The sequence below is a fragment of the Ignavibacteriota bacterium genome, from assembly GCA_016218045.1.
In the GTDB taxonomy this organism is placed as follows: Bacteria; Bacteroidota; Ignavibacteria; order SZUA-365; family SZUA-365; genus JACRFB01.
Genome location: JACRFB010000001.1, coordinates 230,686 through 288,356 on the forward strand (window position 1 = coordinate 230,686; position 57,671 = coordinate 288,356).

Genomic DNA, 57,671 nt, shown 5'->3' on the forward strand with positions numbered 1-57,671 from the left:
TTGAATCAGGCGCCCTCGGGTATATCCTGAAAGACAGCGCGGCACAGGATATTGTCCGGGGTATACGACGTGCGGCTGAAGGCGACTATTTCATAAGCCCCGCCATCGCCGCTCCGGTGATTCGCGGATTGCTTCCACACGAATCGGGCAGGCAGCAACGCGCGGAGCTTGAGGATCTAACGTCGATGGAGCGTCGCGTGCTCCACTTCGTCGCACACAATTTCTCAACGCGCGAGATCGCTGAAAGACTTGCGATCAGCCCCAGGACTGTCGAGAGGCATCACGCAAATATCGCCGCAAAATTGAACTTGCACGGAAGTTTCGCACTCCTTCGTTTCGCCCTCGATCATAGACAAGATTTGGATCTTTGATCGTTCGTGATGTCTGAACGGGTAGGAAATCTCTGGTGATTCAGCTTCCTTGTCACCTGCGCAGGCCGTATCATTGGGCACAACCACCTTATACTCTTCGTGAAAGTCGTCCAATGCCTGTTCTTCGCCTCGTCCCGCTCTCATTCACCTGGCAGACCCTGAATCCTTTTCTTTTCTGCGTGCACCATAGAGACACTTTTCCCGCCGGGAATGAAAATTTCGGTCCCGCAGTCTCTCTAGCCGGCAGGGATCTCGGACAGGATTTTTCCGGAAAAGATGGCTGGAGCATGTATCACGGACAGACCATACCGGGATTTCCGCAACACCCGCATCGCGGGTTCGAGACGGTCACAATCGTCCGACGCGGTCTACTTGATCATTCGGATTCGCTCGGTGGCGCTGGAAGGTATGGCGAGGGTGATGTTCAATGGCTCACCGCCGGCAAAGGAATACTTCATGCGGAAATGTTCCCACTCCTGCAGCGTGATCGAAACAACCCAGTGGAGCTGTTTCAGATATGGTTGAATCTGCCCGCTGTCGACAAATTCGCGGAGCCGCATTATTCCATGTTCTGGAGCGAGAACATCCCCAGACTCCATGCATCGTGGCAAGGTGCTGAAGTGGAAATAACTGTCATTGCCGGGTCGTTTGACGATCTTGATCCACTACCGCCACCACCACACTCGTACGCATCGCACGTCGAAGCCGGCATTGCGATTTGGACAATACGATTATCGCCCGGCGCGCGATGCGTCTTGCCGCGAGCAAAGGTCGGCGCCCGGCGTATGTTGTACTTCTTTCATGGCGAGGACTTGCGTGTTGATGAAATGCAGATTCCACTCTACCACTCGGCGGAACTTGAGGCGGCACAGGAATCCGTGCTCCACGCGACCGGTGAATCGGACGTAGAAGTCCTTATTCTGCAGGGACGGCCGATCGACGAACCCGTCGTGCAATACGGACCCTTTGTCATGAACACGCGCGAAGAAATCCGCGAAGCTTTCGACGAATACCAGCGTACACAATTCGGCGGTTGGCCGTGGCCCACAGACGATCATTCGCACGGACGTGAAGCGGGACGCTTCGCCCGGCATGGCGCCGATAAAATTGATCACCCTCCAACCCGCGCTTGAATCGTGCGCCGCCTCTGCGTACATTCTCCATCGACCATCGGTTGTTCAGATTCACTGTTATCCCTTTCGGAGCATCACGCTGGAGTGAAAGGTTAATCGCGTATTTTTCGGGATGGACAAGAACAAGGATGTGAGAATGACGGCAGCGAAGGGAACAGCACTCACACAGCCCAACCCGCTTGCGCCGGGATCGGCTCTCCGTGCCGCGGTCGTCGATGATGAAGCGGCTTGTCGCTTGATGTTGAAACACCTTCTTGCGAAGCACTGCCCTGAAGTTACCGTGGTTGCTGAGTGCGGCAGTGTGGAAGAAGCGGTGCGAACTTTGCCGGTGTGCTCCCCGGATCTGGTCTTCCTCGATATTATGCTCACCGATGGAACCGGTTTCGATCTTTTGCAGCAACTCGATACGGTTACATTCAAGGTCGTATTCACCACGGCACACGACACGTTTGCCATCCGCGCCATTCGTTTCTCCGCGCTCGACTACCTCTTGAAACCTATCCAGCGCGATGAACTTGTGAGCGCCGTGGCACGTGCAAGTGAAACCTCTCAAGCCATTCGAACACACTCGTCACAACTGCGCTTACTGCACGATAATCTTGCGGCCACAACCGGAGCAGATACTCAAATCGCACTTCCCACTCTCGACGGTTTCATTTTTGTGACGGTACATGAAATCGTCGACCTTGAGGCCAAGGGAAACTACACCACGTGCTCGACCGCCCAAGGCGAGACTCATATCATCTGCAGAACGTTGAAGGAATTTGATGACTTGCTTGCCGATCACGGCTTCTTCCGCATACATCATTCCCATAGCATCAATCTCAGACATCTCCGACGCTACGTCCGAGGCAAGGGAGGATACGTTATTATGAGCAGCGGCAAAGAGCTGGAGGTTTCGGTGCGACGCAGGGAGGAGTTTATCGCGCAGTTGGGAATGCGCTAAAGGCGAAAATCCGTCTCCACGGCTGCTCGGTATAACCGAACAGATATCCGCAGAATGGTACACTTGCTCATTCCCGCTGTACACGGGCTTCCGTTGGTTGTACATTCGACCTCGTATGCATAACCGCGTGAAATTCAACGGCAGAGTCAAGTGTGTTGCCCCTTGGGGGGAGGACGCCCGTATCTATACGGCACAGAACTGTTGTGCCGTATCGGTTGGGGATAGTGGCCGCATACGCTCAGCCGGGGCGGGATTCGCGACGGTTAGCGCTCCGTAGGGAGGAATGTCGGGCCGCGTGCGTCAATGAAGAGGAATTTCATTGACGCGACGCGACCGTCTTACGGTGGTATTTAGTCGCGTACACGCGATTCGTGCAGTACATTTGCCACAGGCACTACTTTCCGCTGGTATCGAACTTGCGGACAATGTCGACTTTGTGTTCCGCAGCAAAACTATAGACCGATGAAACTCAGATTCCCCTCTGATCTCTCCCCCAATCCGCTGGCAGCACTCCTTGCACAAAAACGCGCACAGGGTATTGGTGTATTGGATTTGACTGAATCGAATCCCACGCTTGTGGGCTTCCACTATCCTGAGGACCATATCACCCGCGCCCTCTCATCTCCTGCAATTCTGCGATATGAGCCCCACCCGCGGGGTGCAATTGAGACACGCATGGCGGTTGCGGAATATTTCCGCACTCGCGGATTGGCCATGGATCCAGACCGCATACATTTGACCGCAAGCAGCAGCGAATCCTATTCGTTTCTCTTCAAGCTTCTCACACAGCCAGGGGACGCGGTACTCGCGCCTTCGCCATCATACCCTCTCGTCGAGCACCTCGCCGCCATGGAGGCCGTCGAGACCATTCCTTATCCGATTCGCAGGGCTGACGGCGACTCCTGGGGCATTGATCTCCTTGCCCTCGAACATGCATGGACACCAAACTGCAAAGCGATTGTTGTCATCAATCCGAACAATCCTACCGGGAATTACCTGCAGCGGGAGGAATCGGATTCACTCGTCCGATTCTGTGCCGAGCGCGACATGGCGATAATATCGGATGAAGTATTCTTTTTCTACCCGTTGACGACAACAATCCCAGAAATACCGCACGACGCAGTATCCATGCTCGACGCAACGTCGTCCGCACTCGCATTCACCCTTGGCGGATTATCAAAGATGCTCGCGCTCCCGCAGCTAAAACTTGGCTGGATCGCGAGCGCAGGGCCTACCGATCTACTTGAGACCGCGCTTGAGCGACTCGACCTCATCGCGGACACGTACCTGTCAGTCAACACTCCGGTACAGCAGGCAGCTCGTGATTTGCTGCACGATGTTGGCGGAGTACAGGCACAAATCCGAGAGCGGTGCATGAAAAATCTGGATACCCTGACGCGTGCGAGTTCCCGGTTCATAACATCGCGCGTCTCGCCCCCGGATGCTGGATGGAGCGCCATTCTCCACATCGATGATGACGTTGATGAGGAGGATTTGGTGCTCCGACTTCTCTCGGAGTACGATGTTCTCGTCCATCCGGGTTTCTTCTTCGATTTTAACTGCGGAAGTCACATCGTCCTGAGCCTGCTTCCCCCGCCGGAACGATTTGATGAGGGACTTCGCAGAATCGAAAAGTTCATGACGCTCGCGCGTATATGATTGCAGTTGGTTGTTTTCATAGCTAGGTTTCATACGTACGCAGGTTCTGTTTGGCAATACCAATATGAGGTTCCGCTATGCGTCGCAGAACATTTCTTCAGCTCACTGGTGCTGGCACCGTTGCGGCATTCCTCGACTTGCGTCAGTCTGCCGCCGGAATGTGGCGGTCCCAGGGTTCGTGGTTCCGACTGCATCCATTTGTCGAGGCACACCCCGAGGCGGTGTTCATCATGAAGACTGCGGTGACCGACAAGCGGAATGCTCTTGAAAAGCTCCAGGCGGGACACTCGTTTGCGTCGCGTATGTTTTCACTCAGTGACTCAGGCGGCATTCCGGTCTCGCATGCGATTGCGCTGAAACCGAACCTCACCTGTACCGGTGGAACAGGTGGCAGCGCCGATGGTATGGGCATACGAACAGACATGCCGTTCCTGGAAGGGGTGCTCGAGGGAATGAGAGGCGTCGGATTGAGTATGGACAATGTGTTCATGCGAGAAGGTAATTGGCTGGGAGACGGGTATTGTCCAGGGGAACGGCTGGTCGGAGATGCGGAAGGTGTCGCCGGACGGAGTGGCGTACATTTGCTGGATCTGCCCTCCGGAAGAAAACTCCATGAGGTCACCTTCGATACTCTCGCACCCGAGGACGTGACATGGAGAGATATTCCTGATGGTGTTGTCTTCCGACGTATCGGATTCCTTCACCCCTTCAATCATGACGAATCATGGATTCTGAATATTTCGAAATTCAAAACCCACTCGATGGGTATGACGCTGTGTGTAAAAAATCTGCAAGGGACCGTAATAAGCCCACTCGTGCGGTTCTGCGAGGGACTTGACGCAACGGCCAAACATGCATCAACAGTTCGGAGTCATTTTCAAGGCGACTTGGAATCCCGTGTACAAACCCGCTTCGCCTCGCACCTCGCGGCAAAACTGCCACGCTGGGACAGACCTGGACGAGACGCGCAGGGGGGATTCGGCATGGAGACCTGGGCGCAGCGGACGTGCGATTCGCATAGTGCGATGGGTGCAGGTCTTCATGTGATCGAAGGATTGTACGGGCGTAACGGAGACGGCTTCAATGCTGGCCCTGGGAGCGGCGATATGGCCGAAGACTTCCTCACAAACATGATCATCTTCGGTACGGACGCCTTTCGTGTCGATGTGATAGGGCACTGGCTCGGCGGCCACGAACCTGGCAATTTCGGCCTATTTCATATCGCCCGTGAACGCGGTTTATTGTCGGTGCTCGATCCATCCCGAGTCCCGATCTATGTGTGGGAAGGGGATGATATGCGCCTGACGCCACTCTCGGAACTTGAGCGGACGCCGCTCGTATGTCCGTACCTTACACGAGACTACAATGGCGGGGTGGAACCGCGCTATCATCTTGTGAACGAACCTTTCGACTACGGGCCTTCCTCCACGGATGTACCGAGCGAACCGGGCTCGACTGTACTCGGACAGAATTACGAGAACCCTGTTCGCGGAAGCACCATCATCGAATATCGGATGCGGAATGCCGGCCGTGCCACCATCGAGTTATTTGATTCGGGCGGGCGCAGGATTGATGTCATCACCGATGGCTGGCGCAATGTCGGAACACACATGGCGCGATGGAACAGCTGTCAGACTCCCGCAGGCAGGTATTTTTACCGCTTCTCTACTAACGGCTTTTCCGAAACGAAACAGCTTGTAGTCCTTCGCTAGCAGGCCGTTTCGATAAATCTTCCGATCCACGCCTGCGCGCACCGGATCCCATCAACGGCTGCGGAGGTTATCCCACCAGCATAACCCGCGCCTTCTCCCACGGGATAAAGGTTGAGATGCGTTGTTGAATGGAGTTGGGTGGCATCTCGCAGAATTCTGTACGGTGACGAGGTGCGTGTTTCTGCACCAAAAACCTGAGCATGTTCGTGAGTGGCAAAGCCACGCATTTTGCGATCAAATACGGGCAAGCCCTTGCGCAGTGCATCCAGAATAAATGCAGGAAGTAGTGCGTGTATCGACACCGGGGCAACTGGATTGAGGCACGATGTGGGAAGAGCGCCTTTCGAAGCTGTGCCCGCGAGAAAATCCGCAAGACGCTGCGATGGTACGATGTTGCTGCGTCCCTGGGTATTGCTCGCAGCGCGAAATCGTTCTTCAATCTCTTTCTGAAACTGAAGCGAGGCGTCGGGTCCATCATATCCGAGACGTGCAAGATCAGTTCGCGAGACATTCACAACCATCGCCGCGTTTGAAAAGCGTCCCGTCTTCAGATGATTGCTCATGCCATTTGTCACAACGCCATCGGTTCCGGTGCTCGCGTTCAGAACATACCCACCAGGACACATACAAAACGAGTACACCGCACGATCTTCATCCTTCCAGGTCTTGGCCAATTTGTACTGCGCCGTTTCAATACCCGGGTACTTTTCTTGATATGCTGCCCCATACTGCATCTCGTTGATCGCGCGGGCGGGATGTTCCACCCGCACTCCCACTGCAAAATCCTTCGCTTCCATCTCCACGCTTTTAGTGCGGAGCATGGCATACGTCTCCCGTGAGGAATGACCGCACGCGAGAAACAGCCCCGCTCCCACATCCAACACCATCTCTTCTTCCGTCCTACCTCTCGACGGCCTGGTGTTCTGGAGCATAAGATGTGTGATCGCTCCGGCAGCGCTTTGGAAATCGTGCAGACGGGTATTGTATCGAACGTCCACCCCCTGCAAGGAAAGTGCATCGATAAGACGGGTGATGCATTGCCGGATCAGATTGGATCCAAGATGCGGGTTATACGTCGTCCGGATATCCTCGGGGGCTCCGTACTCGACAAACGTGGCCATCACGAACGCGATGTAAGGCGACCGGATCCGTGTGATGAGCTTGCCATCACTGTATGTCCCTGCACCACCGGCACCAAAGCAGATATTGGAATATGGATCGAGTTCGCCGCGCTTCATGAAGCGCGCCATATCACGAACTCGTTCGCGCATCGGTGGCCCCTGTTCCAGAAGTGCTGGAGAGAAGCCGTGCAGATGGAGCCACAGCGCACAAAAAAGACCTCCCGGTCCGCTTCCGACCACTACCGGTACGGGCCGTGTCGAGTTGCCGAAATATTGTTGGAGCCGCGCAGACTGCTGCCGTAGCTGTGAGCGAATTTCATCGGCCGGATCGGCAGTATCACTGCTGATGCTGTATTCGACTTTGATATTCCAATGCTGCCGAGCATCTATGCTGCGCTTAAGCACGCGGTATGCGCCCCCCGATCCGAGCCGTTGAGCAACCGCGTCATGGAGTTCGACTTCTGTATGGACAAAAGGGAGCGAAATCTGGAACTGCATTGGAACCTGCTTCGTGTGTTACCGAACGATAAGTATCGAGGCGGTGATGTACCTCGATCCGGCACTGATCCGCAACAGATACATCCCCGGCTGCCTGAGCGATACCGGCATCACTGATCGGCCTTGGGTGAGCTCAATGTCATTGGATTGATATACCCGCACGCCCAACGCGGAATACACGTCCAGTCGAATCATGTTCTGCGTGGATGCTTCCAACTCAAGCTGTATGGGTTGTTGTGATGATGCAGGATTCGGATATACCGCACGAAGTCGGAAAACATCCTCACTCGCAGGGTCGACACCGGATGGTATGATGGCGGGGATACTCGTCATGTGTTGAGCGTAAGCATTGCCGTTCAGCGTCGACGTTGCGTAGATGCGAAACGAGACCTGTCGCGCAAATTGTGCATGGTCAACATGAAACGTATCAACCATCTCCATCGACGATGAGAAGGGTGACAGTTTCAATGAATGTATCCGCTCAAGAGGAGTACGCGGAGTCAGACCAGATCCGCCTCCGAGTTCGACCTTGGTGGAAGTAAGTGTCCGTACGACCCACGCGTCATTATACACGCGAAATGAGGTCACGAGAGGGTTCTCGTTATAGTCGCTCCCGTCGCTCCGCACCGTCAACGCCGCCGGAATCCGGATGCTCTCGATCCGTAATTCGGTGGGTCTTCCCGGAATCATGATTGAGTGCTGTGAGAATGCACTCCGAGCGGTGTCGAAATATCCTTCAACACGTGTCACGTTGTTTGTCGTATCGGACCGCAACGAGGCGAGAAATTCGAGCGGCCAGACTACACGCGTGCTATCTCCCGGCTGAAGCATTAAACCAACACGCTGTGCGCCCGTCGTGACAGGTCCCCATGGCTCACCAGGAAAGAGCCGCAGTGAATCAAGAACGAACGCAATCGGGCCTGTGTTGCGCGCAATTGTCACGAGTGTGATTTGTGTGGGCCTGTAGATGGTAATGCTGTCATAATCCACCGCGGTGGGCGCTTGGATATCGATGCGCAACGTTGGCTCGAATCCAGGCACAAAGATTCGCGCGGTGTCACTGATCGTACGTCTTCCTTCATAAAACGCCGTCGCGACCATCGAGACGTAGCGTGCTCCGGTGCGTTTCTCAACTTGCCCGTTCCACACCCGCGAGAATACCTGCGTCGGTTCAAGATCGCCATCATAGACGAGTGAAGGCGGCCCGAGTCGAGCCGCCCCGTCACCTAGGATTTTCACGGCGACTGAATCGAGATGTACACGTGTTGATCCAGCATTTGTGAAAGTGAAGCGCTGCTCGAATGGATTCGGGGTGTATGTCAGAGTTCCTGTGTCGATCTGCAGAGAATCGACACCTTCATGGTCCAGACGCACACGCGGTGTCAACGCGGGGATGCGCACCGTGCGCCGAGCGCGAGCAGTGTCGCCCAACGAGGATATGACGGCGATGTCGAAGGAGACGGATGACTCTGAAGCACCACCTGTTATACGAAATGTGGCGAGATACTCCGGCGACACGGAGTCGGGCATTAGGAATGAATTCGGCATGTCGAGAACCGGGCCCGCTGGAAACACGCCCACGCCGATGGGACTCACTCGCGTCTGAACGATTTGAACGTTGCCCCAGTATGTGTTCCAGGCCTTGAATCGAACATCTATGCTTCGGTTCACATACTCGGTCCCATCAGGACGTAATGCTACCGTGTCTGGAACGATGATGTCCGTGAGCACGAGTCCGAAATCCCTGCCGGGCACCTGCACTCGCGTTTCAGCGCTGCGTGACTCGGCATCGCCATCAGTCACCTCCGCACGGAACAGTAAATCACGCGCGACACGCCCGCGAAGCACGTCAAGCTCCCATTCGAGCGTGTCCGATTCACCTGGACGAAGCATATGCAGACTACGCACGGTATCGTGCCGAGAAACAACTCCTTCACCCGTTATAAACAACCGCAATTGTCGCAGATCCGCATCTTGAAATCCCGTGTTAGTGATGCGTGCCCGAAGTGGAAGTGGGTATGGGGAGTACACGGTCCCCGTATCGAACTGAAGAGCCGGCGGCGCATCAAGTGTAATCGTGTAGGCCGGAGAGAGGCCATCGGCCGCGAAACTACGACTGTGCCGCGTCTGCAATGGTCCACCTGCAATTGTGCGACCCGTGACGATAGCGACGATGGAATCCTGTTGCGCAACTCGTGTGGCCGATGTATAACGGACTGTCCACACGAGATCCATTCGGACGTCTCCAATCGGCACTGGCTGGAGCTGTGGAAGAATGATTGGGTTTGATTGGGTTGCAGGATCGAGGACGCAGCCCGACGGTAGGAGCAACCGGGCGACCACACTGTCGGCACGCGTCCCGCCGTTGTTGTAGAGCCGCAGGCGTACCTCAAAAGGGTTGTCCTCGTATCCAAGTGAATCGGTGCGCGCGATGAGTGAGACATCGCGCGATAAGGCGGCATAGAGCTCGGCAGGCTCGGCCGCGGGAATCATCACATCAATATTGTGCTGTGTTGAATCGGTCGCACCGCGCTTCACAAAAAAACGCACCCTCTGTACGAAAGGTGTGAGCGATAGAGGGTGAATCATTTTATACGTCAGACGCAGTGAATCACCCGGGGCCAGGACCTGCGGACTTGCAGGGCGTATCGTTGATGAATTTTCGCTGCTGTCGAGCGAAAATGGTGCAAAAAAAGCAATGCGGACAGATACTGGCTGCGTTGCGACTGTGCCGGTGTTACGCACCGTTATCGTAAGCGGGTACGGTGTGGGATCGTAACGAAAGGCGTTCCTGTTGTATGTGTATCCCGGTGAATGAAACGATACGGTCAACTGCGCGTTTGCAACACCGCTGGCGCAGCACGAGAGGGCTGCAATGGCAATGGCAACTGAGAATCCGTGCTTCATGCTTCCTCCGACGTCAAATGTGTTCATCCATTGGAAAATACAACAGGACACGTTCTCTCGCGCAACCGCGATACTCACGATCCGCCTTGCCTCGCATTCTCCCCGTGAAGTAGTTTGCGGAACTTTACCAGTTCATCTTGTTCAATTGCGAGAGACACTATGCGTCAGCTTCTTCTTCCCCTGCTCCTCCTTGCTCTGATCGCGGGCTCCGCCCAGGCACAGAAGACACCGAAAGACAAAGCCGCTTCGAAAGGCAAAACCGAAGCGTCGACCTCCAACACTAAAGCGGGAAAAAAACCCATGGTCATCATGAAAACCGAACTCGGCGAAATGGAAATTGAAATGTGGCCCGAGATCGCTCCGGTCACGGTTGCCAATTTCACGGGTCTCGCCGCAGGCACCAAAGAATTTACAGATCCCAAGACAGGCCAGAAAACCAAACGTGCGTTTTATGACGGATTGACCTTCCACCGGGTGATCGGAGATTTTATGATCCAGGGTGGTGACCCTATGGGAACTGGTTCCGGCGGACCCGGATATCGTTTTGAAGATGAATGTTTCGACAAGGACGGCAAGCTGAAAGCAAAAGTTGGATACGGAACTATCTGCATGGCCAATGCCGGCCCCAATACAAACGGTTCACAGTTTTTTATCGTCACCAAGAAGGATGGTTGTGATTGGCTTGACGGTAAACACACGGTGTTCGGGAAGGTTGTCAAAGGTATGGAAGTTGCTCACGCCATCGAGAAGAAGGGAAATGGCGTAAAGATGTTGACGCTGACCGTGAAATAAAGATCTCGTGCCGACCGAAGCGGCCCGGCACGTCGCGTCAGTATTATTTTCATAGTCGAACACAAGAAGGGCGGCCTGTCGGTCGCCCTTCTTCATAGCCCTAAAGCAGGGTGAAGGACGAACTCCGGGTGCTCAGTTGAATCATCACTCCGCCTTTGCGGACTGAATATGCTTCTATTTTCCCACGGGCGAAAGAGGGAAACGTCGGGGATGATACGGCCAGATGCCGACCGACATTCGCGTGAGAACGTCGAGGGCCTGTTCCTCGCCCCGCATCAACGCAGTTTCCTTGCAATCATCAAAACTGGTTATCATCCCGGTATTTCCGGGAACTGTCATGTAGTCGTATGCGGTAAGTCGCCCCGATGCGACCTCTTCTCTCAGCCGTACATACAGAGTATTGATGAGGCGGTTCATGAAGTCGGATTGAGTGGGACCAGGGGTAATTCCATTGGATGATAACATCGAGAACGAAGTCATCCGGTAGTAATTCGGATCCGAGCGGTATATGCGGACGGTTCGATTGGGATTCCCGAGTGTTGCCTCACGGAGCATGCTTGTCGTAAACATTCTTTCACCAAGCGATTCATGCTGCACTATCGGTTCCCACGCCGGGGTCCATCGCGTTCTTAACGGCACGCCATCGAGGCTGCCAGTTGAAATAGAGCCCTGTTCGGGCGGTGCATTCCATCGGTCCGGTACCGCAACGGAATCACGTCGCTCCTGTCCGTAGCCGACATACAGGGGCAACAAGACCACAGAGATCATCCAGCTTCGCATGAAGCGAAACTAACAAAAAGAAGCACCAGACGCGAGTCAATCCTGCTTCCGGATTTAGAAATCCCCATTCCGGAATTCGATGTTATATCGTGTATACCTCGCTGACGGTATGTCGGGATGCGAGTTCGAATCGCGGCGTAAAACCGGGTTTGCGAGCAAGCAGCGCCTCGGCTTCGCGGGCGACGATTTCGGGGGTATTGTTGTTTTCGCTTATGTGCGCAAAGATGAGCAAACGGAGGTCGCCCCCTGCATGCGTATCAAGGAGGGTCATGGCCTGTTCGTTGGAGAGATGCCCTAACTCGGAATCGACCCTCTCCTTCAGATCCTCAGGATAATCCCCGTTCCAAAGCATGTCGGAGTCGTAGTTGCTCTCAAGCATGAGTGCATCCACCGTCGGAATGAGTGCGTCGAGCCTCTCATTGCTTGCGCCGAGGTCCGTCACGTACAGGAAACGTTTGTCGCCAATTTCGACAAGAAAGAAAACAGGATCGGCCGCGTCGTGTGATTTGGGAAAGGCGCGTACCGAGATGTCTTCCACGGCTACGGAGTTTTCTCCGTCCGGATTGATGAAGTGAAATCCCTTGAGTCCGTCACGCTGCCAGAAATTCCGATACGTTTGTTCTGTCAGATACACGGGCACTCGATTGTGCTTCGAGAAACTTTGTACGCCTCGAATGTGGTCCCCGTGTTCATGTGTGATGAATACTCCCCGAATGGAATTTGTGAATCGTCCGTGCACTTTCAGCCGCGTCTCAATTTGCCGGTTCGATATTCCACAATCCAGCAGTACCGCAGCGCCGCTTGCGGGCGATTCGACGTATACCGCATTTCCGTTACTACCGCTGTTCAGGACGATGATGTTCACTGCTTCTCTACTATGGCCAGCGCTGTACAGTATGATCGATGAGTCGGATTCAGAAGAAAAAATCGGGCACAAAGGTACCGACGACAGAATGACTGAATTAGGTTTCGCTTCGGTACGGGTTGCGAGGCACGCGATGCCCGGACCTTAATATCTGACACCCAATTCTTTCAGCAGAAAATCCGCCTTCCCGATGTACTTGGCCACAAACAGAATGTAACGTATATCCGCTCCGATGGATCTGCTGTAGCTCTCGCTCCACTGATAGTCGTTAATGGTAGCTTCAAACGTGCGATCGAAGTTTACTCCGACAAGTTCTCCGTACGCATTTAATACAGGAGATCCAGAATTGCCTCCAGTTGTATCCATATTGTAGAGCATGGCCACGGGGACCTCACCGAGCGCTTTATCCTCGAAGCTCTTATCGTATGAACGCGTGTTGTAAAGGTCAATGAGTTGAACGGGGGCGTCGAACGGCTCTTCTCCGGTCTGTTTTTCTGCGATCCCCCGGAGCGTGCTCAGAGGAGAGTGCCTCGTTGCATCGGCCGGTGCGTATCCACGAACGTATCCGTAGGTAAATCGAAGAGTGCTGTTTGCGTCGGGAATGAACTGCGTTGAACGCCAGAGCATCTTGGCGTCAAGCAGTGCGCCTTCGAGTCGATTCAGTTCTCCTTCGCGTGCGCGCTGCCTCTCACGAATTTTTTCCATAGCCGTCCTGTATTCAAGCGCCAGTGCGATCACGGGATCGTTGGCTGCGACAAGCGCCTCCCGGGTCAAGTCCGCAAGTCCGACCATCGTCTCCTTTTTTGCGAAGGCGCTGCGGGACATAGCGTCCCGTACTGTGGCAAGCACCGCAGTCTCGCGCTCGCGCGCGCTACCTTCGGATGGAACAGAGATGGATTGAAGGAAGCGCTGATCACGGGGCAGCGCCGCCACGTCCAGAATTGAACGCGCAAGAAATGCCTCCTCGGCGCCGAGATGCATGTCGTCGAAGCGTGCAGCAAGACCGGCCTTTGCCCGCTCCACGACCTCGGGCTTACGGTCCTTCGCTTCTGCACCTGTGAGCAGGGCCATTGCGGTGCCGATGATTTTGTTGCGACCAAGCATGGCGAATGCGAACTCCTGCAACGCATACTCCTGCTGCTGTTCGTACACACGGCCAATTTCGGAGATAACCGTCCCGTACTTTTCCCTGCGATTGGGATCGGCTTCTATAAACGCCTGGAGCTGTCTCTCCTCCTCCACCTTTTTCGATACGAGAGCAAGGCGGCGCATTCCTTGCAGCTTGCCCTTGTAGTTTTTTGTCACGTTTGCATAGCTCTTTATCTCATCGGCGAACTTGATCTGCAGAGCTCTGTCGCCTTCTCCCATCTGCTCCATCGTGGAAATCATCCAATCAAAACGTCGGCTGACGGCTGGAAGCTGAACGCTTTCCTGAAGGCGAAGGAAGTGTGACGTTTTATGCCGGTACGTGCGTCCCGGATAACCAAGAATCATGACAAAATCGCCTTCCTTCACACCCTTGGTCGCGACTTTGATATGACGTTTCGGAGTAAACGGGACGTTGTCTTGTGAATAGGCCGCGGTGGATCCATCCGGTGCCACATAGGCACGGAGAAAACTAAAGTCTCCCGTATGGCGGGGCCACATCCAATTATCATTTTCACCTCCGAAATTTCCTACACCGAGAGGTGGAACATACACGAGCCGTACATCGAGAATGGAGCGCGAGGTGAATAACACGTAGCTGCGACCTGGAAACATCTCGGCGACTTCACACGACACGTTTTTCTGCTTGCCCTCTTCGGCCCGAGCAATTTCATTCATTTTTGCGCGGATGGCAGTAGCCCGAGCAGACGGCTGCATGCCATCCTTGACCACCGACATTACATCGCTCGTCACATCTCGGTACGATTCGGTAATCTGGCAGGTGTAATTCTTTGCTGGAATCTCCATCTCGCGGGTGAAGGCTGTAAACCCGTTTTTCAGATAATCCTTCTCCGGCGTGCTCGCTGCGGCCACTGCGGGAAATGCGATATGGTGGTTGGTCAGGATCAATCCGTCTGCTGACACGAATTCACCGGTTCCCCCGCCGCCGCCCATACCAACTTCACAGATCGCTTGAACCAGACTGACACCCTCGGGATTATAGATTTCCTTGACATCGATCTTCAAACCCTTGGCTTTCAGGTTGAGCTTCCCGATTTCACTGAGCGGATACATGCCCTCGTCGGCTGTGATACCGATACTGAGTAAGGCGGACAGGATGAAAAGGAGAGGGAGAGATAAAAGTTTGCGCATGAGTGTTCTCGGGGAGCTGAAAGAGCGTTATGAGAGCCGTCTTATGGTCAATCTTTTAAAAGTACGGAAAATCACACAGGCACGGCAATCGTCTTGGTACTTTGCCGAATACACCACACCCCGGACATCTTTGAGATGTCCGGGGTGTGGTGTCTGTTCAATGCCATTCTGAAGCGGAGCGTCACACACCCGCTTTGGAAAGTGCGGCCTTCTTCTTCGGTGCATGTGACGGTGGAAGAGGCATTGCTCCTCGAGTATTCTGCACCATGCGCAACTCCTGCAAATTGCGCAGGTCGGCAACACGCGCTTCTGGATAACCGAGCTCCTCGAACGGTATGATGCCTGTGTCTTTCGGGGCATGGCACGATTCGCACTGCATCGCCTCTTTGGTGATCGAATGGTTGAGCATCAATGTAGCGTCCTGCCGCATCCACTTGCCTTCGATCTTTCCAGAGAATGGAATCGTCCACCCCTTCTCTATGCCCATGTAGTTCATGAATGCATCCATCATGTACACTTTAAAAATCGTTCCGTACATCATTTTAATGATGGGGTCATCCATCGCTTTCATCACCGCGGCTTTGGGATTGCCCGTCTCGTAGTACACGTTGTAATCAAAGGGCAGCAGCATTCCACCGAACGGCCCCTGATTTCCCATGTCCTCGTACATCTTCGCATTGAAGCGTTTGAATGGGGCAATCCTCGACTTGCCAAGACGGCCGATTGGACGGAAAGTCTCCTCGTAATACGATGCATAATTGAAGTCTTTGAATGCCGCATCGGGTGTTGTGACAAACGCCCTGTAAAGATTGAGACCGTTGGGATTATCGCCAAGAGCACCCGCCATGAACGATCCGATACCGTTATGCCAGCGGTACACGATCGCTTCACCTGGTTTGCCTGACCGCAGGATGTCGCGATACACCCACACCCCCTCGCTTTCCTCAAACACAGGATCCGTCCAGTCGCGCAGCACCACGTTGTCGTCGGTCAAATGCGTGATGTGACAGGTCTCGCAATGCATCTTATCTGTGTGGGCATTCAGGAACGCTCTCGTGGTTTTATCCTGAATGTGCGGAGTTGCCGTGTGACATTTCTCACAGCTTACTTCCACACCAGGCAGGTCGTTGCTGACAAGATCCGTGCCGCGTGTGCCACGCGCAATAAGGTGGCCGTGTGATTCGTGGCAGTCAAGACACTGCAAACCCGCGGCATAGTGGACGTCACGGCCTCGGGTCGGATTTCCGCGTTTGGCCCCGGGGTGCAGGAGTCGAGGATTCTTGTATCCGAGCTTCTTCGCGGCGAGGTTGCCCTCGTACATGTCGCCGCCATGGTTGTGTTCGTGGCATCGAAGACAGTTGTCAGAAGTAGGCCTACCAACCGCCATTGCAGCCTTCATGCTTCGATCCTGATTCCAGCGGTGTTTGCCGTTGTCATCCTTCACCACATACTTCTCGTTCATGTCGTACGCTGCCGAATGGCAGATCAGACAATCCATCGATTCGAATTCCGCATCGATGGGGGTATATCCCGGAAACATCGTGCCCGTCATGGGCCCATACTGTCCACCCGGATGACATTGTCCACACCCGTCGCTTCGAGTTTCACCAGTTTTGGTTTTCACGATCGTAGCCCAGCCGGTCCATGTGAACGAACCTGGAATCCCGCAGGCGCGATCGATCTTCCCCATGGGGATTCCTTCAACGAGCTGCCCGTTAAAACCATACGTGTTGAATCCGGAAAACTTGTTCAGGCCGAAATGTACACTCTCTTGAATATTATCGCGTGTGCTGACCGTCATATAACCGCCTTTCCCGTCCTTCACGCGTATGTTTGGATGGCAGCTTATGCAGGTCTGAGGACCCTCGTACGCCCGGATTCCCGCCCTCCGGAACCGTTCGACGTGATCAAGCCCAATGCGGCGTTTAAATGTCGAGACGTTGCCAGCGAGTTGTCGCGCTACCGCCTCATACACCGCGGGGTTTTTCATCGCGGTATCGACCGTGCTGTACGCGACCATCTCAACCTGAAGCTCTCTTGCGATTCGTTCAAATTCTGCATCGCTTACGCGCTGAACGGGAAAGTCGATTGTCTCTGATCGATGCACATACGGTACCACCATGTTGACGAGGTGCGAATAATTGAACCATGCGATTGCGATCAGTACGACGGATGCGGCACCGATGCGGATCAGCCAGCGTTGTTTCTTGCTCGTAGCCATGTGTCAGTTGTGTGATTGATGGGGAATAACTGTTGCTCAGTTGTGGTTTTTCGATCGCAAGGACGGTGTGATTGCACCACGAAGGATCCCGCGCCCGGCCTCGCTCTTCACGCCCGTGTTTCACGCTCAAGGAGACGCTCATACTCGAGCGGATGTTCGTGCCGTATCTCGTCTTCTGAAATCTGCCCGTGCCACCAAATCCAACTGGCGGGAAATTTGTCGGGATTGTAGTGCACGTTGTAGAAATGCCACACCACAATCGCTGATATCGCCAGGATGGCTTCATCACTATGGGCGATATAGGCCATTCCGATTGCGATGTCCGGTAGCATGTTTCCGAAATACACGGGAAACCATAGGACCAATCCGGAGAACATCATTACGGGCAGACCCCAAAACACGGCGAAGTAATCGAACTTCTCTCGAAAGTTGAACCTGTCGTATCGAGGGAGTTCCTTTTGAAGGCCGAAATAGTACAACGACGTCTCCCACCAATCTCGAGCATCCTTCATTGTGGGAATCATCGGCCAGGCTTGTCGGATCCGACCCTTGTTCTGTATTAACAACTGAATGAGATAGACGATATGAGCGAGCCCGTCCAATATCATTGCCACGGCCGCGATACGATGGATCAGGCGCGCTACCGGCAAACCGCCCATTGCGGTATAGACCACATCGAGCCACCCGACTTCCGGAAAACGCATTGGGATGCCGGTGATCGTCAGTAACGAAAAACTGCCGAGCAAAACCCAATGCTGGATTCGTTGCCCGAGAGTGAGACGAGTGAAATAGCGCTTAGAGGGATCGAGTCGTGGTGACATGTTCGTTGGTTGTTTGGAACCGGCCAGGTGGTGCGTCCAGCGGAATTCCTCTGGACGATGATAAGTCTGTCAGTCGATTAGGATTCGTTTCGCCCAACGCAATCCGGGGCGAAGAGCACTGGCGAGCACACGGACGGAAGGTGCAAGAGCATTCAGCCAGGAAAGTATAAGACTTAGCCATCCGAATTTTTTCTGAATGTCGAGAATAATGCCAATCACCAGCATCAACATTGATCCCGCGGTCAGGGCATAGAAAAACAATTCTTCTAACCGCAGAATGGCGTCTTTTTCAATGCGAAGACCAAGGTGATTTGCGCCTGACATGGCGAAGTTCATCTGTGCTCCCGGATGGCATTCTCCCTGACCACACGTGCGGGAGATATTCCCCGGAGCGATGGTTGATCGAGCGCTATCACGAGGAAGCACAGAGTGCACGGAGTGGCAGTCCTGGCACACCGCTGTATTTTCTTCCCCGAATCGTATGGCCTTGTAGTGGAAGCTCCTCTTATACGACGCAACAGCTTCCGTGGTAACCTTGTTTCGGGCCATTAACGCGTGATCATCGTGACACGCGATGCACAGGTCCATTTTTTCACGGACTCCTATTGCTTTCACTGCCTTTGTTACGGCGTGCGCATCACCCTTGCCGTGGCAATGGAGGCATGCGGGAGCGCCAGGGTTCTTTCCCGTTAATCCGGCGCCATGCACGCTGACTCCATAGTCATGAAAAATGCTGGCATGTGAATATGGCTTCCCATTCTTCACAACATGACAGTCGCTTCCACATGTTGCACGCTGGCCGGGCTCTAACTCCGCATGAGGGTATTGCGTGATTGCCGGGTGGCAGTCGGTGCAATGAATTGTAGCATGAACTGAACCGGCATATGCGCTCGCATTGACCGACAGGTTTCGCGGTGCTGCAGTCGCGGACTCCCGGTATGAAAAATTCGCCAAACCGTGGCAACGCAAACAGGCCTGCGAATCGCCCGCTTTCAAGGAATGCGGCACCTCAAAAGCCTCACGCACAGCCGGACGCGGCTGCGCGGGAACAGAATACATCGCAAGGAACAGATGAAGTGGAAGTGTGACGGAGAGAAAGGTGCTGAACTTCATGACAATCCGTTGGCGGATTAACGGGTGCGTATTAAGTGGGGTGGCCTGAGTACTCAAATTCCTCGATGGCAAGGTGTTCAATTGATCAGATGCACGAATCCGTTATTGGATTCAGAACAAAAATAATATTTGCGATAAACAAATAACATCAATAGCATAAATGTATAGAGGAACTTATTGTCGTGCAACGAAATCCGAAGGATGTCTCCTCCGTTCTATTGATTTCTCCCCGATTTCTGAAAAAATTGCTATTATGGTGGAATAATTCTGTGATAACGAATCAGGGATACGTCATGCGTCTGCGCTTGTACAGTCTCTTCATTTTGGTTTTTCTCGTGTGTATTACGGGCCATTCTCAGACCGCACGCGACACTCTGGTCTTGATGAATGACGGTGTAACGCTTGATGCCCTGTATGTGCTTCCCACAACTCCTGCGCCCACCGGCGGATTTCCCGCGCTCGTGTGGGTGCACGGATTCGCAGGATCCAAGGAGGAAAATCGCAGCTACGCACAAGCGTACGCCGCTCGGGGATATATTTGCGTCGCGTACAGCGTGCGCGGACAAGGGGCGTCCGGCGGTGAATTTGATTTCTTCACATCACCACGCGTCACCGCTGATCTCAAAGCATTTATCGATATGGCGGCTGCACTACCAGGTGCCAATCCGGAACGAGTCGGCGTGATAGGCGCATCACAGGGCGGGATACATGCTTGGTCGGCTGCGGCACACAATCTCGGTGCACGCGCGGTCGTGTCGATCATTGCAAACGGACGATTTGACGAGAACTGGCTTGAGAATAACGCCCTCAATTGGACATTCGCGTCAGCGATTGTTGCCGCAACGATCCGTTTTTCACCCGGTGCGAAGGATTCAGTGAATCGCGCAATAAGCACTGGGAATTACGCGTATTTGCGTTCGATGCTGGGCGGTTACACAACAACAGGACTCGAGTCCGCAACGTCGACGCCCACGCTTATCCTGGTAAGTTATTTTGACGGATTCTTTAACCAGTCATCGGCACTGAAACAATTCGCGCGCATCGCGGGACCGAAACGTATTGTCACATATCCCGGAGGACATGCTCTGCCATCGCACCCCATACAGCGCTCGTTTGTTACACAACTTCAGGATCGGTGGCTCGAATACTGGTTGAAAGACCAGATCGGACTCGGAAGTGTCGCCGGTTCGGACAGTGCTGTGATCATGTACGACGCGATAACAAATCTGCCCCATGTGTATTCACTTCGAGATTCGGCCATTTGGCTCGGTACATCGGCGCCATTGCCCGGCAATATCTCTCCGCGGACATTTTACCCCTCCAACGGAGTACTCGAGTTATCAGCTCCGACAGCCTCCGAAACACGAACCATCTCGTACTCGCGCGTGACGGGCTCAACACCACTCGTATACCGTTCCGAACCGCTTGCGCAGGACATGGTCCTGGGAGGTCGGCCATGCGAGGTCCAGATCATGGCCAACGGGTCCGGTGCGTCGTATCAGGTGGTCGCAAACCTGTACGATTTTGATCCGGCAACCGGCAAAAGCGCTCAACTCGCGCGCGGGCATTATCAGGTTGCGTCAAACACCTCCGGAGACGAAAGACTACGGTTTGCCCTGACTTCCGTTGCGGCAACGATCCGTGCGGGACATAGGCTAGAGCTTCGTATTCACGGCGGCATGGCCCTGTTTCCCGGCGCAAACGATTTCGGGAACTACGTGCTCGGACCTGTGGACCCGTCCACAAACACGGTGTATCTCGGCGGTACCGATCCCAGCAATCTGACAGTCTACACCATTACCGGGCCCACAGGCATTGATGCATCGGCGCAGCTTCCAAACACGCCGCAATTGGGCGTTCATCCCAACCCCGTTGGATTAACGGCGTCCCCTTGGGTAACCGTTACGCTGCCATTTGCACAATCCGACATCTTCCAGCTCGAATTGTACGATGCACTCGGGAGACGCATGACGCACTCGATACAATCAGATTCTCGATTGCCATCAACAATCCAAATCAACACCACCTCCCTCTCGAATGGAATCTATACGGTGTTAGTCCGGACTCGAGACACATGGACATCAGGTCGAATCATTATCGCACGCTGATGATCAGCCGATACGTTTCGACGTTTCTAAACTACCACCGTACGTAAAGAGCGAGTCCCGTTCCGCGCGCCGTAAGCACCGGCGCGAATGTCATGTTTACGCCGGTCGTCTGCTCGGGTTCTCTCTGCTGGCTGATCTTCACAACAGCGGTCCCGATTCCATACCCAACTGCCGCACCCAGGAACACATCCGACGCCCAGTGTTTTGAGGCCACCATGCGTTGCGCGGCCGTTAGGCTGGCCAGCGAGTACAGCACTATGGTCGCAACAGGATGATCGATTCGCGATGAAAGCACGGATGATACAGCGAAGGCAACGGTTGAATGCCCCGAGGGAAACGACGTATGCTCTGTATCGAATTGAAGTGGACGAAACATCCTCGGGCCTTCACCGACGTAAGGACGGCTTCGACCGCTGAGTGATTTTACCGCTGTGGTGATCAGCCCGGCGTACAATACAGCACTCAGGGTTAGCCGGCCCAACTCTCGGAGAGACCTATCTCCTGTTACGATACCACACATCCATATTCCACCGCCCAAGGCCCCTGCAATACGAACATCACCGTAAAGCTGCCCAACGGCGAACACGCCGCCAGCACCGTTCCACCCCTGAGCTGTAATCCGCTCCTGTATCGCCTCGTCCTGTGCGAAGAGAACCGCCACACCCCCGGCCACGGCACCGACAGAGAGAGCGTCACTCGCGCTGAGATTCATTACGCCTTGGAGAAGTGATGAACCGTCGTTGATAGTTGCTCGCAAGTCTGCGGCTACTATTCCGAATCCGGATTCATCCATGGCTTTTGAATCGATCCACGCCTTTGTTAAACGTCCGGGTACAACTGACTGTGGTTGGCCCACCGCGACAAGAGCAACGTGAAATACACATGCTGCCACTATTCGATACAGTCGACCTGAGATCATAGAATCAAGCTAAGAAATATCCTGTCTTTATCCTTCTGCCACCGATGCGCAAATTTCTGAGCCACAGCGCACAGCGGTCCATGGGAAAAAGGCAGAGGCCCGCCGCTTGGCGGGCCTCCGTGTGAGGCGGGTTTATAGAGGGAATCCTTAGTTGATCGAGATTTGCCGCGGCTTCACTTCTTCGGCTTTCGGCACAGCGACGGTGAGCACACCGTCCGAATATGTCGCGGAAATCTTCTCAGCGTTCACTGCTGTTGGGAATGTGAATGAACGGTAGAACTTTCCGGTAAGACGTTCGATGCGATGCACCGTCACGTCCTTCTTCTCCTCCAACATTTTGCGCTCGCCACTCACGCTGAGCGTATTGTCGGCGAAACTCATTTTGACCTGGTTACGATCGATGCCGGGGATGTCGAAGAACAAGGTGTAACTGTCGGCATCTTCCGTGATATCAACAACTGGTGACCAGACCGCCGACTCATAGTCTTCGTCGCGGCGTGCACGCGGTGCGACCGTATTAAAGAGACGGTTCACTTCGCGCTGCAGATTCATAAAATCGTTCATCGGGGTCCAACGTGTGAGTGTCATGGCGTGATCTCCTGTACTGTGTAGTTCGAACACTTGTGTTTCGTGTGGTCGTTCATGATGTTATCATCTCCTGTGCCAATCAAAATTTTCGGCAAATACACCGTGCGGAAATCGGATATCTGATATTCTGTCATTCCCGGCTGACGCACCGTGTGCCGAAATATCCGAGGCTCTGCCAGAAATTCGGACACCACATTGCCAAATTTGTCGAAAGACCACGACTTGGGCTTGCGGTACGGGCTTTGCTGAGAAAATTGTTCGGCACACGCAGCCGACCGAAGGAGCATCAACAATGAAACAGAAGGATTACTACAAAACACTTGGAGTGAACGAGACGGCAGGGCCTGACGAAATAAAGAAGGCATACCGTCAACTGGCCAAAGAATGCCACCCCGATCACAACCCCGGCGATACGGCTGCTGAAGAACGGTTTAAAGAGGTGAATGAGGCCTATGAGGTGATCGGGGATCCTGAAAAGCGAAAACGATATGACGAATTACGACAGTACAGTGAACACGGCAGCAGCGACACACGGCAGATGTCGTACGAGGAGTTCATCAGGCGCTTTGGTGGGCAGCAAGCACGAGGAGGAAATGATGCCGACGAGTTCACGTGGGGATTCGGCAGTTCCTCACTCGACGACATTTTCGTGAATCTTTTCGGATCGACACCGTATAGTCGCCGGCAACGATCAACCAGAACAACTAAGAATGTGCACAGCACCACGAGTACCGACAATGATGGTCCCGTACCGACGGCTGATTCCTTTTTCAAGAAAAAAGGGAACGATGCTTACGTGGATGTTGATGTAAACATTGCACAGTCACTTCTCGGTTCTAAGATTCGCGTCCGAACACCATCCGGGAAAAGTGTGCATGTTCGCATTCCTCCTGGTACGCAGCCGGGAGCAGTCCTTCGCGTGCGAGGTATGGGCTACCCCTCCGGGTATGGCGGTACAGGCGATCTGTACATTCGCACCCAGCTCATTGTGCCCGCTCACTTGACAGAGGAACAACAGAGTCTGGTCAAGGAATTTGCGGCAGCGCTCGGTCTGAAATATTAAGAAATCAAGTCGAGATGAATAGTTATGACAATGGATAAGTTCACAGTAAAAGCGCAGGAAGCCATTGTATCCGCACAGAACCTGGCGGCCTCGCGCAGTCATCAGCAGATAGAACCCCTTCACTTGCTCCACGCATTGCTCGAGGACAGTGATGGTGTCCCTGCCGCAGTGCTTCAGAAAGCTGGTGGGAATATTCCAGCGACACGCTCGCGTATCGATCAAGAACTACTCACGATACCGGCAGTGTACGGCGCGGAACGGGGGCGAGTGGTTCTGAGTCCGCCGACTGAGCAGACACTCCGGAATGCAGAGCAGGAAATGCGACTCTTCCACGACGAATACATCAGCACCGAACATTTACTGCTCGGAATCGCCGGACTCACTGGTTCCCAGGCCGGCCGCCTTCTCGCTGAACAAGGTCTCTCACACGACGCAACGCTCAAGGCGCTGCAATCGATACGCGGCACACAGCGAGTCACGGATCAGAGTCCGGAGGAGAAATACCGGGCCTTGCAGCGTTTCGGTCGTGATCTCACTGAAGCGGCCCGGCGCGGAAAACTCGATCCCGTAATTGGTCGAGACGAAGAGATCCGGCGATCGATACAGGTATTATCTCGACGCACGAAGAACAATCCCGTGCTCGTCGGTGATCCTGGAGTTGGCAAGACAGCGCTTGTCGAGGGTATCGCCCTGAGAATTGCCGCAGGCGACGTCCCCGAAGGTCTTCGCGAGAAAACGGTTTTCCAACTCGATCTCGGGGCGTTGATCGCCGGAGCAAAATTTCGCGGAGAGTTTGAAGAACGCCTCAAAGCCGTTTTGAAAGAAATCACCGAGTCTGAGGGGCGCATTATTCTGTTCGTTGATGAACTGCATACCATAGTCGGTGCAGGTGCGGCCGAAGGTGCAATGGATGCAGGCAACATGCTGAAGCCTCTGCTCGCAAGGGGTGAATTGCGGATGATCGGAGCGACTACTTTGGACGAATACCGCAAACACATCGAAAAAGATAAGGCGCTCGAACGGCGCTTCCAGCCCGTGCTCGTCGGCGAGCCCTCCGTCGAAGACACGGTATCGATATTGCGCGGACTGAAGGAACGATACGAGCTGCACCATGGCGTCCGCATCGCGGATGCAGCTCTTGTTGCGGCTGCTACACTTTCGCAGCGTTATATCATAGAACGCTTCCTGCCTGACAAAGCAATCGATCTGATTGACGAGGCAGCCGCGAAGCTTCGTACAGAAATAGACTCAGTTCCGGAGGAAATGGACGAGATCGGACGCCGCGTTCAGCAACTGGAAATTGAATCTGTCGCCTTGCGAAAGGAGAGTGACAGCGCATCGCAAGAAAGGCTGGCACGAATAGCGGCCGAACTTGCCGACCTCAAGGAGCAGCATGCGGCTCTAAAAGGCCGTTGGGAGCTCGAGAAAAGTGAAATCCAGAATATCCGCGGACTGAAGGAGGCCGTGGAGGTCTTGCGATTCGAATCCGAAAAGGCGGAGCGCGCAGGAGATTACAACCGCGCTGCGGAACTGAAATACGGTCGGCTCCCTGAATTGGAGAAGCAACTTGCAGCTTCAAACTCCAAGCTTGCTGCCCTCCATGCAGGAGGCTCGTTGTTAAAGGAGGAGGTGGAAGAACGGGATATCGCCGATGTCGTGGCGCGGTGGACCGGCATCCCAGTGGCGCGAATGATGGAAAGTGAGCGCGAGAAGATCATCCGCATGCCGGAGCGCCTGCGTGAACGAGTCATCGGCCAGGAGGATGCTGTTGCAGCCGTGTCCGAAGCTGTCTTGCGTGCACGCGCAGGAATGAGCGACGAACGACGCCCGATTGGGAGCTTCATCTTTCTGGGACCGACAGGGGTTGGTAAAACAGAACTCGCGCGCGCACTCGCTGAATTTCTCTTCGACGACGAGAATGCAGTCGTGAGAATTGACATGTCGGAATACATGGAACAGTTTAACGTATCGCGTCTGATTGGTGCTCCACCGGGATACGTGGGGTACGATGAGGGTGGACAGCTCACGGAAGCTGTACGGCGCAGGCCCTATTCCGTGATACTTCTTGACGAAATTGAGAAGGCGCATCCCGACATTTTTAACGTCCTGTTACAGGTACTCGACGATGGCCGCCTCACTGATGGAAAGGGTCACATTGTCGATTTCAAGAATACGATCGTGATTATGACCTCGAATCTGGGAGCCGAGCTCTTGGTGGAACGCTACCGGAATGCCATGGAGACTCAACGTGGTATCGTGGAGGAGGAGACACGACGCGATATTCTTGCGCTGCTACAAAAATCAATGCGACCCGAATTTCTGAACCGCATCGATGATGTCCTCGTCTTCCATCCGCTCTCGAAAGGTGATCTGCACCGCATCGTTGATGTGCAATTCGAACGTCTGGTCCGCGCAGCGCTTCAGCGCCAATCACTCGACGCCGAATTATCGCCCCGCGCAAAGGATTACCTTGCGAGCAAGGGTTTTGATCCGGTTTTCGGTGCTCGCCCGCTGAAACGACTTATTATGCGAGAAGTTGTCAACGCAATTTCCACACTCATCATGCGCGGATCGTTGATTGCGGGGATGAAGGTAAACGTTGACGTGGGAACGGATGGTCTGACATTCGAAAGCGGAATGTAGCCGGATCGCTGCGCATTTCATCCCTGTGAGATTCCTCGGGATCGTTCCTGTTTTCCCTTCTCGAAACGCGTGTACATTGAGATTATCAACAACGATGGGCTGACAATGAGACGTGTAGTTGGAGGGATCCTTTGTGCACTTGCGCTCACCGCCGTTGCGATGGCGCAAAACTGCAGTCCGCCGGAAGATCCCGGCCGTTTTTCCGCCGGGTGGCGTACTGCGACCGTAACACGGGGAACTCGCACCATGAGCTGTCGCGTGTATTACCCTGCAATTTCAGCATCACAGAATGCCACTGCCGACTCCACCGGCGCTCCCTACGCGATGATCGCCTTCGGGCACGGATTTCTTGCTCAAAACACGTATTACACTTCCTATTACGAACACCTCGCGAGCCGTGGATATATCGTCATCGCACCTCAGTTCGTGGACACACAGCATGGACAGCTGGCGCTCGACTTGCTCGCTTGTTTGCAATGGCTGCGCGGAGAGCACACGGCTTCCAACGGATTCCTCCGAGGTCTCATCGACACTTCCGCTGCTGGGATTTCAGGCCACTCAATGGGTGGGGGAGCGTCTCTACTTGCCGCGTCATATGACAGTCGTATCCGGATCGCGGCGCCGATAACGCCTGCCGAGACATCTCCCTCCGCTGTATCAGCCATGCCGAACATTTTCGGAGCTGTATGTCTTATTTCAGGGGCATCAGACGGGATCACTCAGCCTGCGCAGAACCAGCAGCCCATGTACAACGCGGCCTCCGCCTTCAAAAGCCTTCCACTCTTGGCCGGGGCGAACCATACCCGCTTCATGGATAATCCGATAGGGGACTGGACGGATCCGAATGGATCCATGACGCGACCGGTACAGCAACTTCTTGCACGCAGATACATGACCGCTGCGTTCGACCTCTTCTTGAAGAGTGACACATGCGGTTGGCATTATTCGTACGGCACTCTTGCTCTGGATTCGCGTGTTTCGTTGTCAGTGGCAACAAAGTATCTACCACCCAAACCGTTCATGCTTCTGAGTCCTATTTTTCTAGAGGACTCGATACCACCCTCGTCACTGGTTTTCACGTGGAATCGCGCACGAACTCTCAACCCACACGACAGTGTTGAGTACACCCTTCAGCTTTCAGCAGGGAGCCGCTTCATTCCTGTATATCGAGAACACAGGACTTTCGACACAACGATGACTATCCCGCGGGTCCAATACCAGGACACAAGCTACTGGCGTGTAGTTGCACGCAATTCGCCGAGCACCGCTACCATCAGTTCTAACATTGGGTTTTTCCGCTTCCTCAATGTGCCGGTTGAACTCATTTCGTTCAATGCGCGCGTACGAGACAACGGAGTTGAATTGATGTGGATCACTGCCCGTGAAACCAACAATGCAGGCTATGAGGTTGAGCGCTCAGCCAATCGCACCGATTTTGTACGCATCGGTTTTGTTCCTGGGTCTGGTTCGTCAGCCAGAAACACCATTTACTCGTACTTGGATCCGCACATCACGGAAGCGTGGTACAGGTTGAAACAAGTTGATTATGACGGGACGTACGACTATTCACCGGTCATACATACGTCCAGTCGATCGGTGTCAGATTTCGATATCAGAGCCCTCTATCCTCAACCTTACCGCGTGAATGATCGACAGCCACTCATAGTCGCCGTGGCCTCACCTTGTGAAGACGTTGCGTCACTCCGTCTCTTTAACAGCTTTGGCCGTATGGTGCTATCATATCACTGCACCCTCCATGCTGGAGTGCAATCCGTTTCCCTCCCGTTCCGGGATCTTGCGCCCGGATTATATGTGGTATCACTTACGACAAAAGGCGGCAACATCGCAAATGCGAAGGTCCTTGTCACAATGTGACACGTACTTCCTCTGTCATCGACGGACCTTCACTTTATAGCCCTGCCGCTCGAGCTCTGTCGCTACCTTGCTGCGGTGATCACCCTGAATCTCGATCGTCTCATCCTTCACCGTCCCGCCCGCGCCGCAGAGCGCCTTGAGACGTCGCGCCAGGTCGAGGAGATCCTCCTTGGTGTGATGGAAACCTTGGATGGTTGTCACACCACTCCCTCGGCGGCCGCTCTTCTCAAAACCCACTAAAAGTGTCACCAACGATTGGATTGGAGTTTTCCCTGCCATGTCTTCAGGGATAGGCGCGATTCCGCCTGGAACAATGGAATACAGATCGGAGAGACTGCGTATACTGCGTGATTTTTCCATGCGGGGAATATACCAAAAATCCCAAATGCCGATTATTCAGCACTCGTGTTTGAGCTCGTGTTGCCAGCTTCTCGCGGGCTTTCGTTCCACTCGGCACGCCTCATCTGCTCTGCACAGCTTAGCCGATACATCACACCAACACCTCGTTTTTTGAGTGCGCACTGGTCTTGCGGATCAGTCCTTATTCCAGTAGCTTCCCGAAGACCGTGTTGTACCTGCACATTCCGCAATAGATGCCATTGACCCGCCCGCAGCTCCTTTCCATGGCCAAAACGACAGTGACGATTCTCATTGTCGGATTCTCGCTGTATTTCTCCATCTGGAAGGTAGATTTTTCAGAGCTTGGGGAGAGCTTCAAGACTGCAAATTATCTGATTGCTCTGTCGATCATTCCGATCATCGTTCTGTCGCATCTCGTACGCGCGCATAGATGGAAGGTCATGCTCGCTTCGATACATCCTGAAATTCGGATCTCAACGCTTTTCGTGGGAGTGATTGTCGGGTATTTCATGAACAACATCATTCCCAGGAGTGGCGAGCTCGCGCGGCCATACGTAACCGCGGAACAATCGAAAGAGAGCGGAGCAACCTTCAGCGGCCTTCTGGGCACTATCATTGTCGAACGATTCATCGACACCGTAGCGCTTCTCTTGGTGATCGCCGCGGTGCTGCTCATCGACACCTCTCTATTTGCGGGGCTTGCATCCTTCGAAACAGCGGTGAAGAATCTTGTATACCCGACCATAATACTCGGAGTGATGTTTCTTATCATCGCACCGAGCGCTGTCGGATTGAAAATCGCAGGATTCATTTCGAGGCCGTTCCCTGAGCGCATTCGTACGAAGCTGCTTGAGGTCTTCGTGAAGCTTCAGAAGGGCTTTGGGGCACTACGCAACGCTCGTCAGATCGTCCTGGTGGTAGGGGAGACGGTTTTGATGTATGCATTATACATGGCCCCGCTATTCATCATGTTTTTCGCGGTTGACAGCGGCCGTGCGGCTTCCCCCAGCATTCTCGATGCCGTGAAGGTATTCGCCATCACGGCGCTTGCGTACGCGGTGGCTCCCACGCCCGGAGCTTTCGGTGTATTTCATGTGACCGCTCGTGTTGCCACGATGCAATTGCTCCAGTTCAGCTACGCCGATGCCGTTGCATACGCCACCATCATGCATTTCATCAATTATTCGACTGTCATGGTGATTGGCGCCTATTACCTGCTGACACAGAATCTTTCCCTTAAGGCGATGCTTCGACCTGGCGCCTCGAACGCATCGGCGGTATAGGCGTTTCTGCGCACTGTTTCGCAAGCACTGCATGAACGATCGTTTCGCCCCATTGTTTGACACGTTCGAATTCCGGTCAGGAGTGCGAGCAGCGAACCGAATCGCCGTCGCGCCCATGACCACGTGGTCCTCATATCCAGATGGAACAATCCATCCCGATGAACTTCGTTACATCGCACGACGCGCTCATGGTCCTGGGCTGTTTGTGACTGCCGCCTGCTATGTGAACCCCGCGGGACATGCGTTCCCAGGACAATGGGGATGTCATGACGATGACATGCTCCCATCACTTCGATCCGGAGCTGCTGCGATTACATCGCAGGGCGCCCTCGCCATTCTTCAGATCCATCACGGTGGCCGCATGTGCCCGGCAACGTTACTAGGACACGCTCCTCTGTGCGCAAGCGCCGTTGCCGCCGCCAGACCTGGCGCGGACACTCCGCGCGAAATGTCGGATGAAGAAATCCGAAACACTATTCAGGATTTTGCGCGCGCAACCTCCCGCGCTGTAGAAGCCGGATACGATGGTGTGGAAATTCACGGGGCGAACACATATTTACAACAGCAGTTCTTCTCCCCGCATTCGAACCGTCGGCACGACTTCTGGGGAGGTTCGTTGGAGGCCCGGATGCGCTTCCCGCTGGCGACTCTGGACGCGGTACTCGAAGCAGCCTCCGCTGCCTCGCGGCCCTTTGCGGTAGGATATCGATTGTCGCCGGAGGAAATCGAAGAACCGGGAATAACGCTGGAAGATACGCTTGCCTTGGTGGATGCGATTTGCGAACGTCCGTTGGATTATCTCCATGTCTCGACGCGCGAATACTCGAAAGGATCCTTGCGTGACCGCAGCGATGCCCGCACGCCAACCTCGCGTATCATCTCTCGAGTCGTGGGGCGCGCTCCTGTGATTGGAGTCGGGAAACTTATTCAGCCTGATGATGTATTGCATGCCCTGGGAGAAGGATGCTCCTTTGCTGCGTTGGGCAGGGCAATGCTGTATGAACCGGAGTGGGTTGAGAAAGTACTCGCGGGTAGGGAGGGTGCCCTTTGTACCGCGCTGCCGGTGGAAGATGCTGAGAACCTGCTCACGATACCGGCCCCTCTGTGTGCAATGTTATTGAGTGTCAAAGGCTGGATCCCCGTCTCGCATTGACAACGTTTGGTGAGCAGGACCAAACGTGTCTTGCGGCCCTCATTGACGATCTTTGTCTCGGCGAATAGCGACTTATTATTGATGAGACGGGCTGGTTGATGATTCAACCCCTTCTGCCTATTTTATTTGATGCGGTAAACTCAATCTGCTTGCAAGGAACACGGATATGTCCGGACGTTGGAACCAGGGATCATTCACATTCATCATTGCAATGTTTCTGGCGAGCGCCGTGCACGCCCAGCAATGGGTCGCACAGCCGATCAATCCATCGAATGTTCCCGGTTTGTGGAGCATTGCCATGTTTGATACCGGGCGAGGGATAGCGGTCGGGGGAGCCGCCGTTCCGACGAACCTATCCGGCATCGTACGAAAAACCACAGGGGGTGTGACATGGCAGAAAGTGGATACCGCAAATTTCAGCCCCGCACTCAGTAGCTCATTCCCGTTCTGGTCCGGTGCTTGCGCGAGAAAGAACACCGGCACGGCGTGGGTGTGCGGCTCAAATGCGAAGATCTACAAAACTGTGGATTACGGGGCAAACTGGATCGCAAAAACCAGTGGAATTAGCGGGTCACAATCGTTTTTCGATATTTATTTCAAGAGTGCAACCGAAGGCATGGTCGTGGGTCAAAGCGGAGTGGCCTATTACACTACGAATGGCGGGGACACCTGGACCGTGCAGAGCACTGGTACAGGGAATCCACTGTACGCCGTCCATTGTGCGGGAACAATCTGGTACATCAGTGGCGGCAACAACACCATGTTGAAATTCAGTCCGCCGTCGACATGGACTGACATCTCCTCGAACCTTCCCGGAGGAAGCTCTTTTGCGCTGATTGAGGGACTTCAATTCCTTGACGATCAAGTGGGGACTCTTTCAGGGTACAATTCTGCTGGACCAACAAACGTGTATCGGACAACAAATGGCGGGAGCTCCTGGTCGCCCTTCCCTGCAGAACCGCCATTGAACGGTAGTGCCAATTTTTACAGCAGCGTGTTCTTTCTCAATCAGACCGTTGGTTGGGTTGCAAACGCGTTCGATCCGCTTGGGTACACGCAGAATGCGGGGGCAAGCTGGCAGACGTTTACGCCTCAAGGCGGTGGCGCGGGTGCAATCACCCGACTCGATTTCAACAACTTCCAAAACGGCTGGGCATCGGGTGGAGCGCTGGGCGGAGGACCGATTCCTCTCGGGTTTATCTTGAAGTACACCGGACCACCTCCATCGCCCGATATCTCTTTAAGCGCTGTATCGGTTGATTTCGGGACGCTCACGTGCGCCACATCGAAAGACACGACATACACGATCTCGAATCGCGGAATAGCCGATCTCATTATACCGGTCAACGGAATAAAATTCTCCCGGCCAGATTTCTCCTACGTTGGACCCGCTCTTCCGTTGACGCTTCAGCCCGGACAGATACAGCCCGTCACCATTCGCTGGACACCCGCACCATCGTCGTTTGGTCCGTTGACCAATGATACAATGACCATTCAAAGCAACGATCCTGCATACCCTCAATGGAAAGTAGGACTCAACGGAACAAAGAACTACAGCAGCGGAACGGCGACACCCAGCGGTTTGACATTTCCTCCAGTGTGCGGAACCGTGTATTCAGAGCTCGAGCTCACCATTTCCCCTTTCGGGAACACCAATCCCACGTTCACAGGATTCAATCATGAAACCGGAGATTCGGTAGTCACGGTAGTCTCCCCGCCGATCGGGACCATACTCACAGGACCAACTGTTTTCAAGTTCCGATATTCCCCACGCAAACTGGGGAATGCAAGCGGCATGTATCGTCTCATGCTCGGAAACCCAAGCTGTCCTGAAGGGGTGCTCATTCCGTTCACGGCGACCTGGAGAAAGAACCATCTTGTTGCCAATCCTACCACCATCGATTTTGGAGATGTTTGCTCGGGAAGCACACGCGACAAAACTTTTCTTCTCACCAGCATAAACAGCAACACCATTGCAAGTGTCGATGCACGTGAGCTTGTAACCGGCACGGATCTCTTCCCCAACGTGTATTCAGGACCATTTGGTCCGATTCGTCCGGACAGCAGCATGTCGTACACAGTGCGCTTCGCTCCTTCGGTGAACGACACCGGCGTGATATCCGCCACCTACAGGCTGTTGGTCGGCCCCTGTCCCGACACTGTCGAATACACCGTCCGTGGCCGTGCCGTCAAACCGGCCCTCGTCACCGTCCCAGCTGCACTCATCCGGCTCGGGCCTATTACTGTCGGACAAACGGCGCAGCAGATTGTGACATTCAGCAACTCAAGCACCACCGTGATGCGCATCAAATCGATAGCTGTCGTGCCTTCGACCGCATCCTTGAGCCTCGTGTCCGGACCCACACTCCCAACTTCACTTGCACCGGGCCAAGGCTCCAGTGTGACCGTCCGGTACACTCCGTCACGGATTGAATCGATCGCTGCAAGTGTGTGTATCGTGTGGGATGATCCATGTGTGGACAGTACGTGCATTCCACTCAGCGCCCAAGGGACCGAATCACCTCAAATAACAACTCGAACTTCGATGGACCTTGGCACCCAAGCGTGCCGGCCACCAAGAATCGACAGCGTGGCTGTGAAAAACACAGGACGTGGCACGCTTGCCCTACTCGGCTTCACAATAGACGGGCCACAAAAGGAGCATTTCCGCGTGCTGCGGCCCGGACCAGCGACCCTGGTCAATCCCGGTGATTCCGTGTACGTCGTCATCGAGTATTCATCACCTCTGGAACAGACGAGTGATGCCACACTGACAATTGAACACAATGACGCGACCGCGGGAAACAAATCTGTGATAGCACTAACAGGTCGCCGAACCGTGACGGAAATCGGAATTGAAGGTGATACTTCAACCGTTTTCACCGCATGCATTCGTAACAGCGTGAAGCGTGTTATCACCTTGAGGAATCCGGGCACGCGGACTCTCACTGTCACGGCACTTTCGTTGAGCGGAGCAGGCGTCGTGTACTCGATCACATCTCCGACACTTCCAGCCACTCTTCAACCCGCCGGCAGCATCAGCGTCACCATAGATTACCATCCAGTTGCGGCGGGCTTCTCGGCAATGCAACTTTTAATCGTTGCAACGCCGTGTTCTGACACGATTCGCGTACCATTTACCGGCGTTGCAACCAATAGTCCGTTGTCGTTTACTCCCGCGCCGGTGAATTTCGGTACGATCAATATCGGCGCTTCGCCCACGCGCAACGTGCAGATAACAAATGCGGGCGCGTTGGACATAGAAATCACGGAACTATTCTTTGATGCGCCGCACCCTGCTGTATCTCTTGTATCGCCTCCGGCACTTCCGCATCTTTTGAAACCTGGCCAATCGTTGCAAGTCACGGTGAAGTACAATCCACTCACGGCCGGTTCACTATTCACATCGCTATGTGCCGGCACATCCCTGCCGTGCAAAGACACACTGCGCGCCGCAATACTTGGCCTCGCACGCGCTGACGGGATAGGCTTTGATGCCGACAGTCTCGTGTACAAGCTCGATCCCTGCGCAAAAACGGGTCTGTGTGACACAGTAATACTTCTGAACAATTCCGCACGCCAAGTCACGGTGTCGGCAATCTCGGTTGATCCGACTTCAGCTTTCACACTGGGTACCGCCGTCGGGCTTCCACTTACGCTGAATACGGGGCAGTCCCAACCGCTGATCTTCTGTACCGACGCGGGCTTCACAGGTAGGAAAACAGGAACGGTGCACGTGATCAGTAATGATCCGAACGCACCGGACCTCACACTCCCACTTATCGCTATGCGCGATTCAGTTGCGATCACTGCGCGCATGCCATTAATCGACTACGGGGTTGTACCTCGTTGCGCCTCAAGTGTCACACGCACGATCGAGTACGACAACACGGGCACAGTGGACGATACGCTGGATATCATCGAGCAACTCTCAGCGCCATTTTCCGTAGCGACAACGCAGCCGCTGACAATTTCCGCAGGCTCCATGCAATCGATCGATGTTGCCTGTGAGCCCACACAGGCCGGTCAGTATCTCGACACACTCCGTGTGCGAAGCCGTCGTTGCGGCACCGAGCTTCTCGTTGTACTGAGAGCTCGTTATGAACTGGAAAATCTGCGTGTCACTCCGACGCCGCTTAATTTCACGAACGTCGTTGTCGGCGGCAGTGTAACGGCTTCCCTTACCGTCCGCAATATCAATTTGGCCTCCGCAAGAGTTGCGGCGATTAGAATATCCCCCTCGGGGGTTTTTTCCGCATCACCAACGCTTCCGCACGTTTTAACCACGGGCGACTCGCTGGAGATACCGGTGCGATTCGCTCCGAGTGCGGCAGGCACCGCAATCGCGACCGCGTGCATCCTCTTTGATGCGCCATGCGCCGACACGTTGTGCGTACAACTCAGTGGGAGTACCGGAGACGGCCTGCTTTTCACACAGAATCCGCTGCTCTTCGGCAGTCAGGCCCAATGTGAGGAACAGATATTGAGCGACACGCTAGTCAACACAACCAGCGCGGGATTCACTCTCAGCAGTGCTTCTATAACGGGGACCGGATCAGGCGCGTACTCTCTGTTGAATCCCATTGTGCCCGGTGAAACCGTTGGTCAGGGAGCACCTCGAGTATTTACGATCCGATTCGCGCCTGTCTCCGTACCTGACGGCAACACACAGGCGGTATTGACCGTGACCACAACGGATGCGACCATCCCTCGCGTAGACCTGCCACTGGCGGGCACACGTGTCACTCAATCTTTGCCCACGCCACGCTCGGTGCCTTTTGGAACCATCCCAACTGGAACGCCCACGCAACGCTCCATATGGATCCCCAACCGGGGTTCCTCCCCGTTCACGATCTCCGGAACAAATCTCCCCGCCGGCGTTACCATGACACCGCCGCCGCCTGTCACGATTCGCCCGGGGGATTCGATTCAGTTCACCATCACATTTACACCCCAGACCACCGGTTCGCAGGCATTCTCCGCATGGATGCGGATAAACACGCCGTGCGATGACTCGCTTCGTCTAGATATCACGGCCATGGCTGGCGGCAGCATCACCGCAGCCGCTCGCGAGCTGGGTGCGGTGCCCAATTGCATCGACACTGTCGTCCGCATCGTCATCCGAAACTCATTCGCACAGGATGGAATGCTTGAGACGGTATCAATTACCGGCATAGATGCGGCACGATTCAACAGAATCACTCCCGCCGCGCTGCCGCGCTCGGTATCTGCGGGCGATTCGATACTGGTTGAGCTGCGATTTTCTCCGGATGCCGCAGGCGACCGTGTGTATACCGCCACCTGCGAGCTGAGTGTGGCTGGCCTCCCTGCGCCAAGCTCACTGCAAGCCCTCGTGTCAGTCGATGCCCGCGAACCGGTTCCAACACTCATCTCTTCTGTCGATTTCGGAACAATCTCCATTAACACGAGTTCGCCTGCTCGTCGGGCTGTATTGAAAAATCAGCTTCCGTTCCCCATCCGCCTGGCGGCAATCCGGTCTGCAAATAGCGCGTACTCACTCGGATCGCCCTCCTCGATGCTGCCATCAACAATGCAGCCTGGAGACACCGTCTCCATCCCAGTGACATTCACTCCGCCATCGGCGCAGGTCTTTGATGGTCTTTTCCTCCTCTTCGACACCGACAGCCCATGTTCGGGTAACGGAAGCGCCATACTCACCGGGAGGGGACTTGACGATGTTATAGCCGCAACATTGTCAATCCCTGTCGTTGAAGGTACTGTCGATCAACGTGTTCTAGTACCAATCATGCTGAACACCGACGTTGGATCAGCCAACGTCACTTCGTGGCAAGGCGCCATTCGGTACAATTCCTCAATGCTGTATCCTGAACGTGTCGTTCTGCAGGGGACAAAATCACCCGGCGCAACCGTCACCGGCGACATCACCGCGCAAGGTACATTTCTTATTACCGCGAGCGGCCCTGCTCTCACGAATGGCGCAGGCGTGCTCGTGTACGTAGAGTTTCTTGTGCTCATCGGTGACGATGTGGCGAGTACTCTCTCACTGTCTCCGTCATTTGATTTCACTTCAGGACGGGCGCGCGTACAGTCCAGGCAGGATGGAATATTCCGACTGCTCGGATATTGTGATGCAGATCGGAGCAGGATGATTACCGACAATTGGAACCTCACTCTTCATCAGAACGCACCAAATCCATTCAATCCATCGACGCTCATCAGGTATTCTCTCGTTCAGGATGCGTTTGTCGAACTTACCGTGACAGATGCGATGGGGCGCCAAGTACAGCGACTTGTTTCGGAGCATCAGAAAGCCGGAAGTTATCAGCTCCGATTTGATGCGGCTGATAAGCCATCAGGTCTGTATATTGCAACTCTTCGGAGTGGTTCATCAGCCACGAGTATCAAAATGGTGCTGACGCGATAATGCGCATCGCGACTCTCCAGACTCACGGCTTCGGCACACCCTCTCTCGCAACGGTCCCGCCGCGTCGAACTCACGGATCCTCGAGCTTCACACCTCAGCACACTCCACTATGAAACGTCTCCCCCTGCTACTCCTCGCGGCTCTGGCGCTCGTCATCGCGCCGCTCTGCGCCCAGGAAACTCCCGCCGATTACCGAAGCGTCATGCGCATCGGGATATTTGGCGCCCCACAATTGAATCTCCATTCTGGAAACTACGATGTTATCGAGGGTAGCGTCGTATGTGCGACCTGCACGTTCGAGAATGGCAACATGTTCTCGTACCGCCTGGGTGCACTCGTAGAGATCCCCATGTCGACGAGCTTGCTGCTCTCTGCTCGACTTGGCCTTCAGGACTATTCCGGTGTGTTTGAACGCGACGTGCGTCTGGGCTCCGTCGCACAGCCGACTGGGCCACCAGCAGATCTGCTTGTTCATCAGACCTTCGACAATTCCGTCTCTTACCTGCTCGTCTCACCGGGAATCTTGTTTTTCCCCATTGAGGAGTCGCCCCTTCATCTTCAAGCAGGACTCGGTTTCGGTTTTCCTGTTTCGAAGGACTATTCGCTGACAGAAAAAATTCTATCGCCGGCGAACAAACAATTCAGCGACGGCAGCACGGAGCACACACCGTTCAGTGGTGAAATCCAAGATGTCAACGGAATTCGGCTGGCGCTCGATTTGGGTGCAGGGTACGACTTCCCGTTGTCACGGACGATGCTGCTGACTCCGGAAATTGGCTTCAGCTTTCCGTTGACGAAAGTGAACAGCGCCGCTGATTGGCGTGCTAGCGGCCTCGCCCTCGGATTGGCATTGAAGTATGCGTTTCTTGAACCGATCGCGCCTCCTCCCCCGCCCCCACCACCACCGCCCCCACCGCCACCGCAAATCGCGCCCTTGGCAGTCGATTTCGATATGGAGGGAAAATCCGCAGAGGGCGCTCCCACACGCCTATCGCCAATTACTGTGGATGAAATCCGCATTGGCGAGCGCTACCCGTTGCTGACCTACGTATTCTTCAACGAGGGTGATGCGATGCAGCCCCTGCGTCAGAATCTGCTGACCGCGGATCAGGCACTCGCGTTCCGTGTGGAGGATGCAACGGGCGATGAACTCGGGCTCTATAAAAACATGCTCAACATCGTCGGCCGCAGGATGAAAGATAATCCGCGCACGCGGATCACCATCACCGGCAACAACGCGGATGCGGGTCTCGAGCGCGGTGCCGCGGCTCTATCCAGGCAGCGAGCTGAAAATGTTCGCGCGTATTTCACTGACGTCTGGGGTATCGATTCCAGACGCATCACGATCAGGTCGCGCAACCTGCCCGCGGATCCATCAGCACGAGAGAGCGCGGAAGGCCAGGAAGAAAACCGCCGGGTGGAGATCACTTCAGACGATCCGATGGTGACGGCACCGATCCGCCGCGATGAAATCGTGTACAAGTCTTCGCTCGCAGCGGCGGAATTCATCCCGAAGCTCGATGCTCCGAATGGTCTCGAGCGCTGGTCCCTCACTGCAAAACAGGACAACCGCATCCTGTATTCACAGGACGGCGGATCCACTATTCCCGCGTCGTTCACGTGGTCTTTCACTGGCGAGACCTTCAAACGCAACAGTGCACCAGTGCAGGTGTCTCTCTTCGCCCGCGACAAGAAGGCACAGGAAAAGAGCGCCACAAGAAGCATCACCGTCGACACGAGGACTCTCGAGCGCAAGCGTGAAGAGCGCATCGGCGGAATCCGCGTCACGCGAAGCAAGCTCATCCTGTATGATTTCAACAGCTCGACGGTTTCCCCGCGCAACAGGGCGATCATTCGCGAGGATACAAGCAGCATCACCCCCACATCGAAGGTGACAATCGTCGGGTACACTGACCGTCTCGGAGATCCCGATTACAACGTGCGCCTGTCACAGCAACGCGCCGACAATGCCCGCATCGAAATCCAGGCGCTCCGGAGGAGTGCACAGATCGAGACCAAGGGTGTTGGCAGCACGCAACTGTTATTCTCGAACGACACTCCCGAGGGGCGTTTCTACTGCCGCATGGTGACCGTCACAATCGAGACTCCCGAAGAGTAAGCAACCATCCCATTACGGCCCTATCCACGAAAGGCACCCTCACCAAGGGTGCCTTTTTTTTTAGCCGGTCGGTCGGGTAAGACCTGATCGACTAGCGCATCATGCGCATGCACATGATGCGTGAATCACGCCTTAGTACCGCGTACCATTCACTTCTTGCGAGAGCCAGAGCGTCGTGCGAAACAGGTCCAACAGGTTATTGAGGGCCACGCTTATTATAGCCCTCAACCATGACAACAAATTCCCGTTTACCCGGGTGATGAAGAAAAAACGAATGAAGGGAGGCGAGTGTACCACGTCTGACCAATTCCGTTTCGAGTGTCAAGTCGCAGGCGACGCATGCACGTCGACGAGAGCCAAACGCCTCCACCGCATCGGCCAACAATTGTGTCAGCCGATACGGCGCATCCAGGAACACCAGGACAGAGGGATGCGATTTCAACGCGCGTAATTCCACACGGCGTTCAGGACGCTTTGGAGAGGGGAAACCGTGAAAATAAAACCGCGTGACGTCCATGCCGCTCACCGCCAATGCGGTTGTGAGAGAGGTAGGTCCCGGGACAGCACGTACATCAAGTCCTGCATCAAGTGCCTGTCGAACGACGCGACCGCCAGGGTCAGCGAACACGGGCATGCCACAATCCGAGATCAAGGCGACAATTGCGCCTCTTCGCAGTGCCGCAATGACGTCTTCCGCAGCATCTCTTTCAGTGTGCTCATTTATCTCGAACAGCTCACTCGAGATTCCATGGCGACGTAGCAGTCGCTGCGCCTCCTTCCGTTCCTCACACGCGATGAGATCGGCACGGCGCAGTGTCTCGATTGCACGAATCGAAAGATCGTCTGGGTGCCCAATCGGCGTCCCAACAAGGTATAACGTACCGGGGAATGCCGGGTGCTGCCGGTCCGAGTTGATGTTCAGAAGCCGCTCGTCGGCTGTCACTCGTTGATTCCTGAAATGGCCAGTAAGGCAGCGGCAATTTCAAAGTCACCGGCCGTTGTAAGCTTAATGTTTCGCGTGGATCCTTCAACAGGATACACGCTCAATCCCAGTCGCTCCAGCAGCTCCGCATCATCGGTGCCGGAATAGGCCTCCTTCAGCGCCGCGTCAAGGGCGCGACGCATCACGTTTATACGAGTCCCCTGCGGCGTCTGAGCGAGCCAGATCGACTTGCGGTCGAGAGTGCGTGTGATGGCTCCTCCCAGTTGCTCCACATATTTGATTGTATCACGCGCCGGGAGTGCCAGAAGAGCTGCTCCGTACTGCGTTATGGCCGCAACAACCGCGCGAATCTGTCCAGATGTTATAAGGGGCCGGGCAGCGTCGTGAATCAGGACTATCCCATCCGATTCTCCGAGCGTTTCAACCGCGCGGCTCACGGAATCCTGCCGCCGTTCTCCACCAGCAACAACTCGCACTCGGTCTCCGAATCCGTACTGCCGCATGACATCATTGCAGCGCTCCACATCATCGGCCGCAATGACGATATCGAGACATTCTTCCATACCGACAAAGACGTCGACGGTTCGAACAAGAACAGGCTTTCCGCCGAGAGGCAAATACTGCTTCGGGATGCCGGCACCAACACGTGTTCCCGTGCCTCCCGAGGGGATGCATACGCTGAATGGGGACGGCTGCGCGTGCATGAGTGCTGGATTTATCCGGTGGTTCTGAAATACGACGGGCGAAGCGCACGCTTCGCCCGTCGCTCTCCGTTTTGCTCGGCGGGTGCTTACAAAATCAGCATCGCGTCGCCATAGCTGTACATCCGATATTTTTCCTTGATCGCCTTCTTGTAGGCCTTCATAGTCAGATCGTACCCTGCAAACGATGCGACAAGCATGAGCAGGGTAGATTTCGGCATGTGAAAGTTTGTGATCAGTTTGTCCGTAATTTTGAAGTCGTACGGCGGATAGATGAATTTGTCAGTCCAGCTGCGAGCCGGGGTAAGCTGCCGCATAGTGGTCACGCTCGACTCAAGCGCACGGACGGCGCTGGTACCACAAACAAAAATGCTGCGCTTCGCTTCTTTTGCACGATTGACAGCAATGCATGCCGTAGGAGGGATCTCAAAATATTCCGAATCCATCTTGTGTTTGGTCAAATCCTCGACCTCGACAGGACGGAATGTTCCTTGGCCGATGTGAAGAAGGACGTTTGTGACGTTTACTCCCTTCTTTTTCATCTTACCGAGCAACTGCTTGGTGAAATGCAGACCTGCGGTCGGAGCGGCCACAGCACCGACGGTACGCGCATACACAGTCTGGTACCAGTCCTTGTCCGAATCTTCTGGCTCCCGTTTGATATAAGGAGGCAAGGGCGTCTGCCCAACTGCATCGATGAGTTTGAAGAAATCGCCGTCGTAATTAAAACGCACCGTGCGACCCCGTGAAGTGGTGTTATCGATCACTTCGCACATCAATTCGTCCGAGAAATAGATCTTGTTGCCGATACGGACCTTGCGGGCGGGGTCGACGATCACATCCCACAGGTGCTCGTCTTTCGAGAGCTCACGGAGAAGGAAGACCTCGATCTTTGCGTTTGTTTTTTCCTTTCTGCCGATCAGCCGCGCGGGGAAAACACGCGTCTCGTTCAACACCAGGCAGTCGCCCTTCCGAAAGTACTCGTGCACGTCAGAAAACGCCCGATGTTCGATTTCCCCGGTGCTCCTGTGCACGACCATGAGCCTGGCACTGTCGCGTGGCTGCGCGGGATATTTCGCGATGAGAGTTTTTACAACCGGATAATCAAAATCGGATAGTTTCATAGAATAGCGCCTAGATTACGAAAATCGCATAAATTTACAAAAATCGCGACGGGGAGTCAATAAATTCGGTGGGAAAATGTAGTAATTGTCGAAATTGGCCGAAAAACGTTGTTGTTCGTCCCGCATCTTCGTAGGTTTGTCGATATTTTCCCGGTGCAACAGCCACCAGGTTCCCCAGATACACAGCACCTCCCCTCTCCTGGAGTCCTCATGCCTGCTCCGAGTCACGTTCTTGTCATCAATCCGGGTTCCACATCTACTAAAATCGCCGTCTACCGGAACGAAAAACTGGCCGCGCAGGCCGATGTGAAACATGCGCCACCCCCGGGTGGAATCTGGGATGAATTTCCCACGCGTCTCGGGCAGATCCGAGCGGAGTTAAGCAAGCTCGGAGTTCGCGGAAACATCGATGCGGTGGCCGGTCGCGGTGGATTGTTGAAACCGGTTCAGGGCGGTACATACGCAGTAAACGACGCGATGCTGGCTGACGCGCATGCGAATCTGCAGGGTGAGCACGCTTCGAATATGGGATGCGCCTTCGCGCACGCCCTCGCCTCGGAATGGTCCGTCCCCGCGTTTATCGTCGATCCCATCTGTACAGATGAATTTGAACCTATTGCACGCTATTCGGGGCACCCTCTCATCCGGCGAAATGCACTCGCACATACACTGAACATGCATGCGGTTGCACGTGCAGCGGCCGGCAAGTTGGGGGTTCCATACGCCAAGAGCAACATCATCGTCGCACATTTGGGGGGAGGAATCTCGATAGGCCCCCTGAAGGGCGGCCGCATCATCGATGTCAACGATGCGTCCAGCAACGGACCGTTCAGCCCTGATCGCACGGGAACACTGCCCCTGCAACAGTTCATCAAGCTTTGCTATTCCGGGAAGTACACTGAAACGGAAATGAAGAAGATGGTTATGGGCAAAGGCGGCCTCATTGCATACCTCGGCACGAATGATCTTCGACTCATCGAGGAACGTATTGCCGGAGGAGATCAGGAAGCTGCCGCTGTTGTCGATGCGATGTGTTATCAGATCGCGAAAGAAATTGGGTCCATGGCCGCTGTGCTCTCCGGTAAAGTGGACGCAATCGCCATGACTGGCGGATTGTCATATTCCAAGCGTGTTTTCACTTCGGTGAAACGACGCGTTTCGTGGATAGCACCGGTACTGAATTATGCCGGTGAGCACGAAATGCTCGCCCTCGCACTCGGTGCACTCCGTGTGCTCCGCGGTGAGGAAAAGGCGAAAGACTATTGAACAACGTATCTTGCTTTGGTCGATGGACCACAGCAACCCGGCCTCGATTCAGACATTTTTTTCCGTAGGATTACACATGAGAACACACGCGCTTCTCACTGGAAGCCAGGCCGTGGCACGCGGCGCATATGAAGCAGGCGCAGCATATGCCATTGGGTTTCCCGGCTCCCCTATCAGTGATATCCTCCAGGCGGCTGACGACTTGGCGCCTCTTCGCGTACAACGCGCGCCCAACGAAAAAGTCGGGCTCGAAGTTGCTTTGGGAATAGCACAAGGTGGGAGCCGTGCACTTGCAGTCCTGAAGCACATCGGACTGAACATCGCCGCCGATCCCATCATTTCCTCCGCCTATAGCGGTGTGAATGCCGGCATGGTCATCGCAGCAGTGGATGATCCCGGGATGCTGTCCTCGATCAACGAACAGGATACGCGGCATTTCGCCCGTGCAGCCAAAATCCCGATGCTCGCACCATCGGAAGCGCAGGAGATTTCAGAATTTATTACGCTGGCATTTTCTCTCAGTGAAAAACACGACCTTCCCGTACTCGTGCGACTCACGACACGCCTCAGCAATACGCGTGGTATCTGCTCGCTGCAAGAGGCGCTCGGCGGCAGCGCGAAACAACGCGGTTTGAAGGCGCCACGAAGCGCGCGTGAGGGTATGAACAGACATGAGCATATCGAGAAGCAGCTCTCTGTCATCGAATCGTGGGCGAATCAGGCTTTTGATTTGAACTCAATTGACGTCGGTTCACCGGATGTGGGTATCATCACAAGCGGAATCTCGTATGTGTACGCGAAAGAAGTGCTGCCCGATGCATCCTTTCTCAAGCTGGGAATGATTCATCCGCTTCCACACAAGCTCATTTCTTACTTCGCCAGTCTCGTGAAGCGGCTCTATGTGATCGAAGAATTGGATCCCTTTCTCGAGGAGCAGATACGCGCAATGGGCATCGGCGTAATCGGGAAAGAGGTGTTTCCCCGGACGGGCGAACTGACCCCGGATGTCGTAGCCCGTGGACTTTCAGCGGAAGGTGCTGTCGCTCACGGGCTCACATCCGAACCTGTGCAGCTCCCTACACGTCAATCGACCTTGTGCCTCGGCTGCGCCCATCGCGGTCTTATGAACGTATTCCAGCGGATGAAGCTTGAAGTTGTGGGAGACATCGGGTGTTTTAATCCTGGAGAGTTGCCTCCCGCCGATCCACAGGAGATGGACGCATGTTTTTGCATCGGCGCCAGCATGAGCGTCGCCTTCGGAATGTCATTAGCGCAAGGGGTATCCATTGCACAACGTACTGTCGCGGTCGTTTCTGGATCCACCTTCATGCACTCAGGCCTACCCGCCTTAGCGAATATCGTGCAGAACCGGGGGACGGCGACGGTGTGTATCCTCGCAACACCAAGCAATGAAGCGGCAGCTTCCGTCGCTCCGGAGGTGGATTACCGCAAACTCTGCGAAGGAGTCGGTGTAAAGCGGATCCGGACTGTTCTTCCCGACGACGAACCGTCAATCGAGCAGGCCCTCCGCGAGGAGCTGACAGCCGAGGGCGTCTCGGTTATCATAAGCCAGATCTAAAATAACGCGCCTACACAGTTCCCAACATTCATCGCACAACCGACAATGAATACAGTCAACGTAATCCTCTGCGGTGTCGGAGGACAGGGCGTCCTCGACGCCGGCGAATTGTTGAGTCTCGCCGCAATGCATGCTGGGTACGATGTAAAAATGAGCACGCTGCAATACTCAGAAAACCATGGAGAAAGCGTCTCGTGTCATATTCGGTGGGGTGAGAAAATTTACTCTCCAACCATCCGACAGGGTGAAGCAGATTTTATTCTGTCACTCGAACGCATGGAAACGCTTCGGCATCTTCCGATGGGGAAGAGCGGCGTGGCAGTCATTGTCAATGATGAGAAAATCGGAATGCCTGCAGGCATCACCGAATCGGTCCCGTACCCCGAAAACATCGAAGACTTGGTTGCCAGTGTCCACGGCTCATTCCATATGCTGCCTGTTCGAGACATCGCGGGTGAAGGAAAGGGTCTTGACGCGACGGTACTGCTAGGCGCATTTGCCGCATTCAATCAATGTACTCCCGAAGCCTGGATGCGCGCCATCGATGAATGGGGGGGAACCGATGCGCCGCTGCACCACGAGGCATTTGGTCGTGGCCAATCGTTCGCGGCTGAACCTCTGCGTATCGAAGTGCACGAACGGTTCGAATTGCCCGAGGGCCCCACAACCAAGGGCATCAGGAGTTTTGACGAGATGCTCGACCGTGTGCGCACACTTCCGAAGCGCCGCGTTTCGATAGCCGGGGCAGAGAATAAAGCAGCGTTCCATGCAGGGATCGAATGTGTGGATCTCGGATTGGGCACACCCGTATTTGTCGGTAATCCCGACATCATTCGCAAGACCGCTGCGGATAATTATCCCGAATTTCCGATCCAGAATTACGAAATAGTCGAAGCGGTCGACGAGACCGCCACCGCGGAACGTGCAGTCGCGATCGTAAGGAACGGCGAGGCCGACATTCTCCTCAAGGGCGGAGTAAATACACCAACGCTGATGCGCGCTGTGCTGAACGGAAAGACCGGACTTCGCGCGGGAAGTCTGCTCAGTGATACTTTCGTGTTCGAATATCCGGACGAGGACGGAATTCGTCTGGTCATGATCACCGATGGTGGGGTGACATTACAGCCGACCATACAGCAAAAGGTCGAGATCCTCCGTAACGCCGTCGTTGTTGCACATGCTCTAGGGAATGAGATGCCCCGCGTGGCGATTCTTGCAGCATCCGAGACCATCAATCCCAATGTCGCCGCGACGATGGATGCAGCCGTCATTCAAAAAATGAATCGGACAGGACAGATCCCAGGCTGCATTGTGGAAGGACCCATCGCACTCGATGTTGCAGTGAGCCGCAAAGCCGCCGCGATTAAAGGAACCGATTCACCTGTCGCTGGCCAGGCCGACATTCTCGTTGCCGCAAACATCGATACGGCAAACGCTCTCGCGAAAAGCACAACCTATTTTGCCGGTTATCGCCTGTCGCACGTGATTGTCGGTGGAACGGCTCCGATTCTTATTGCTTCGCGATCCGATACATCCGATGCAAAACTCCTGTCCGTGGCGCTCGGGAGTCTGATGGCAAAGTACTTCGAGGAACAACGCGGGAGCCGTTAAACGACTCCATCTGGAACCGTAACTGATACCGTGCACCGGGACCCCACCACCCTCACGACCCTGCTCTCACAGCGCTTCCCTCTTCGCCAGTTCGAGCTTCACCTGGCGGGGCACACCTTAAGCCTGACCACGGCGCAGAGCATGGACGAACTTATCGACCGTATCACCGAAGACGAATTTCGTAGAGATGAAAGACTCCCTTACTGGGCGGAACTCTGGCACTCTTCGATAGCTCTCGCCGAGTACATCGCAGAACATCCCGAGCTGACTGCGCAACGTAACGTTTTGGAAATCGGCTGTGGTCTAGGCCTGCCAGGCATTATCGCATCCCGGACCGGAGCTACCGTGACATTTTCCGATTACGACAACGATGCACTTCTGGCTTCGGAATTGAATCATGCCTGCAACGCGTCAGGAAGTGAGGCGGATTTTATCCTTCTGGATTACCGCTCGGCGCCGTCGCGGCGCTGGGAAGTTGTGCTTGCATCGGACATTGTGTACGAAAGACGCATGATCGAACCGGCATTGAATTTCCTTCGTGCGGCGGTATCAGAACAGGGATGTTTTATTATTGCCGAACCAAATCGACGAATCGCAGAACCCTTCATTGAGGGGCTTCGAGCTGTTGGATTCCATGTGGAGCACTCGCAACGACGGGCCGTTTTCTACGATCGTCCGGTGGATGTGGGCCTTTACGTTGGCCGTACGCTCAAGCAGGATTCCGTCACGAATCCATGATTGATTGCAGCCGGGTTACTGGAAAGGTGAGTCGTGCCGGGATTCGCCGTAAGTCGCTGTTGAGCATGAGAAACGAATGTCTCTTGAAACACTGAGAGACGTAATAACTGCACAAGCCGTCGAGGGCACGACGAAGTGATGGTTAAAAAGATGCAAACCTGCGGATTGTGTAGGTCATACAAGTGCGTTGACACAGGGGGATACTGATGGAACGCCCGAGTGGTTGAAAAAGTTCAGCGTGCGGTCGAGGTGCTTAACTGTGTGAGCAAGTCAACGATTTGCGTCCGGAGCTGGTCTGAAGGCGACAATCGGAGCGCCTCTTCGAGGAGTGTTTTTCCGCGTGGATCACGAAGCACGAGATACCCATATCCCATTAAGAACCGCAGTTCCGAGTCCTTGGGGTACTCTGTACATGCATGCCTGTATTCCGACTCCGCCTCTGACACACGACCGAGCATCAACAGTGCATTGCAGCGCAGAGCGGCGAGCTTCCCTGTGCCAAATCCCGAACGGGCAGCGATTCCTATTTCCCTCTCCGCACGATCGTAATCCTCCGCTGAAAATGCATCCATTCCTCGGACGATGCTCGCAGCCGCCCGCAAGTTATAACGGTGCTCAATGCGTGACACTACGTCCATCAGTGCAGGGTGAGCCTGCTGAAAATACGACTGGTAGACTACCGCAGCGGCCAACGAATCGATACCCTGCATCGTGATAGCATAATCGCGGCTGATTCCACGCCGTCGCAACCTCTCAGCGTCCGAGGACAGGTGTTGAAGCATCCATCGTGCGTGCGGAGTGAACACCAACGGATTTTTCGATGTCTCAACCATCACAGTCGAGAGAAACAGTCGGTAGTGTTCAGCGTATCCAAGCCGCTCTATCATGCGCTTCTCGATTCGCAATTCGTTCTGATAATCTCCGATGTGCAGATAGTGTTTTCGTAGAGTTTCAAACCCGCTCAGTGCGTAATCGGCATACATGCTCTCGGAATCCAATTCCACAATGTCCTCGAATCGCCGGGTTGATGATTCCGTCGACACGTTTCCCACAATCCAAGGAAAGACAGCTATCATGGAAAGGAGGGCCAGGGCGTTGACCGGACCACGCCTGTCAGGGTAGTCATGTACTACAAGGTGAAAGGCAAGGAACGAAAGGAACACGCCAAGAGGCGCTGCCAAATCCCAATCCCTTGCCCATCCAAACCCTGCATTTGCGAATACAAGAAACATGCTGTAAAAAAAGAATGCCAGTCCCAGGAATTGTACCGCGGGAGAGCCCTCCCCCTCCGTTTTCCGCAACCAGATACGTCGAAGCAGGAGATAGAACAAGGACGCAGGTGCCATCAAAAGTGGAAGTTGGAAAAGATCCGACAAATGGGCAAGAGACAACAGCGTGTAGCTCTGGTCACCCGCACCAGATGTCATTGTTATCGCCGGGATCACAATCCGTCCATCCTGCTTCCACAGTCCCGAAATCCAGTACACGGAAATTCCGAGCACTAGAATTGCCGCACAACCCAATATCAGAGTTTTGGACAAAATCCGTCTGGGAGGCCCGCTACGCGACGAATGGAGGAGGAGATACAGCAACGAGGGCAGAAGGGCGATCGTCGAATAGTGAGCCCCGCAGGCGGCAATACATGCCAAGACGGCCGGCCACACTGATCCGCCATCCAACGCGCGGAGAGCAAGGAGGAGATAGATGAGCGTGCAGACATACACCGGTGTGTAAAATTCGACATACCCGAAAAAAAATAAGGTGCCCGCATTCCCAAGTACGATCATCAGGAGCGGCAACCGGCGCTCCTTTGACGGAATCCACCACAGAGCCAATATAGCAGCTATCGCCAGCACGACAGACAGGATATGGAAGGGAAAGGTGCTGGTTTCCGGCATCGACAAGCCTACTGTGTGCAGGATCCAGGGTGTAGACCGCGCGATGAACACGATGGCAGTCCCTGCAATTGGAGCTGATCGGATATTGTTCAGAATCTCGCTTGTATATGATTCCTGCTGGCCGAGCTTGTACACCTCGGGAACTATGTTATTCCCATCGCCGTAGAAGAAGGTCTTCATAGGAAACAGCACTATACCAAGAAGCAAAACTCCTGCTATGATCCAAAAAACGGTGCTTTCGCTGCGGCCACGACCATCTATCGTGCCGTGCAACCGTTTGTACACTGCTGGATGGAAAAGGAGCAGCATTGGAGCGGTGAGAAACAGCGCGCTAAACCAATCCATCGCAGCCAGGATGTTAATGCCCCAAAGACGAGTCTGTGCGAGAAGCAGCCCGGCGATACGCGTCGACATCACGAGTAGTATGAGAATCACGATGACGATCGGGATGGCGGGTCGTTCGACTGAAAACGGAGGTGCTTGTCTTTTCATGTGATGTCTCATCGATGATCGAGGAAAACTCCCCGCAATTTGGAAAAAAAACCAGTAGGCAAATAATTTCAGCAAGAGTACAATGCCTTCGACGGATTTTGTATCATTACGAAACCGCCCGTATGGTTATTCGTAGACGTCGTTCTTTCTCGAATGAGTTGAACCACCTTCACCTACAGTTATATCTGATGCGCCTTCTCGCCTTCGTGTTACTCTTCTCCTCTGCAGCCCTTGCGCAAACCACTGTGACTGGCGTCGTGCTCGAAAGGGGAAGCGGTCAGCCCCTGCAATTCGCCTCAGTACGTGTCGAAGGCGAGGCCACGGGAAGTACTACTGACCGCAAGGGACGGTTTACCCTCCATCTCGATAAGGGCAGACACGTCATTATCGCGAGCTATATCGGGTACACGAGTGAAAGGAAAGTGGTCGAGAGTCTTGGATCGCCATTGGAACTGACATTTCATCTCCTCGAGAGTCGGATCGAGATGCCCGAATTTGTCGTCACCCCAGGCGACAATCCCGCGCTCGCAATTATCAAACAAGCCATTGAAAGCAAGGAACGTCGCAAGGAGCGCCTGCTAAATTATCGTCTCACATCCCACTCAAAACTTGTTGTCATGATAGATAAACTCGACGGCGGAATTGTGGATGTGGGTGCGGGCAACGCTCGCATGGCTCAATTCTCCGACAGTGGAGCGACAGCTATTCTAGAAACTCAAACTGATGCGTTCTGGGCCCGCCCAGACCGCTACAAAGAAATCATCAAGGCACGCAAGCAGACGGCAACCATTCCATCCCGTTCGAATATTCTGATAAGCTCGTTCTTCATCATTGATTTTTCAAGCGATCTGCTGCAACTCAGCGACAGAGCCAAGGTTGTCGGACCGATATCCAACGCAGGGCTTCGCAACTATGATTATACACTCACAGGCACGACACTTCTGGACGGTGCACGCCTGCATGTGATCACCATAAAACCTCTGAACGAGAACGATCCGCTACTTGAAGGAACACTGTATATCGCAGATGGTAGCTTTGCTCTCGCCATGGTTGATGTGCGATTGAACCAGGCGGCAAAACCCACCTTCTTCAAAGATTTGCGTTTCCGCCAGAATTTCCGCCTGTTTGAAAACTCGTTCTGGATGCCGACCGATGTCGTGGTGGATGCATCCGTGGAAATTTCGATGATTGTCAACCTGAAGATGAGAATCGACGGATTTTCTGTATTGCAGGATTACGTGATCAACGACGACAGCACAGAGACCGTTTTCGACCGAACTCGAATCAAGGTCCTGAAAGAAGCGGATGAACGGGATTCTCTGTATTGGTCCATGAATCAAAAGCTCATCAATTCGGACCAAGAGTTGGATGCCTACAGGCGCGCGGATAGCATGAAAGCTATATTCGACGAGACGCGGAACGATTTCGCGCTCACGGATGCCATCTTTGGGAAGTCACTCGTATATGACAGAACCCGCGTGACTCTGCCTGGACTTCTCGGTCTCTATCACTTCAATCGAGTCGAGGGTCATGCTCTTGCATTCAGCACGTCCGTCGTTCGTCCCATCACGACACTCGAGCGAATTCGGGCTGGCTTCGGATACGGCTTCCAAGATTCGAAACTAAAGTGGGATGCAGAATTTGCTGTCGAGCCTGCCGACCGTCTCACTCTCCGGGTTGGAGGATTCGACCGTCTTGCGCCAATAGACGAGGGCACGAGCATGCTCTCAGAGTTTAATACCACTGTTTCGAATCTCTTTACGAAATACGATGACAAGGATTATTTCCGAACGATGGGTGTGAGCGGCTCAATCAGCACCGATCCGCTCCTGCTTCTCCCTCTTACCGTGACTGTTATCCATCAGAAGTACTTTAGTGTCCCGAAGAGTACTGAATGGAGTATCGCGCGCAGATCCTGGAACTACCGGCCCAATCCACCAGTGAACGACGGAACCATCACTTCGTTCGGCGCGGCCATCAGTTTCGACGACAGGCTTCTCTTCGACAATGCCGGTGAGATTCGCCGCTTTGGAATGCGTCGGCATGTGCCCACGCTGAGATACGAATACAGCGTAATGGATCTCAGCGGCACGGCGTCTTCATTTTGGTTTCTGTCCTTTTCGTTAAACGGTTCATTCGACCTCGACCGTTTTGGTGCACTAAGCTATCGGCTTTCGGCCGCCACAAGCTCTGGTGGCGTCCCAACCCAGAGGATTCTGTCACTCACAGGCAGCGTGCCCTATTTGGCTGATTCGTGGAGATTCCGAACACTGCAGCCACGTGAATTCGGCGGGGATAGGCGCCTGACATTATTTCTCGAGAACGATTTCGGTGATCAGATCTTCCGTTGGCTGCACATCCCACTTCTAGAGAGCAGCGGTTTTGGTTTGCGTGTTTTCGCCTCCGCGGGCTGGACGGACTTGCGTTCGGAGTCGCGGATGTATCAAACAGTGCCTGTTTTACAAAGCACCGTCCCAATGTACGAGGCAGGATTCTCTGTCGACCGAATCCTACTTGTGTTCCGGGTTGATTTTGGGTGGCGACTCTCCCATTTCCATCAAGGACGCAATTTTTTCGTCGGTATCTCGACACCCCTGTCATTTTGACACCTTCATTGCGTCAAACTGTCGACAGTATGCGCGCATCGGGAAGTGAAGACGCGTGTTTTTGTTAGGAAGCTCCTTTGGATATTTCGGAAGAAGAGCCGCTGAACTGATCGCCTCGGAGAATCATACGACGGTCCGAAGGCGTGACAGACATAGCGCCATCAATCTCCAGATCGGAAGGCGAGAGCGTGTCGCGGAAGTGTCTGCCGCATGTGCATGTCCGCGAATCTCCAGGAATGAACGGCGTTTCTTGCGAGTACCACCGTGGGAAATGAATTCGATATTCCGATTTTCTTAAGAACGTCGACAAAGTGTTCAGCCCGATCGATGTTCCCCTTCTGGCCATCAAAGGCAGCCGATTGTACATGGAAACTCATGGATTTCAGATATCGCAAGGATTCCCCGCGTGCCGTGGCGATGATATCTGTTGGATTCCATTTTTTCATGAACTCAACATCCCTTGGACGTCCGAACACAGGGTCGAAAAATTCGGGTGTCATCCACGCGGCATCTATGCCCTTTGTTTCAGGGCGTGGATCGACAAGAGCACGCCACATGTGGGTTCCATCGTAGCATCCTGCAGATACGAAAAGATGCGGGTTGCGTGCAACGCAAAGCATTGCCGTCCATCCTCCCAGTGAAAACCCATCAACGGCTCTTTGTGACCTCCGAGGAACTGCACGAAATCGCCGTTCGACGTGCGGGATTAGATCGTTGATAAAGTAGGACGCGAAGCGTCCTGTACCGATGCCCTTTTTATAACGTGCCAGTTCAGGTGCCCGCATATCCACGCCGAGCCCTGGAATCGAATTGTCCTGAGATGAAAGACCGGGCATCACGACGAGCATAGGCGTGATTGCTCTGGACGCAATCAGCTCATCGAGGGTATCGACGATGGAACGTCCGCCCCGAGTCGTGTCTTCATAGGGATTCGTCCATTCTCTCTCATGTCCTCGGAACAGGTAAAGAACCGGATATGACATACGCGAGGTTGCATAGGCGTGAGGCAAGTAGATTCGATACTGTTTCAGAATCCCCAATGCCTTGCTGCGGATCCCGACAGTCTCAACAATGCCACCAGTATTTTTTTTCATTTATTCGAATGCACTGTTCGCATCCGGAACCAGAATGAAGCTGCTACTCCTTGAAGCAGCGAGGAATCAGCGCTTCCGAAGCGGGCGGTATTTTCCCTGCCAGAAGTTTATTCTCACCCGCAAGAGACCCTTGATGTCATCCACGGCAGTACGGACAATCTTCACGCGTGTGTCGAGATCCTCAATCCACTTCACAGGTACATCAAATATTTTATAGCCGCATTTCTCGCCGATGATGAGTAGTTCGGAATCAAAAAACCAGACGTTGTCTTCGATTGCAGGGAGTAAAGTATCAATCACCCGCCGCGTGACAGCCTTGAATCCGCACTGTGCGTCAGAAAATCGCGTGAAGAACACCGCCTTCACCATCACATTATATGTCCGAGAAATGAACTCACGCTTGAAGCTTCGAACGGTGTTGGCACCTTTCATCAAGCGTGACCCTGTCCCGATGTCGTAGCCTCCATGTGCCAGCGCACGTACCATGGGTGGAAAAGATTCCAGATTTGTTGACAGATCTACATCCATGTAACTGCAGATGTCTGCATCCGAACCGATCCAGGATTGTTTCAAGGCCCTGCCTCGGCCCTTTTGTTCAAGGCGGCGATACTGGACCCGATTGAATCCCGATACTAGTTCGCGGGATACTTCAGGGGTCCTGTCGATCGACGCGTTGTCCGCGATTTCGATATGCCAATCAAAATCGGAGAGCTGCGCTCCAAGAAAGGCGTGAAGAGCCGGGATGCTGACCGGGAGAGCTTTTTCTTCGTTGTAGACAGGTATTGTAACGAGGAGTTTCATGTGCCCGTAGCGGAATAGTGAAACGTGCAGACAAAAGTAGGTCGACGGCTTCGCTTTTCCAATGCTCGGCGTCGTGTCATGCCACGACAGGATGGACTGCGTGCAGCAGACATTTATGTGCGTTCAAACGAACGCGCGCACCCATGGGAAGGGTGATTTTTGGATTATCATGTCCCACAGGAAGTCCACAGACTGTAGGGATGCCCAAGGGCGAAGAAAATTCACGCAGAACCTCCTCGAGCTCGCGCGACGTCCCGTCTTCAGGAATGTTTGTGAAACGCCCGAATATTAGAGCCCCGATGCGCTTCAGAATGCCTGCATTGGACAGATGAGATAACATTCGGTCAATTTTATACACATTTTCACCAACATCCTCTAACACGAGTATCGAATGTTCCCACTTGGGCTCGTATGGGGTTCCGATTACTGTCATCAATACCGCGAGATTCCCTCCGAGCAAGGTGCCCTCACAGATCCCAGGAACCAGACAGCATGCTCCAGGCGTCAATGCCGGATGATACAAACGGTAGCGGGAAAATGGCTTTGTGAGCAGTGGCCAGAAGGCATGCTCGGTAACTTCGTCCATCCCTTTCCAAAAATCAGCCGCGACCATCGGGCCGGCAAAGGTGAGCAACCTGCATTTCGTCCATAAGGCGGCATGAAGTGCGGTGATGTCGCTGTATCCGACAAAGATTTTTGGATTCCGTCGAATTGTTGCATAATCGAGCAACCGCAGTATCCGCCCACTCCCATAACCGCCCCTGAGGCAGATAATCGCATCCACGGCGGGATCAGCGAACATGGCATTTATATCAGCAGCGCGCTGTTCGTCCGTGCCGGCGAGATATCCTTCCGAACTATCGATACTTGCACCTCGTGCCACCCTGAAACCCAGGAGCAGAAGATACTCGATCCCCTTTTCAATTTTATCACGATGCAACGGAGGACTGGCTGGTGCTACTATTCCGATGCAAGCCCCAGGTGTAAGCCGATGAGGGATACGAACTGCTGGATGAGACATTTTCTATGAAAGAAGTCCCAGTTCAGTTAAAACGATCCGAAGTGTATTTCGGGTCGAATCCTGTGGGAAAGACATAGGTAGGCGATACGATTCCTCGAGCAAGCCCATGAGTGCCATCGCGGATTTTACCGGAATTGGATTCGATTCAATAAAATTCGCATCCATCAACTCAAGTAGCTTGTAATGCATCTCCCTCGCTGCATCAAAGCGGCCGGCTAAGGCATCGTGTACGAGTCGCGCATACTCTCCCGGTACTTCGTTTGAAACAGTGGAGATCACTCCATCGGCACCAGCAGCGATTAATAGGAGTGCAAGATTATCGTCGCCCGATAACACGTGGAATCCTTCCGGGCGTCTCCGCATGAGGTTCATTATCTGGGCCGGATTTCCAGACGCTTCCTTTGTTGCAACGACATTCGGTAGCTGCGCAATCCGTAGCTGCGTGTCAGCAGTCATATTGCACCCAGTGCGACCTGGCACATTGTAGATAATCACCGGAATGGTTACCTCTTTGCACAGCGCTTCATAATGTTGGAACACTCCCTCCTGACTCGGCTTGTTGTAATACGGTGTCACAACAAGCACGGCATCAGCCCCGAGCGATGCAGCAAGAGATGCAGTTTCGATCGTTTTTCTGGTCGAATTCGAACCTGCGCCTGCTACGACCGGGATTCGTCCAGCGGCCGTTTTCACAACTGTATCAACAACGACGCGGTATTCTTCCGTTGACAAAGTGACAGCTTCGCCGGTTGTTCCACACGGAACCAGCATATCTACACCGCCGTCAATTTGTCGCTCTGCTAACTTTGCGATTCTGTCCACATCAAGATCACCACTTCGCGTGAATGGAGTCACAAGAGCAGTACCAAGTCCTTTAAATGGATTCGATGTCATCAAACATTTCCTCGATTGAAAATATTCCTTGTTTTCCATGTATCCACGACGCTGCCAAAAGCGCCCCTTCGGCAAATCCCTGTCGTCCTCGAGCGGTATGCTTTAGGGCAATTGTGTCCGCTTGTGAATCCAATACAACCACATGTTCCCCTGGTGTAAAACCAACACGGCTCGATGATATTAGCAATTCGTTCTTGTTTGGTGCTCTATCTGGACGCTCCGTTGAAAGCATGGTTTTTCGCGGAAGAGTCCTCATAATCAGTTGAGCGAGCCACAACGCTGTTCCACTGGGGGCATCCTTTTTTGCAACATGATGTGTCTCCTGAATTGCCACATCATATTGCTCGTACGCTCTTAGAAGAGAGGATGCATATTCGACGAGTTTCGTGAAAATTCGCACACCGACCGAATAGTTGGCTGCGTGGATTAAACCAATGCCATGTTCCTCAATGATCCGGGATACTTCACCATAACTATCTTCCCATCCCGTGGTTCCGACAACAATGTTTTTCCCTGCTTGAGCACATAGAGCAGTATTCGCTACGACAGCATCCGGCGAGGAGAAATCAATGCACACATCAACGGAAGATAAATCTGCTTGTGATACATCGCCTGCGTCTGCATCGTGCAGCTGGTCGATGATAACTGCAATCTTAAAGCCTGCCGTCCTAGCTGCAGCTTCTATTTCCTTTCCCATCCTTCCATAACCTATGAGCGCCAAGATGGGCATTTCTTCATTCACAAGTCACCGTCCGTTTCAAGAATGTGATAAAGTTCCGTATAGAGCATGATCGCCGTATCAATGTCAGAAAGTCGAATTTTTTCTGAATTTGTGTGCGCGTCATGTATGGAACCTGGTCCTAAGAGGATAGGCGTACCAATAGTACGGAGGTACGGAACATCTGTTCCGAAAGAGACGCCTTTGCTTTGGTAACCGGTTGGGACATACATATGCTGTGGTTCATTTTGTGCACCTATGTTGACCTCAGCCCTTCCTGCAACGATATCCATGACTTGTTTTTTACGTCGCTCCAGAGAATCTACAAGTCTATGAACGATTCGGGCAGTTGCACGAGGTGCAAGGACATTTGGTGCAATTCCCCCCTGTAAAACACCCACATTTATTGTGGAATCTCCCAGTACAAAGTC

General features: G+C 54.0%; 39 protein-coding genes (2 of these 39 only partly in view). 19 read left to right on the plus strand and 20 right to left on the minus strand.

Features of this window, described 5'->3' with window-relative positions:
• The 5 genes from HY962_00895 to HY962_00915 form a co-directional block, all read left to right on the plus strand.
• A protein-coding gene (locus HY962_00895) for a response regulator transcription factor (protein ID MBI5645459.1) crosses the window boundary here: on the plus strand, positions 1–371 show its 3' portion. Its footprint begins 295 nt before the window's first position; the window shows 371 of its 666 coding nt (coding positions 296–666); the start codon falls outside the window, past its left edge; its stop codon occupies positions 369–371.
• A 113-nt stretch (positions 372–484) separates the two neighbouring features.
• Positions 485–1,504 carry a pirin family protein gene (locus tag HY962_00900; protein ID MBI5645460.1) on the plus strand — a complete coding sequence of 340 codons (1,020 nt, stop codon included), beginning with the start codon at positions 485–487 and terminating at the stop codon, positions 1,502–1,504.
• 136 nt (positions 1,505–1,640) lie between these two features.
• Positions 1,641–2,450: a response regulator transcription factor gene (locus HY962_00905; protein MBI5645461.1), complete on the plus strand. Its 810-nt coding sequence runs from the start codon at positions 1,641–1,643 to the stop codon at positions 2,448–2,450.
• A gap of 462 nt (positions 2,451–2,912) precedes the next feature.
• Positions 2,913–4,109 carry a pyridoxal phosphate-dependent aminotransferase gene (locus HY962_00910; protein ID MBI5645462.1) on the plus strand — a complete coding sequence of 399 codons (1,197 nt, stop codon included), beginning with the start codon at positions 2,913–2,915 and terminating at the stop codon, positions 4,107–4,109.
• 77 nt (positions 4,110–4,186) lie between these two features.
• A complete protein-coding gene (locus HY962_00915; GenBank protein MBI5645463.1) occupies positions 4,187–5,821 on the plus strand; it encodes a DUF362 domain-containing protein in 1,635 nt (544 codons plus the stop codon).
• On the opposite strand, the gene HY962_00920 is transcribed toward HY962_00915, so the two are convergent.
• A complete protein-coding gene (locus tag HY962_00920) occupies positions 5,818–7,440 on the minus strand; it encodes a hypothetical protein (GenBank protein ID MBI5645464.1) in 1,623 nt (540 codons plus the stop codon). The genes HY962_00915 and HY962_00920 overlap by 4 nt on opposite strands.
• Positions 7,441–7,458: 18 nt before the next feature.
• Entirely contained in the window at positions 7,459–10,347 is a 2,889-nt protein-coding gene (locus HY962_00925) for a T9SS type A sorting domain-containing protein (GenBank protein MBI5645465.1), read from the minus strand.
• A 300-nt stretch (positions 10,348–10,647) separates the two neighbouring features.
• Between HY962_00925 and HY962_00930 the strand changes: the two genes are divergently transcribed.
• Positions 10,648–11,139, plus strand: a complete 492-nt coding sequence (locus tag HY962_00930) for a peptidylprolyl isomerase (GenBank protein ID MBI5645466.1) — start codon at positions 10,648–10,650, stop codon at positions 11,137–11,139.
• A gap of 862 nt (positions 11,140–12,001) precedes the next feature.
• On the opposite strand, the gene HY962_00935 is transcribed toward HY962_00930, so the two are convergent.
• The 5 genes from HY962_00935 to HY962_00955 all read right to left on the minus strand — a co-directional run bounded on the left by HY962_00935 (position 12,002) and on the right by HY962_00955 (position 19,237).
• A complete protein-coding gene (locus tag HY962_00935) occupies positions 12,002–12,784 on the minus strand; it encodes an MBL fold metallo-hydrolase (protein ID MBI5645467.1) in 783 nt (260 codons plus the stop codon).
• A 144-nt stretch (positions 12,785–12,928) separates the two neighbouring features.
• Positions 12,929–15,082, minus strand: a complete 2,154-nt coding sequence (locus HY962_00940) for a S46 family peptidase (protein ID MBI5645468.1) — start codon at positions 15,080–15,082, stop codon at positions 12,929–12,931.
• A gap of 181 nt (positions 15,083–15,263) precedes the next feature.
• Entirely contained in the window at positions 15,264–17,303 is a 2,040-nt protein-coding gene (locus HY962_00945; GenBank protein MBI5645469.1) for a cytochrome c3 family protein, read from the minus strand.
• A 107-nt stretch (positions 17,304–17,410) separates the two neighbouring features.
• The gene (locus tag HY962_00950) at positions 17,411–18,124 is read right to left on the minus strand and encodes a cytochrome b/b6 domain-containing protein (protein MBI5645470.1); all 714 of its coding nucleotides are present in this window, start codon (positions 18,122–18,124) and stop codon (positions 17,411–17,413) included.
• Between the two features lie 69 nt (positions 18,125–18,193).
• The gene (locus HY962_00955; GenBank protein ID MBI5645471.1) at positions 18,194–19,237 is read right to left on the minus strand and encodes a hypothetical protein; all 1,044 of its coding nucleotides are present in this window, start codon (positions 19,235–19,237) and stop codon (positions 18,194–18,196) included.
• A 293-nt stretch (positions 19,238–19,530) separates the two neighbouring features.
• On the opposite strand from HY962_00955, the gene HY962_00960 reads away from it, so the two are divergent.
• Positions 19,531–21,345, plus strand: coding sequence for an alpha/beta fold hydrolase (locus HY962_00960; GenBank protein MBI5645472.1), 1,815 nt, complete (start codon positions 19,531–19,533; stop codon positions 21,343–21,345).
• A gap of 31 nt (positions 21,346–21,376) precedes the next feature.
• Here the strand turns inward: HY962_00960 and HY962_00965 are convergent, their stop codons facing one another.
• Both HY962_00965 and HY962_00970 read right to left on the minus strand, forming a co-directional pair.
• A complete protein-coding gene (locus tag HY962_00965) occupies positions 21,377–22,138 on the minus strand; it encodes a phosphatase PAP2 family protein (protein ID MBI5645473.1) in 762 nt (253 codons plus the stop codon).
• 273 nt (positions 22,139–22,411) lie between these two features.
• A complete protein-coding gene (locus HY962_00970) occupies positions 22,412–22,852 on the minus strand; it encodes an Hsp20/alpha crystallin family protein (GenBank protein MBI5645474.1) in 441 nt (146 codons plus the stop codon).
• A 292-nt stretch (positions 22,853–23,144) separates the two neighbouring features.
• Here HY962_00970 and HY962_00975 point away from each other — a divergent pair, with 292 nt between their 5' ends.
• The 3 genes from HY962_00975 to HY962_00985 all read left to right on the plus strand — a co-directional run bounded on the left by HY962_00975 (position 23,145) and on the right by HY962_00985 (position 28,433).
• Entirely contained in the window at positions 23,145–23,915 is a 771-nt protein-coding gene (locus HY962_00975; GenBank protein ID MBI5645475.1) for a J domain-containing protein, read from the plus strand.
• Between the two features lie 24 nt (positions 23,916–23,939).
• Positions 23,940–26,558 (plus strand): ATP-dependent chaperone ClpB, encoded by a 2,619-nt coding sequence (gene clpB, locus HY962_00980; protein ID MBI5645476.1) that lies wholly within the window; start codon positions 23,940–23,942, stop codon positions 26,556–26,558.
• Positions 26,559–26,804: 246 nt separating this feature from the next.
• Complete coding sequence (locus tag HY962_00985; protein ID MBI5645477.1) at positions 26,805–28,433, plus strand: hypothetical protein; 1,629 nt, start codon at positions 26,805–26,807, stop codon at positions 28,431–28,433.
• A 15-nt stretch (positions 28,434–28,448) separates the two neighbouring features.
• On the opposite strand, the gene HY962_00990 is transcribed toward HY962_00985, so the two are convergent.
• Positions 28,449–28,634, minus strand: coding sequence for a hypothetical protein (locus HY962_00990; protein ID MBI5645478.1), 186 nt, complete (start codon positions 28,632–28,634; stop codon positions 28,449–28,451).
• Positions 28,635–29,056: 422 nt separating this feature from the next.
• On the opposite strand from HY962_00990, the gene HY962_00995 reads away from it, so the two are divergent.
• The 4 genes from HY962_00995 (at position 29,057) to HY962_01010 (ending at position 39,754) form a co-directional block, all read left to right on the plus strand.
• On the plus strand, positions 29,057–30,076 hold the full coding sequence (locus HY962_00995; protein MBI5645479.1) for a flippase-like domain-containing protein: 1,020 nt from the start codon (positions 29,057–29,059) through the stop codon (positions 30,074–30,076).
• Positions 30,077–30,107: 31 nt separating this feature from the next.
• Complete coding sequence (locus HY962_01000; protein ID MBI5645480.1) at positions 30,108–31,229, plus strand: NADH-dependent flavin oxidoreductase; 1,122 nt, start codon at positions 30,108–30,110, stop codon at positions 31,227–31,229.
• 166 nt (positions 31,230–31,395) lie between these two features.
• Positions 31,396–37,635: a choice-of-anchor D domain-containing protein gene (locus HY962_01005; protein ID MBI5645481.1), complete on the plus strand. Its 6,240-nt coding sequence runs from the start codon at positions 31,396–31,398 to the stop codon at positions 37,633–37,635.
• A 109-nt stretch (positions 37,636–37,744) separates the two neighbouring features.
• Positions 37,745–39,754 carry an OmpA family protein gene (locus tag HY962_01010; GenBank protein MBI5645482.1) on the plus strand — a complete coding sequence of 670 codons (2,010 nt, stop codon included), beginning with the start codon at positions 37,745–37,747 and terminating at the stop codon, positions 39,752–39,754.
• Between the two features lie 196 nt (positions 39,755–39,950).
• Here HY962_01010 and HY962_01015 read toward each other — a convergent pair whose 3' ends face one another.
• The 3 genes from HY962_01015 to queA all read right to left on the minus strand — a co-directional run bounded on the left by HY962_01015 (position 39,951) and on the right by queA (position 42,522).
• The gene (locus tag HY962_01015) at positions 39,951–40,697 is read right to left on the minus strand and encodes an rRNA (cytidine-2'-O-)-methyltransferase (GenBank protein ID MBI5645483.1); all 747 of its coding nucleotides are present in this window, start codon (positions 40,695–40,697) and stop codon (positions 39,951–39,953) included.
• A complete protein-coding gene (gene ispD / locus HY962_01020; GenBank protein ID MBI5645484.1) occupies positions 40,694–41,401 on the minus strand; it encodes a 2-C-methyl-D-erythritol 4-phosphate cytidylyltransferase in 708 nt (235 codons plus the stop codon). Before ispD ends, HY962_01015 begins: the two co-directional genes overlap by 4 nt.
• A gap of 86 nt (positions 41,402–41,487) precedes the next feature.
• Entirely contained in the window at positions 41,488–42,522 is a 1,035-nt protein-coding gene (gene queA, locus HY962_01025; protein MBI5645485.1) for a tRNA preQ1(34) S-adenosylmethionine ribosyltransferase-isomerase QueA, read from the minus strand.
• A gap of 210 nt (positions 42,523–42,732) precedes the next feature.
• On the opposite strand from queA, the gene buk reads away from it, so the two are divergent.
• From buk to HY962_01045, 4 genes are all read left to right on the plus strand, one after another.
• Positions 42,733–43,788 carry a butyrate kinase gene (gene buk / locus HY962_01030; GenBank protein MBI5645486.1) on the plus strand — a complete coding sequence of 352 codons (1,056 nt, stop codon included), beginning with the start codon at positions 42,733–42,735 and terminating at the stop codon, positions 43,786–43,788.
• 112 nt (positions 43,789–43,900) lie between these two features.
• On the plus strand, positions 43,901–45,367 hold the full coding sequence (locus HY962_01035) for an indolepyruvate ferredoxin oxidoreductase subunit alpha (GenBank protein ID MBI5645487.1): 1,467 nt from the start codon (positions 43,901–43,903) through the stop codon (positions 45,365–45,367).
• A gap of 45 nt (positions 45,368–45,412) precedes the next feature.
• On the plus strand, positions 45,413–46,978 hold the full coding sequence (locus HY962_01040) for a bifunctional enoyl-CoA hydratase/phosphate acetyltransferase (protein ID MBI5645488.1): 1,566 nt from the start codon (positions 45,413–45,415) through the stop codon (positions 46,976–46,978).
• Positions 46,979–47,119: 141 nt separating this feature from the next.
• A complete protein-coding gene (locus HY962_01045) occupies positions 47,120–47,716 on the plus strand; it encodes a methyltransferase (protein ID MBI5645489.1) in 597 nt (198 codons plus the stop codon).
• A 233-nt stretch (positions 47,717–47,949) separates the two neighbouring features.
• Here HY962_01045 and HY962_01050 read toward each other — a convergent pair whose 3' ends face one another.
• On the minus strand, positions 47,950–50,106 hold the full coding sequence (locus tag HY962_01050) for a hypothetical protein (GenBank protein ID MBI5645490.1): 2,157 nt from the start codon (positions 50,104–50,106) through the stop codon (positions 47,950–47,952).
• A gap of 188 nt (positions 50,107–50,294) precedes the next feature.
• Here HY962_01050 and HY962_01055 point away from each other — a divergent pair, with 188 nt between their 5' ends.
• Complete coding sequence (locus HY962_01055) at positions 50,295–52,712, plus strand: carboxypeptidase-like regulatory domain-containing protein (protein ID MBI5645491.1); 2,418 nt, start codon at positions 50,295–50,297, stop codon at positions 52,710–52,712.
• Between the two features lie 161 nt (positions 52,713–52,873).
• Here HY962_01055 and HY962_01060 read toward each other — a convergent pair whose 3' ends face one another.
• From HY962_01060 to HY962_01085, 6 genes are all read right to left on the minus strand, one after another.
• Positions 52,874–53,806, minus strand: a complete 933-nt coding sequence (locus HY962_01060; protein ID MBI5645492.1) for a hypothetical protein — start codon at positions 53,804–53,806, stop codon at positions 52,874–52,876.
• A 66-nt stretch (positions 53,807–53,872) separates the two neighbouring features.
• Entirely contained in the window at positions 53,873–54,607 is a 735-nt protein-coding gene (locus tag HY962_01065) for a glycosyltransferase (protein MBI5645493.1), read from the minus strand.
• A gap of 76 nt (positions 54,608–54,683) precedes the next feature.
• Positions 54,684–55,547, minus strand: a complete 864-nt coding sequence (locus HY962_01070; protein ID MBI5645494.1) for an LD-carboxypeptidase — start codon at positions 55,545–55,547, stop codon at positions 54,684–54,686.
• An 84-nt stretch (positions 55,548–55,631) separates the two neighbouring features.
• On the minus strand, positions 55,632–56,522 hold the full coding sequence (locus HY962_01075) for a 4-hydroxy-tetrahydrodipicolinate synthase (GenBank protein MBI5645495.1): 891 nt from the start codon (positions 56,520–56,522) through the stop codon (positions 55,632–55,634).
• On the minus strand, positions 56,503–57,264 hold the full coding sequence (dapB, locus tag HY962_01080; GenBank protein MBI5645496.1) for a 4-hydroxy-tetrahydrodipicolinate reductase: 762 nt from the start codon (positions 57,262–57,264) through the stop codon (positions 56,503–56,505). The genes HY962_01075 and dapB overlap by 20 nt, the downstream gene beginning before the upstream one ends.
• Positions 57,261–57,671, minus strand: partial view of a M20/M25/M40 family metallo-hydrolase gene (locus HY962_01085; protein ID MBI5645497.1) — the final stretch only. The gene runs 594 nt beyond the window's last position; only the last 411 of its 1,005 coding nucleotides appear in the window; its start codon lies off the right edge, out of view; it ends in the stop codon at positions 57,261–57,263. Before HY962_01085 ends, dapB begins: the two co-directional genes overlap by 4 nt.

Bases quoted from the DNA above. Each gene is read 5' to 3' on its own strand.
- HY962_00960 (MBI5645472.1), top strand. From the start codon at position 19,531: ATGCGTCTGCGCTTGTACAGTCTCTTCATTTTGGTTTTTCTCGTGTGT.
- HY962_00940 (MBI5645468.1), bottom strand. From the start codon at position 15,082: ATGCGCAAACTTTTATCTCTCCCTCTCCTTTTCATCCTGTCCGCCTTA.
- HY962_00945 (MBI5645469.1), bottom strand. From the start codon at position 17,303: ATGGCTACGAGCAAGAAACAACGCTGGCTGATCCGCATCGGTGCCGCA.
- HY962_00930 (MBI5645466.1), top strand. From the start codon at position 10,648: ATGGTCATCATGAAAACCGAACTCGGCGAAATGGAAATTGAAATGTGG.
- HY962_01075 (MBI5645495.1), bottom strand. From the start codon at position 56,522: ATGACATCGAATCCATTTAAAGGACTTGGTACTGCTCTTGTGACTCCA.
- HY962_01050 (MBI5645490.1), bottom strand. From the start codon at position 50,106: ATGAAAAGACAAGCACCTCCGTTTTCAGTCGAACGACCCGCCATCCCG.
- HY962_00925 (MBI5645465.1), bottom strand. From the start codon at position 10,347: ATGAAGCACGGATTCTCAGTTGCCATTGCCATTGCAGCCCTCTCGTGC.
- HY962_00995 (MBI5645479.1), top strand. From the start codon at position 29,057: ATGGCCAAAACGACAGTGACGATTCTCATTGTCGGATTCTCGCTGTAT.
- buk (MBI5645486.1), top strand. From the start codon at position 42,733: ATGCCTGCTCCGAGTCACGTTCTTGTCATCAATCCGGGTTCCACATCT.
- HY962_01045 (MBI5645489.1), top strand. From the start codon at position 47,120: ATGGACGAACTTATCGACCGTATCACCGAAGACGAATTTCGTAGAGAT.
- HY962_01055 (MBI5645491.1), top strand. From the start codon at position 50,295: ATGCGCCTTCTCGCCTTCGTGTTACTCTTCTCCTCTGCAGCCCTTGCG.
- HY962_01010 (MBI5645482.1), top strand. From the start codon at position 37,745: ATGAAACGTCTCCCCCTGCTACTCCTCGCGGCTCTGGCGCTCGTCATC.
- queA (MBI5645485.1), bottom strand. From the start codon at position 42,522: ATGAAACTATCCGATTTTGATTATCCGGTTGTAAAAACTCTCATCGCG.
- HY962_00955 (MBI5645471.1), bottom strand. From the start codon at position 19,237: ATGAAGTTCAGCACCTTTCTCTCCGTCACACTTCCACTTCATCTGTTC.
- HY962_00915 (MBI5645463.1), top strand. From the start codon at position 4,187: ATGCGTCGCAGAACATTTCTTCAGCTCACTGGTGCTGGCACCGTTGCG.
- HY962_00970 (MBI5645474.1), bottom strand. From the start codon at position 22,852: ATGACACTCACACGTTGGACCCCGATGAACGATTTTATGAATCTGCAG.
- HY962_01065 (MBI5645493.1), bottom strand. From the start codon at position 54,607: ATGAAACTCCTCGTTACAATACCTGTCTACAACGAAGAAAAAGCTCTC.
- HY962_00985 (MBI5645477.1), top strand. From the start codon at position 26,805: ATGAGCTGTCGCGTGTATTACCCTGCAATTTCAGCATCACAGAATGCC.
- HY962_01040 (MBI5645488.1), top strand. From the start codon at position 45,413: ATGAATACAGTCAACGTAATCCTCTGCGGTGTCGGAGGACAGGGCGTC.
- HY962_00900 (MBI5645460.1), top strand. From the start codon at position 485: ATGCCTGTTCTTCGCCTCGTCCCGCTCTCATTCACCTGGCAGACCCTG.
- HY962_01005 (MBI5645481.1), top strand. From the start codon at position 31,396: ATGTCCGGACGTTGGAACCAGGGATCATTCACATTCATCATTGCAATG.
- HY962_01060 (MBI5645492.1), bottom strand. From the start codon at position 53,806: ATGAAAAAAAATACTGGTGGCATTGTTGAGACTGTCGGGATCCGCAGC.
- HY962_00965 (MBI5645473.1), bottom strand. From the start codon at position 22,138: ATGGATGAATCCGGATTCGGAATAGTAGCCGCAGACTTGCGAGCAACT.
- HY962_00950 (MBI5645470.1), bottom strand. From the start codon at position 18,124: ATGTCACCACGACTCGATCCCTCTAAGCGCTATTTCACTCGTCTCACT.
- HY962_00975 (MBI5645475.1), top strand. From the start codon at position 23,145: ATGAAACAGAAGGATTACTACAAAACACTTGGAGTGAACGAGACGGCA.
- HY962_00920 (MBI5645464.1), bottom strand. From the start codon at position 7,440: ATGCAGTTCCAGATTTCGCTCCCTTTTGTCCATACAGAAGTCGAACTC.
- HY962_01000 (MBI5645480.1), top strand. From the start codon at position 30,108: ATGAACGATCGTTTCGCCCCATTGTTTGACACGTTCGAATTCCGGTCA.
- HY962_00905 (MBI5645461.1), top strand. From the start codon at position 1,641: ATGACGGCAGCGAAGGGAACAGCACTCACACAGCCCAACCCGCTTGCG.
- clpB (MBI5645476.1), top strand. From the start codon at position 23,940: ATGACAATGGATAAGTTCACAGTAAAAGCGCAGGAAGCCATTGTATCC.
- ispD (MBI5645484.1), bottom strand. From the start codon at position 41,401: ATGCACGCGCAGCCGTCCCCATTCAGCGTATGCATCCCCTCGGGAGGC.
- HY962_00910 (MBI5645462.1), top strand. From the start codon at position 2,913: ATGAAACTCAGATTCCCCTCTGATCTCTCCCCCAATCCGCTGGCAGCA.